We start from the raw sequence: 57671 nt of genomic DNA on the forward strand, positions 1-57671 counted from the left end.
CCCAGCCCCGAAGGGGGCTTCGCTCCTTCAGCGCGGGGGTTTAGCCCCGCGCGGCATGCCGCCCTGCTACTTCCCTGACAGGGCGGGCGCAATGCGGGCCGCCCACTCCCTCACCGCATCCCAATCGCGGAAATCCCCTTCGGGGGACTTCATCGCGCGGATGATGAGGCGAAGCAAGAACGGCAAGCGGCTGCTGTCCATGACGCCTGGGAATAATCCCACATCCACGGGCTTCACGCTGGGCGTCTTGGCGCGGAGGTCGTCCAGGTAGGCCGCCACGGTGCAGCGGTTCTCCTCGGTATCGTTTGCCATGGTCAGGCACACGACAAAGTAGGCCACCGACATGCGGCTCAACTCCGCCTCGTGCTTCCGCACGAACGACACGACTTCGGGCATGAGCCGCCCCGCGCGTATGGCGCTGCCGATGATGGCGCTGGTGTAGCCTGCCAGGCTGCGGACTTTGCCCACAGGCTGCACATCTACTTGGGCTCCCTGATCCCGCAGCACCTCGGCAATCGTCTCGGCGACGGTTGCCGTGGACCCCATGCGGGTGGCATAGGCAACGAGAATTCGGTTTTGCATCATGGCTCCTTTCATGTTGTTGCGGGCATCGCTTGGCGACATCATCGGCGGTTCATTCCGCTTTGGCGAGGCCGCCGCCGTATGCTATACTCATTTCGTCGGGATGGCAAATGATTCCCTGGCGGGCGGCCGCTTGGGGACAGGAGAAGCGGTTGGACGCGAAACATCTGCATACGCTGGAATTTGACCGCATTTTGGAGCGCGTGGCTGCGCACACGTCGTTCTCCTTCGGGCGCGAGCGGGCGCTGGCGACCCAGCCCACGTCGGACCTGGACGAGGCCCGACGCCTGTTGCGGCTGACGGGCGAGGCGCGCCTGCTGCTGGATACGAAGGGCGTGCTCTCCATCGGGGGTGCGCGGGACGTCCGCCCGCTGCTCAGCCGCGCCGAGCGCCGCGCCATGCTGGACGCGCAGGAACTGCTGGACATCCGCGAGACGCTCAACGCGGCGCGGACGCTTCGCCGTTCGCTGTCGCGGATGGGCGCGCAAGTCCCGCTCCTGGCGCAGAAGGCGTCGCAGATAGAAGAGTGCGCGCACGTGGCAGCGGAAATCGGCCGCTGCATCAACGACCGCGGCGAGGTGGTGGATTCGGCCAGCCCCAAACTGGCCCGCATCCGCGCCGAAGTGCGCATCGCCCACGACCGCCTGCTGGACAAACTCAATCGCATCATCACGAGCGCCGACAATGCGCCGTTTCTCCAGGAGCCGCTCATCACCCAGCGCAACGGGCGATACGTGATTCCCCTCAAGGCCGAGTTCAAGGGCCGCATCCCTGGGCTGATTCACGACCAGTCTGGCTCGGGCGCGACACTCTTCATTGAGCCGCTGGCCACGGTGGAGTTGAACAACGCCTGGCGCGAACTCCAGTTGGAAGAGGAGCGCGAGGTGCGGCGCATCCTGATGGAACTGACCGACCTGGTGGCCGAGGAAAGCCCGCTGATTCTGCGCACGCTCCACATCCTGGCCGACCTGGACGTCATCTTCGCCAAGGCCAAGTACGCCGAGGAGATTCGCGCCACGGAGCCGACGCTGGTGCCTTTCGCGCCCAAGCCCGCGCGCCCCGACGCGGAGGGCACCGAATTGCCGGCGCACCCTGGCTCGCGCATCCGCCTGCTGCGGGCGCGCCACCCGCTCCTGGCGCCCGAAACGGTGGTGCCGATTGACGTTGTCTTCACCGACCGCTTCTTCGTCCTTGTCGTTACAGGCCCCAACACGGGCGGCAAGACGGTGTCGCTGAAAACCGTGGGCCTGATGGCACTCATGGCGCAGTCGGGCCTGCACCTGCCCGCCGACGAGGGGAGCGAACTCACCGTGTTCCACAGTGTGTTCGCCGACATCGGCGACGAGCAGTCCATAGAGCAGAGCCTGTCCACCTTCTCGTCGCACATGACGAACATCGTGGACATCCTGCGGCGGGCCGACTCGCAGTCGCTGGTGCTGCTGGACGAAATCGGCGCGGGCACGGATCCCGTGGAGGGTTCCGCTCTGGCGCGGGCCATCCTGTCGCACCTGGTGGAGCGGCGCGTCACCACCATGGCCACCACGCACTACTCGGAACTGAAGTACTACGCGCAGGTAACGCCAGGGGTGGAAAACGCCAGCGTGGAGTTTGACGTGGAGACGCTGTCGCCCACGTTTGAACTGACCATCGGCCTGCCTGGGCGCAGCAACGCCTTCGCCATCGCGTCGCGCCTGGGGCTGGACGAGGCAATTGTGCAAGAGGCCAGGTCGCTGGTGGCGCCCGAAACGCTGGAAGCCGACGTCCTGCTGGGCGAGATTCAGGTGGCGCACCGCGAGGCCCAAGCGGAACTCCAGGCGGCGCGGGCGGCCCGCGAGGAGTTGCAGCACCTGCAGCGAAGCCTGCAGAAGCAACTGGCCGAGTTGGAGGCGTCCAAGGCGGCGATTATCGCCCAGGCGCGGGAGGAGATGCGCGAGGAGTTGGAGGCGTTCCGCCGCGAACTGCAACGCGCCCGCCGCCAACTGGAGCGGGGCGCGGCCCTGCCCGACGCCGTCGTCCAGGCCGAGCAGATCGCCCAGGCGCTGGAGTCGCGGCTGCCCCCGCCACCACCTCCGCCCCCGCCCGAAATCGCGCCGGGGGAACTTCGCGTGGGCGCTTCGGTGTGGGTGAAATCCCTGAAGGCGGCGGGGGAAGTGGCCGCCATGGACGGCGACCGCGTAGAGGTGAGCCTGGGGCGCTTCCGCCTGTCGCTGGACGCCTCGGACCTGGAAGTGCGGGCCGCGCCTGTGCAGGAAGCCGCGGGGACTAGCGGGGGCGAGTACATCCCCCGACCGCAGGCGGGGCGGCCCGTGAAAGCCGAACTGGATTTGCGCGGCCGCCGCGCCGAGGAGGTGTTGCCAGAGTTGGAACGCTATCTCAACGATGCGTTCCTCACTGGCTTGCCGTGGGTGCGCATCATCCACGGTAGGGGCACCGGCGTGCTGCGCCAGATCGTGCGCGAGGCGCTGACAAGCCATCCCCTCGTGGCGGCGTACAAGTCGGGCGCGCCCGAGGAGGGCGGCGATGGCGTTACCATCGCGGAACTGGCCAAACGTTAGCCGTGTCGGACGCAGCAGAGCAAGGAGGTGCGCAATGGACGGCTTCTGGGATGACCTGGAGCAGTTCGGCGAAGATCCGTTTCTGGACTTCCCGAACACGGCAGAGGAGATGCTGGGGCCTTACGGGTGGTGGGAGCAGCAGCCGCAACGCCCCGCCTACATCTGGATTCCGCCCGCTCCCCAACCGACGGGCACGCGGGGGCACCCTCGCCGAGATTTGGGAGGCCGTCAAGATGGTTGCGTTCATGATCGGTTTCCTGCTCTTTGTGCTTTGGATGATCGTGGCGATGTCGCTCTAGCCGCCAGAAGAACGATGTGCGAGGAGGTCGGACGATGAAGCAGGTCTATTTCAAGCACCCGAACAAGCACGGCCCGCTGCTGGAGGGCGTGTTGCATCTGCCCGAGGCCGCGGGGCCGTCCTCCGGCGCGGTCATCTGCCACCCGCACCCGCAGTACGGCGGGAACATGGATGTGCCGCTGGTTGTGGCGCTGGCGCGAGGGCTGGCGCGGGCGGGCTGGGCGGCGCTTCGCTTCAACTTCCGGGGAGTCGGCCAGAGCCAGGGGGCCTACGACGAGGGGCGGGGCGAAGTGGACGACGTGGAGGCGGCCGTGGCCTACCTGCGCGCGCAGGAGGGCTTGAGCGACGCGCCCGTTGCGCTGGTGGGGTACTCGTTCGGCGCGTGGGTTGCGCTGGAGGCGGCGCATCGCACAGCGCCCAGCGCCGTCGCGGCGGTGGCGCTGCCCTTGTGGCGCATGCCCGAGGGCTGGCTTGTAGACCTGGCCGCGCCCAAACTGTTCGTCGCAGGCGACCGCGACACCGTGTGCCCGGTGGGCGAACTCAAGGCGTGGGCAGGCGGGCTGCCCGGTATCAAAGAGATCGCGGTGCTGACCCGCGCCGACCACTACCTGGCCGGCAGGGAGGGCCAAGTTGCGGACGAAGTGGTGCGCTTTCTGAAAGCCCACGCCGCGCCCGGACGGGGGGAGGCCCGATGATCCGCGCCATTCTGTTTGACCTGGACGCCACGCTGCTGGACAACGACATGCGCACGTTCCTCCCGCCGTATTTTCAGGCGCTGTGCTCCCGCCTGGGCGAGCGGATTCCGCCCGACAGGCTCACGCGGCAGATTATGGAGTCCACCCAGCGGATGATTCAGAACACCGACCCTACCCGAACCAACGAGGACGTGTTCACGGCGGACTTCTTCCCCAAGATCGGCCACAGCCCCGAAGAGTTATGGCCCATCTTTTCGGATTTCTACGAGATGGACTTCCCGGCCCTGCGCAAGTACACGCGGCCGCGGCCCGAGGCGCGCGAGGTGGTGCAGGAATGCTTTGACCGCGGGTACGACGTGGTGATCGCCACAAGCCCGGTGTTCCCGCTGCGGGCGGTGCAGCATCGTCTGGAGTGGGCGGGCGTCGCCGATTTCCCCTATGCCCTCATCACCACCTACGAGAACATGCACAGTTGCAAGCCGCAACCGCGCTACTACCTGGAGATCGCCGAGAAGATCGGCCGCGCGCCGTCGGAATGCATCATGGTGGGCAACGACCCGGAGGCCGACATCGCGCCCGCCGCTCGGGCCGGCATGCGCACGTTCTACGTGGTGTACGAGGAGGCCGAACCTCATGCGGTGGCCGCCGACTACCGGGGAACGCTGACGGATTTCCTGAGCCTGCTCCGCTCCTGGCCATTGCCGAAGGAGCCCGCGCCCTAGGCGGACTCAGAACGCCCAGGCCAGGGTCATCGCGGCGCACACGCCCGTGATGAGGATGGCGATCACGAACGCGGTGCGGATGACCACGGCCTCCTCGCCGATGCGGTCAATGCTTGCGGCGGCGTTTTGCAGTTTCGCGGGCGAGATGACGCTGGCCAGCCCGCCGCCGATGCCGCTGGCCGCCGCGATGAGCAGGCCCGCCGCGCCGATCTTCTGGGCCGTCGTCAGGTGTAGCGCCGTGAGCATGGCGATGGACGAGGTCTCCGACCCGCTAATGAATCCTCCCAGAAGCCCCAGGTAGGGCGCGACCAGCGGATACAGCCGCCCGAACATCCCCGCCGCGGCATCGGCCACCACGTACACCATGTTGCGCGCGGGGTCCACGAGGCGCCAGTCCAGCCCCTTGCCCGAATGGTTCATCACGAACGCGATGGCGAAGAAGACGGCAGCGGCCAGCACCGGCCGGGGCGCGCGTTTCAGCCATTTCCTGATGGACGTGCGGAGTTGGGGCCGTGTCGGTTTGAGGATGGGCAGCGCCAGCGCGGTGCTGACGAGAATCCAGAAGTACGCCTGCCAGAGCAGGCGTACCTTTTCCGGCGCGCCCGGGATGATCTCCACCGGCATGGCCCAGCGCTGGAACGTGAGGGCGAAGAGCGGCGAGAAAGGCGCGTTCACCAGCAGCGCGAAGACCGTGAGGATGAGCCAGGGCGACAGGGCCGCCGCCAGCGACATCCGCTGTAGCGCCGCGCGGTCGGCCTCCTTCAGGGTGGAAAGATCGCGGAGCGGGCGGCCGCTAACCTTGAGATAGCCCAGCATGACGGCCATAACGGCGACGCCGGCGGCCACGCCCGTCAAGGTGATCATGCCCAGCGCGTTCATGGCGATGGCGGTGAACCCCGCCGTGAGGCCGGCGAGCAGCGCAGGCAGCAGCCCCTGCCGCACCAGCGCCCACCGGCCCGCGATCCAGAGCATGCCCAGCGCGATGCAGGTGCTGATGATGGGCATGTAGCGGGCGAAGAGGTGGCCCACCTCGACCACGGGCCTGCCCACGAAGTTGGCGAAGACCACCGCGGGGATACCCAGCAGCGCGTAGGTGCACAGGGCGTCGTACCCGATGGCGGGCAGCGCGATGGCCGCGAAGGACGAATAGCCCAGCGCCAGCATGATGGGCGGCAAGACGGAGACCGGGACCGCCCCCAGCGCCGTGAGCAGCGTGCCGAAGCCGACGTTGATGATCATGATTTGCACAGCCCTGTCGCCGGGCGACACCGTCTTGATCAAGGCCACGATGCGCGCCAGGGCGCCGGTCTCCTGCATGAGGGTTACCTGTAGGATGGAAGTGGCGACGACCAGCGCGATGGGGAGCGAGGCCACCAGCCCGCCCAGGCTGGCGCGCAACGCGACGCCTAGCGGCGTGCCGAAGTACAGGCAAGCCGCCGCCAGCGCAACGACCCAGCCGATGCCCCCCCGCCACATCCGCGGCGGTGCGCCGCAGCGTCAGGAGCAGCAGGATGACGAGAATCGGAGACAAGGCCAGGACAACGGAAAGGGCTTGCATGTCTGCCTCCTTGGGCGAGAATGAGCGCACCGCGTCGCATCTAGGGCTGCACGATGGGCGACGGGTTCGGGATAAACGGGTTCATGCGCACGGCCAGCGAAAACAGGTAGGGATAGGCTCCCTTGAGATGCTCCATGTAGGCCAGCCATCGGACGCCCAGCAGCGCGTAGGCCCGCTCCATGTCGCCAGCCAGGTGCGCCAGGTCCGACGGCGGCAACGCCGACACATCTTCTCGGTAGGAGAGTTCGTCGGCCAAGTGGAACACGGCCCACAACAGCGCCGTGAAGGATTCGTGCTCCGACAGCATGGGGTTCTCCAGCAGGCCGAGCAGGAAGCCCCGCTTGCCGATGAGGTACGCTTGAAGCCAGCGCAGGTCCACCTGGCCAATGGCGATGGCGTAGGGGTGCGACTCCAGCCGCGCGCGAAGCGCCGCGAAGTCCTCGTCGCCCCACGTCGTGTCCACCCTGCAGGCGTCGCGGAGGCCGCCCAGCCCGGGGTCGGCGCTGGCGAACGTCCGCAGGAGCCGCGTTCCCATCTCGCTGAAAAACGCGCCGATGACGACGTTCAGTTTCTCCAAGCGCGCGCGCCTTTCGCGCTCCTGCAAGAGGGCCTCGGCGAAGTTGGCGAGGACGCCCAGGAACGTGCCGACGCCCATGAGGATGACGGCGATGGCCAGCGCCTTGCCCGCGGGCGTGGCCGGATGGATATCGCCGTAGCCTACCGTGCCGACGGTAACGATGGTGAAGTACAATGCATCCAGCAGCGAGAGGCGTTCCGTCAGGGCGAATCCGACGGTTCCCAGCAGGAGGACGCCGACGAAGATCGCAAGGTAGATGCGGAGGCGGAATGGGATCATCGCAGACCTCGCTCATGTGGAATCGGGTTGGAAGCGCCGCCAGGAGTCATGTTCCCCTCCTGGGGGCTGCAACAGGCGCACGTCGTCGCCGATGCGGATGCGGCCGGGCTTCTCTACCCATGCGACCAGGCCACGCCGCCCCCGCGCGGCCTTCACGAATCGCGGCGCAAGGCCGGAGATGTGGGGGTGCAGCGCCTGGATCACGCGGCCCGGCGCGAGGCATGGGAGGTTTTCGCCCTCCACGGCCAGGACTGCGCCGCCGGAGAAGAACAGGCGAACGCCCGGCGGCAGGCGGGTAAGACGCGGGATGCCTGCCAGGAGCAGGTTCGCGCCGAGCCACTCGGGCCGGACGGATTCCAGCGCCATGTCCCGCGCAATCTCGGCGAGTTCCTCCGCCGAGACGATGGAGACCTGGCGGGTGTTGCGAATCTCGGTGCCGCGAGGGTAATGGGGCGTGCGCCCGTCGGAGGGGCGGGTGAGGCCGGCGTGCCTGTCTCCGGCGAATCCCTCAAACGTAACCTGCGCCTCATCTGCGGGTGTGGTAATGAGGGATTCGGAATCCAATCCCAGATAGACGCCGGCTACGCGTCCCGACAAAAGCGTGTTCATGGCGAGCGGGCCTCTCCGCTGGTGTGGCAAGTGGCGCACGACCCCCAATCGGCGGCCGCGCCCCCATGTTACCACAGACTCAGCGGGTCGGCAAGGTGAAACTGAAGACGCTGCCTTTGCCGGGGCCTTCGCTGGCCGCGTGGACGCGCCCGTCCTGGGCCTCCACCAGGGCGCGCACGATGGCAAGCCCCAGGCCAGCGCCGCCCCCCGCGCGGCTGCGGGAACGGTCCGCGCGCCAGAAGCGGTCAAAGACATGGGGGAGGTCTTCGGGCGCGATGCCCTCGCCGGTGTCGGCAACGGAGATTTCCACGAACCCCTCTTTCGCGGCGGCCGATAGCGCAATCTGACCTCCTTCGGGGGTGTGGCGGAGCGCGTTGGAGATGAGGTTGTTCAGGATTTGGCTCACGCGGTCGGGGTCGGCCATGGCCTCGGGGAGCGCCTCGGGAATCTCGCAGGTCAGGCGGATGGACTTCCCCTCGGCGGCAGGCTCAAAGCGCGCCACGGCCGAGCGCAGTACGCTCGCCACATCCGTGGGGACGATGTTGAAGCGCAGCGCCCCCGCTTCGGCCTGCGCCAGTTCCTGCAGGTCATCCACCAGGCGCGCCAGGATGCGCGTCTCGTCGTAGAGGCGGGCGATCTCGGCTTTGTCCAGCGGATACACGTCGTCCAGGATGGCGCGCAGGTTGCCCTGCAGGACGCTGAGCGGCGTGCGGAGTTCGTGCGCCACGTCGGACACCAGGTTCTGGCGGAGTTTTTCGGCCTTCTCCAGCGCGGTGGTCATCTCGTTGAAGGCCTGCGCCACCTCGGCCACCTCGCTGGTTCCCTCTACGGAGACCCGTTTCCCGATGTCGCCCTGCGCGACGGCGCGGGCCGCGGCGGCCAGGCGCTGGAGGGGTGCGGTGAGGCTTCGGCTCAAGATGGCGCTGATGACCAACCCGAGCACCACCGCCAACGCGGCGACCGAGATGAGGATGCCCCGCGTGCGGGTGAGGAAGCGTTGTTCCGAAGACCCCAACTGCGGCGCGCCAGGGAGGGCGATGAGCACGTAGCCGAGCACCTCATCGCCGCCTGCCTCCGTGATGGGGATGGCTTCCCTGAGTTCATTCGCTCTCAGCCGCTTGCCGACCCGCTGCCCCACGCCGTCAAAGACGATTCTGCCGTTGGCGTCGGCGAGGACGACGCTCAGCCGCACTTCGGGCATTCCCGGCCGCCGCATCATCCCCCAGCGGGAGCCGGTAACGACGACGCCTTTGTTTAGCAGTTCCTCCACGCCTTCCCATCCGCCGTGCGTCCGGTAGTAGGCGGCAAGGCTCTCCATGCCGTAGGCTGTAACCTCACTGCGGGTGATGTACTGGCGGAACTCGGCGGCCGTGGCGCGGTTCATCCAGATGGCGATAGCGCCCACGACGATGAGAATGACAACGGTGAATATCAGGGTGAGTCGCGCCCAAAGCGAGTTCAATGCCTTCATGCTTCCCCTCGGAGGCGATACCCGACGCCGTAAACCGTTTCAATGTACGTCGGGTGTTGCGGGTCGGGTTCTATCTTGCGACGCAGGTTCTTGATGTGGCTGTCCACCGTGCGCTCTGCGCCATCGTATTCGTAGCCCAGGGCGCTGTCAATCAATTCGCTGCGGGTGAAGACGTGCGAAGGCCGCTCCATCAGCGCGCGGAGGAATTCAAACTCGGTGGCGGTGAGTTCCACGCGGCGGTCGCCCACCGACACCTCGTAGCGATCCAGGTCCATGGTCAGGTCGCGGCAACGCAGGACGCGAGGCGCAGCAGGCCCCGTGGCGGCCCTGCGCAGGACGGCGCGGACATGGGCCACGACGACCTGGGGGTTGAACGGTTTGGTCAGGTAGTCGTCGGCGCCCAAATTCAGCCCCACGATCTTGTCCGTGTCGTCCACGCGGGCCGTCAGCATGACGATGGGGGTCTGGGCCACGGTTGGGTCGCCGCGCACGATGCGGGTGATCTCCCACCCGTCGCGGTCGGGCAGCATCAGGTCCAGCAGCACCAGGTCGGGGCGCTCGCGACGGATGGCGTGGAGAGCGGTCTCCCCGTCGTAGGCAACCATGACCTGAAACCCCGCCTGTTCCAGGTAGGTCCGCAGCAGACGGACAATTCCCTTGTCGTCATCCACTACGAGGATTCGCTGTGCGTGTGTGCTCACGGCCTCTTTGTCCTGCGATTCTGGCTTCTCTCGTGAACCAGCCTGGCCGCGCGGGCGCGACGCAAGGTCAGTCTCGGCGACCCCACGCGCTCGGCGGCGTACCTGCGACATTTCGCTGCACCCGCATATTATGGCGCGAAACTCGTGCCGATGCAAGGCGAAAAGAGAAGGGCGAACGCCATCGTTCGCCCTTCCCCATTGCTGCGGGATGCTCGCTATAGGGTTGTTGAGAAACTGCTCGTGGATGGCGTGGGAGTGGCCGAAGGCGCTTGGTTCTTGGGCCAGCCGAACCCGCGGAAGCCGCCAAACCGTCCGCCTCGCATGTGGCCGAACCCGAAGCCGCGCCCCATGGGCATGTAGCCTTTCTCCAGGCCCTGGAGCAACCAGTCGGCCTGCTCCTGGGTGATCTTGCCATCTTTCACCATCTGCTCAATCTGAGCCTTCATGGCCTCGGTCGGGTTGAGCATCCACTGCGCCTGCTCTTCGGTGATCTTGCCGTCCTTCACCATCTGCTCAATGACCTCTTTGCGGGCGTCTTCCATGGCCGAGTCCAGGTCGCTTCGCTGAATGCCCAACTTGCTGGCCAGTGTGTCCAGGAACTGGCTGCCGTAGTCGCCCAGTTTGCCAAAGCCCCAGCCAAAGCATCCGAAGAAGTTCTTGGTCCCTGGGGTCGGGGTCGGCTCCTGGGCATAGGCCACGCCGAGCGCGGCCACACCGATCGCCACCACGAGCGCGGCGATTCCGACAATCTTCCAAACCTTCCTCATAGTCTACCTCCATCTACTGGGTTTTGATCCTTCTCGTAGCGCCTCGTGCGGTTGGTGTTCGCTTCGGGCACTCACCTCCTTGTAATCCACTCTTATTCTAGCATGCGATTGTGGAAAACTTGTGGAGAAGCCGTGATTCTTTGTAAATTCTGCGCGTTACCGCATCACCTCCTTCCTCGGTTCAGGGGAGCGGAAGCCGTGCTGTTCGTCTGCTCTACGGGCATTGTAGCCGACCCGTGTGGAGAGATTGCGCAGAGGCTGTGGAGATTCTGCAAAATGTGGGGGCGCGACGCCATCATGGGCCTTCTTGCCCGTTCTCCTGCCTTATGATAGACTTACGCCCGAAACCGTAACCAGCCGAATTGCAGGCGCGCCATGATACCCATCCGCAAGAATGGACTGCTCTACTACCAATTTGAGACGCTGGCGGGACAGCGCGGGATTGACCATGCCATCTTCACGCGCCTGGGCGGCCACAGCGCGCCGCCCTTCGCGTCCCTGAACGTGGGCGCAACCGTGGGCGATGACCCCGCCGCCGTCCTGAAGAATCGCGGCCTCGTTTTCGCCGAGATGGGCGTCGCGCCCGACGAGGTGGTTACCTGCTACCAGGTGCACAGCGCCGCCGTCGCCCCCGTGGGCCTTCGGCACGGCAGCCAGGTCATCCCAGCCACCGATGGCCTGATGACTGCCGAGCCCGTGGCGCTGTTCCTGCGCTTCGCCGACTGCGTGCCCATCGTCCTGTACGACCCCGTGCGGCATGTGGCGGCGCTCGTCCACGCGGGCTGGCGCGGGACAGCGGCGCGAATCGCCGCCGCGGGGGTGGCGCGCATGGCGCAGGAGTACGGCTCGCGCCCCGATGACCTCCTCGCCTGCATCGGCCCATCCATCGGCCCGTGCTGCTACCGCGTCGGCGACGATTTCGTGCAGGCCATGACCGCCCTGTGGCCCGAAGCCCGCGCCTACATCGCAACGCGCGACGGCGCGCTCCATGCGGATCTCTGGGAGATGAACCGTCGCCAACTCCTGGATGCGGGCGTCGCCAACGTGGAGGTTGCGCACATGTGCACGGCTTGCCGCCACGACGAGTTTTTCTCTCACCGCGCCGACGGCGGGCGCACGGGGCGTTTCGCCGCGCTGGTGCGCCTGCGGTAGCCCTGGGAGTCCTGTCCATGACGGAGACGCTGCGGAGTCTGGAACGCAACCTGCGGGTCGTCCACGAGCGCATCGCCGAGGCGGCCGCGCGTGCGGGTCGCCGCGCCGATGCCATCACCCTTGTCGCCGTTACCAAGACCGTGGCGGCGGAGACGGTCGCGGCTGCGTGGGAACTGGGCGTGCGGCATTTCGGCGAGAACCGCGTGGAAGAAGCCGAGGCCAAGATTCCCGCCGTCAACACCCTGCTCGGCGTGGCGGGCCAGCGCCCCACCTGGCACATGGTCGGCCACATCCAGAGCCGCAAGGCCAGGGACGTCGTCCGCCTGTTTGACTTCGTCCATTCCGTGGATAGCGCCAAACTGGTCGCGGAACTGGACAAGCGCGCTGCAGCCGCTGGCCGTGTCCTGCCGTGCCTGCTGGAAATCAACACATCGGGCGAGGCGAGCAAGTACGGCGTCGCGGGCGACAGGGGGCCATCCGATGCCGACCAGGCCGCGGCGGTGCTGGCCGTGGCCGAGGCGTTGGCGCGGGCGGCGCATCTGCAGGCGCGGGGCCTGATGACCCTGGGCCCGCTGGCCGCGCCCGAATCGCACGTGCGTCGCTGCTTCCAGACCCTGGGGCACTGGCGGGAGTTCCTGGCCGAGCGCGTGCCCCAGGCTCAGTGGGAACACCTGTCCATGGGCATGTCCGACGACTTTGCGATCGCCGTGGAAGAGGGGGCCACCATCGTCCGCATCGGCAGGGCCATATTCCAGAGCAGTTCCTAGTCCAACCAAGGGAGAATGCACCATGCCTATCGTGTACAACTTCATCCGACTTCTGTTCAATCTCTTGAGCCTCGCCATTCTGGCCCGCGTCATCCTGTCGTGGTTCAACGTCAACCCGTTCCATCCCGTCGTCTCGTTCCTGGACCAGATTACCGAGCCGATTCTCGGTCCGCTGCGCCGCGTTATCCCGCCCATCGGAATGATTGACATCACGCCCATTGTTGCCTTGGTCCTGTTGCAGGTGATAGAGACGATTCTGCTTTCCCTAGTCCAAAGTGTCTAGAGGAGGTTGGGGAATGAATATCGCGAACATGAGGCTAGGGCTAAATCCGTTGGACATCATTCAGCGCGAAGGGGACATTGTCTTCCATGTGCGGGTTACGCCGAACGCCAAGCGCGATGAGATTGTCGGCCTTGCCCAGGGCGCGCTGAAGGTGAAACTGGCCGCGCCGCCGGTGGAGGGCGCGGCGAACGAGGCGCTGATCAAGTTCCTCGCCGAGCGCCTGGGGGTCCGCGCCGCGCAGGTGGAGATCATCGCCGGCCACACGGCCAGGCTCAAGAGGGTTCGGGTCGCCGGCATCTCCGCCGACGAGGCCTTCCGGCGGCTGGGGGCCTGACGCCTGCGCCGGGAACCCGGCGGGCCCGTGCGTCGTCTACCAGATGGACGCCCGCAAGCGCGAAGGCCGCCTGCGGGCAAGACACATCTGGAGGATAGCGAGATGACGGCTCGAATCGTGTGGATATTGGTAGGGGTACTCCTGCTCATCAGCGCGTGCGCGCCGGCGGGGCCCGGCCCGACCGCGACGCCGAGCGGGCCGTCGGGCGGAGACGCCACGGCGACACTGCCCGTGCAAGGAGGAACCATGCCCAGTTTGGGGTTTTCCACGCCACTGCCGCGGAAGATGACCGAGCCGCTGGAGCAGGCCGTGCATGACCTGACGACACGGCTTGGCATCTCCGCCGAGGAGATTGAACTCGTGAGCATCACCACTGAGGAGATGCCTGCGGGCGATCCCTGCCCCGCCGGTCCTGCCAAGGGCACGGCCCTGCCCGGCGGCCTCGTGCTGGGCAAGGAGATCGTCCTGCGGGTTGGCGACGCGACCTATACGTACCGCGTCGTCGGCAAGCGAGTGGCCCTGTGCAAGTCCCCCGCGTCCGGCCAGGAGTCCACGCCGCCCGCCGTGTCGCTCCCCGAAGGCAGCGAGGCCGCGCTGGAGGCGGCGCTTGCGAACCTGGAAGCCCGACTTCAGATCGCCCGGAGCGAGATCCAGGTGCAAACCGTGGAGAAGCGCATGTGGAGCGACGCCAGCCTGGGCTGCCCGCAGCCCGGGATGATGTACGCGCAGGTGATTACGCCGGGCTTCCTCATCCGACTGAGCGCCGGGGGCAAGGTGTACACGTACCACACCAGCCTGACCCGGGCGGTGTTGTGCGAGCCGTAGCCCTGCCATGAGCGGAAGTCGGGCCAAAGAAGAGAGCCAGCCGCAGGAGCGACTGGCTCTCGTTGTTGCTGCGAAGCCTTGCGCCTAGCGCATCACGGGACAGGCATCTCCGAGTCCACCGTGTACACGACTTCCAGCACCGGCGCATACTGCGCATGAGCAGGAATGGCCGGGTTGGCGGAGCGGAACACGTACTCGGTGGAGACGTTGCCCACGCCCTTGAGGATCACGCCGGCGTTCGCCATGTCGCCGCTGACCCACGCCTGGACCAGGTCGGTAACATCAAACTGGACCCAGGTGGCAGCGCTGGGTACGGCTACAGGCGTCAGCAGAGCGGTAGCCACGGGCGCGGCCTCGCGGTCGCTCGCCGTGTCGCCAGCGCCTGGCATGCCCCACATGTCGGCGGCCGTTGCGTACAACCAGGTGGCTGCGGCTTCGTCCCAATCCCGCTTGAGCGCGTACAGCTCAGCCGTCAGATTGTGGTGGCCGGAGTCGTAGCCCAGGTAGGACATCTTCAGCGTCGCCGACACGATCTTCGCGTCCGCCGGAATGCCCGACACGTCAAACTTCAGCAGCGGCGCCCGGATGCCACCCTGGCGGATCTTCAACCGGGTGTCCGAACCGAAGTTCTTGTCGGCGTTCCAGCCGTCAATGTAGGTATCCGCGGACGTGCCGAGCGTCTCGGTGTGCTCGGGCGGCGAAGCGGCGAACACCGGCAACTGGAAGATGCCGGGGGCGCGCGCCGGACCGATCATCACGAGACCCCAGTAGGACATGCCGGGCGTGAAGGCTTTGTCCCAGGCCACGTCAAAGGTGAACGAGCCGTCCGGGTTGCGGACCACGTTCTCCACCGCCAGGTCGTTGCCCTGCACGGCGTTGATCGTGATCTCCACCGGATCGCCTTCCGTAACGCCCCAGCCGTGGACCGCCACCAGGTAGTTGCCGTCGGCCGGGAACTTGACCATCACGTACTCGTTGCCGGTCGCCGTGGTGGACGAGCCGATGACTTCGTGAGCGAAGTCAAACACGCCGTCCTCGTTCGCGTCGTAGAGCAGGAACAGGTCCACGTCGCTGGCCGCCGCGTGCGTGCTGGCCTCCAGCAACCCACCGTTGTTGATGGTTACCGGGTACTGGTACGTGGCCGTGGACGGATCATCCGGGTCGTCCTGCACTGCCGGCACCACGTAGTGCTGCACGCCGCCCAAGCCGTAGGCGGTGGCAGCCAGCGCGTCAATGGCCACATCCGAGGTCAGGGTAACGGGGATCGCGCCTGTCGCCTGGCGACCGTCAATGATCACCATGGCGGGGTTCAGTGTCGCGGTGCCCACCTGCCCCCTGAAGGGCTCGTTGATCGTCTGGCCCGAGAACAGCACGTTGTGGAGCATGATCAGGTGCAGGCCCGAGGACAGCGGTGCGGTAACCCACTCTTCGGTCGTGCCCGTGGCCGTGTCAAACAGCCACTGGCCGGCGCCGATGTTCTTGTTCGGGCTGCCGCCCTTGAAGCCCAGCGTGTACGGCCCGAAGATGTCCGGAGCCATGGCGGAGAAGTCGTCCTCTTCAGGCCCGTAGATCAGCGTGTCAATGTCCGTCGGGAAGGAGCCCCAGTTGGTCTTCGCCACGAAGAAGGTTCCGTCCGCGAACGTCTGATCCGGCACGTCGGTGAAGAAGAACCGCCAGTCGCCGGACTCGGCCCGCCAGGACCAATCCTGGAAGCCATTGACCACGCCGTTGTCATACGGGGTCGGCTGGCTCACGCCGCCGAACCGGAAGGCGGTGCCGTTCGCCGCCACCATCGCCGTTACCGGGATGGCCGACACGTGGCCGTTGTGGGTGCCGTCGCCCGGGTCGGACACCAGCACCACGCCCTCATAGGCGCCCAGCGGAGCGTCCGCAGGAACGTCCAGGGTCGCCGTGAAGGTCGCGGAGCCGCCCGCCGGAACCAGCAGTTCGCCCGCTGCCATGCCCGTGTCAATGGTCAGCCACGGCCAATCCATCCGCTTGAAGAAGGTGATTTCCACCTGCACCAGCGTCTGGAGGTTCACCTTCGCCTGGGTGCGGCGCTGGACGCCGACGAACAGCCCATCGTGGTACCGCTCGCCCGGCTTGCCAACGGTGATGCCGAAGGACGGGCCGGTGTCGTACCCGTAGTTGTAGCGGTTGTACTCGCCGACCTGGTCCTCGCCGGCATTCACGATGCCGTTGCCGTTGAGGTCGGTCCACAGGACGCCATCGCCGTTTAGGTCGGTCCAGTCATACGCCAGCACGCGGAAGCGCTGGTCGTAGGCCAACGGGCCGGTGAACACGTCGCTCGTGGTGAAGTCCTGCAGCGGGAACCACGCCTTGACGACCATCAGGTCGGCGTCGTGGTACGGCCCGCCCGGAGCCACCAGAGGCGTCGCGTCGTACAGGTAGTCGGCCAGGCGCTGGAAGTTGGGCGCGCTCTCCTCGCGCTGATCCACGTTGAACTGCGTCGTTACGGTGCCGACCTTCTGCAAGTAGGCATCCGTAATGGCCGCGGTGATGTCCGTCGTACCGTGGTTGTAGAGAGTGAAGGTCTTGCTTGTGGAGGTGCCGGGGTGCACGATGTTGGCGAAGCCTTCAATCTCCTCGCCGCGGTAGTCGCCCGCCTGCCAGAACGCCGGCGAGACGCGCAGGCCGTACAGGCCGCCCGCCACGTCGGTGGCGCGGTCGGCGTTCACCACGCCCGCGCCCTGCACGAATGGATCATGATGGGCATCCGTCGCGCCCGACATGAACAGTTCGCGGGCCACCTCGTAGGTCGGGAACTCGCCGTTGGCTTGATAGTAGGCGTCATAGACCAGGGCCAGGTTGCCCGCCGCGATGGGGCACGAACGGCTTGTGCCGCCCCAGATTTCCCAGGCGGTCCAGCCATCGCCCCACTCGTTCAGCGCCAGGTCGCCTGCGCCCCACGCGCCGTTGGCCGCTACGGACACGCCCGTGCCGCCCGTCGCGCCAGGCCCGCGGTTGGACCAGGACTGAACGTCGCCGTACAGAATCTGATCGGTGGACTCAATCACATCAAAGTCCGTGCCAGATCCGTACTGAGTGGAGGCGCCGATGCCCATGCCCGTGAAGGCCGATGGCGGAGCGGCGGTGCCGTAGCCCATAGCGCCGTTGCCGGTGGAGGCCAGCCACGACAGTTTGGGCGCGGCCGCCTTGTTCAGGTACGCTTGGAACCGCGACTCAAAGTCCCAGCCGTCGTTGTCGGTGGCCGACCCGCCGTAGGACATGCTGACGATGTCGGCCTCGTCGCCCGTGCCCGGGACGCCGTCGGGGCCAAGCGCGACGAAGTAGTAGTTGTCCGTGGCGTAGCCGCCGCGGTAGAAGTTGCCCACGGCGATGAGTTTGGCGTTCTTGCCGCCGCCCTGGACCATGCCGCCAGCGCCTTCGGGCTTGTACGGGGGCGCGTTGCCGTCAACGACGCCCTGGCCCACCACAGCCGATGCGCACAGGACGCCGTGGTCGCCGCCCGCCAGCCGCGGGTCGTTCAGCATGAAGGCCACGACCTTGCCAGGCCCCGGAGGCGCGAACTCGTCCACGTAGGGAGCCCACAGCCAGTCAAACCCCGGGGGATGATTCTCGCCGTCCGAGATCCAGTAGACCATGCCGCCAGAGATGTCCGCGTAGCCATCGCTGCCCGGGGCATCGGCCGCCGAATCCCAGTTGTCCTTCCAGGCGATGGGGTCGTCCTTGGTAACCGGCTTCTCATCCGAGAAGTCGTAGTTGTCGTCCAGGTCCACGTAGACCGTATCGTAGACGCCGGCCTCATGCTCGTCGGCCACGAGGACTGCCACCTTCTCGCCATACCACCAGTTCTGGAGCGCGGTGTCCGGGTACCAGCCGATGTGATAGACGCCGCTCTTGCTGGTGCCGGGGGTTACGTAGGTGTAGCCGGTGCGCGACCAGGTGGGGTTATCTTCGGTGATGGTGAAGGAGGTGTCGGCATACCAGGTGCCGAAGTAGCGGAGGCCCAACCCGCCATACGCGCCGTAGTAGTAGGCGTAGTACAGCATGGAGTACTCGTCAAAGGCGAGGGGCCAGCCGTAGTACGGGGACTCGGGGTCGTTGTTCACGGCCCAGGTGCCCTGCAGGTCAGGGTGCGCGAAGTCTATGCCGGAGTCAATCACGGCGACCTTCACGCCCTGGCCGGTGAAGCCTTTGGCCCAGGCCGTTGCAGACTTGTGGCCCTCGGCCACGTCCCACCAGCCCGTCGCGCCGACCTCATTGGGCTTCGGCTGCCAGGCGCCCGGATACCCCGCCGCCTTCACCGCCGCGACCCGCTCGCGGATCTTCTCGGCGGCCTGCGCCTGCTTCGTCGCCAGGTCGGGGTCCACCGGCTGCGGAGGCGCATACGGCATCGGGTCCAGCACCGCCGTCACACCCTGGACCGAGGCCAGTTTGAGCAGGTTCTTGGCCTTCACCTTGCCCACAACGGACGTGAGGCCCAGGATCGTGCGGACGGTCGCCTTCTCCATGTAGCCGCTGACGTCGGTGCCTGCGGCCACGAAGACGTTGACATCCACGAGCGTCTCGCCGCCCGCCTTCGCCACCGGACGCAGCGTCGGGGCAATCTTCGCCAGCGAGGCTGACGCCGCGGTCTCGGGGCCGCTCGCCAGGGCCATCGGAGCGGCCAGCGCCAGGATCATGCTCAGCGCCATGACCACACCGAGGGCTTTCCAATACTTACCGTGCATGTTCGTTTCTCCTTTCTGCTGTTTGCACTACCAAAGGACCATTGACGCAACGGAAGAGCCGATACTGCTGAGAGGTCGGTCTTTCTTAGCGCGCACATCACCCCCTTTCCGGCATTCGTCTGCAACCCCGGTTCGGTGAGAACGACCATTGCGAGACAGGGTCAACGGCGACCGTCGTGCTCGGTTGCGTGCAGCCCAGGGGGAAACGTCCCCCCGCCACGAACATGCGATGATTTCTGTGTCGGTTGATGAACAACCGCCACTCCTTCCACGGAGACTTCATGGAGAGAGATTCTGCCCGCCTTGGGCGTAGGCGCTTCCATCGGGAACGCACCTACGCGCACCCAACCCACGATTCGGCTATACTCCTATTCGCATTATACATTTTACGCTACGATGTCGCAGATGTCAAGGGGTTTTTGCGCCTTTTTTGCCTCACATCAATATGTCTGACAAAGCAACGAGGACACCCGCTGATAGTACCCCTTTCCTATTGAACCTCTCAATGTTCTGCCGTACAATTGAGGCAGATTATCGGAACTGCCAATCTGTAGAAAGGAGGCAAAGGCATGTTCTATCTGAACCGCGAGAAGGGGCAGGGATTGGTTGAGTATGCATTGATCCTCGTGCTGGTGGCCGTCGTCGTCATCGCTGTGCTGTTGCTGCTTGGCCCAGCGATCGGCAACGTGTTCAGCACCGTCATCTCCAACCTGTAGTGCATCGTCCCGAAGACCAATCCGAACACCCGGGGCAGGCCCTGCGCCAAGTGGGGCCTGCCCATCCCATTCCAACTTCATCATCCATCATCGTTAAGCCGTTTTCATACCATCATAACCCGACAGTACCTAAATCCTATTGTGAAGGCCGGATTGGGAGCATAGAATAGAGGCAAAGACGGTTGACGAGGCTTTGGTTCGCCAACCGCAGATGCTCTCAGGAAGGCAAAGGCAGGTGGCAATGATGGGAAAACGGCTGTTCCTCAAACCGCGGCGGCGCGGACAGAGCCTGGTGGAACTGGCTCTGATCATGCCCATCATCCTGATCATCATGGCATCGGTTTTTGACATCGGGCGCGTCTTGGATGCGTCCATCGTCCTGACCAACGCGGCGCGCGTGGGGGCCAGGTTCGGCGCCAACCACCCCACCTGGTACGACTCCATCCGCGCCCGCGTGGTGGATTTCGCCAACGACTCTGGGATGAACTTCACGGGGGTGCAACTAACGGGGTCCAACGTGGCCGTGTCGTCCGGCGTCGCGCCCGGCACCCCCATCGTCGTTACCATCACCTACGACCTTCCGCTCACCTTCGGCCGCGCCATCGGTGTGAACTCCATCCGAATCGTGCGCAGGGCCGAGATGATGATTCTGGTGAATCCGTGAGGTGGCGAGACTATGCTGATGCGACAGACACCCAGCGAACTGTGGCGAAGGGGCCGGCGCGGACAGGCTGCCGTGGAGTTCTCCATGGTGATCATGATCCTTGTGCTGATCATCATCGGCACCATAGACTTCTCGCGGCTGTTCTTCACCTGGGCCAGCATGGCCAACGCGGCCCGCGAAGGCGCGCGCTACGGCACCGTCTGGCCCAAACGCTGGACCGACGCCGACTACCCGCCGCCCAACAACATTGAGTTCCGCACCCGCGCCATGCTGTCCACCCTGGGTGCCGACAACGTCCAGGTGGAAATCCACTGCTATGACCAGTGGGGCGGCTGGCATGAGCACGAGCGTTACCTCTGCGTAACCGGCAACCAGATTCAGGTCATCGTGCGGGCGCAGTTCCGCAGTTGGACTCGCATCATCCCGCCCATCAACCTGGTCGCCAAGGCACGGATGGTCATAGACTGAGTCAGCCACTCCCCCCTAGACATCTTGGGAGGTGGAGAAGTGAAAGGAGCAACTTTGCAGAAGGAAAAAGGGCAGTCTCTGGTGATCGTCGCATTTGCGATGGTGGTGCTGCTGCTGTTCGCCATGTTCGCGGTGGACATCAGTTACGCCTACGTCCAGCGGCGGCAGATGCAGAACGCGGCGGACGCGGCGGCGCTGGCGGGCGCCCGCGAACTCACCATCGCCCAGGGGTCCGCGCCGGAGGAACGAATGTCCAGCGGCCAGTTGTACAACATCATTTTGGACTGGGCTCAGCGCAACCAGGCCCAGACGGTGGAGGCGCTGTACATTCGGCCTGACGAGACGACCTTCGCCATCAACGCGGGCGACGGGTCGCCGGTGCCCGACCCGGACAGGGCAGCGGGCGTCTATGTCAAGTCCTGTACCAATTTCCCCACGTTCTTCTCGCGGTTCATCGGCCTGGGCATGATGAACATGTGCGCCGAGGCCGAGGCCAGTTTCGGCGCGGCGTGGGCGGCACGCGGCCTGGCGCCGCTGGCCGTGTTGTACTCTGACTTCCAGGTTGGCGACGAGTACAGCCTGTTCGCCGGCAACTACAAGCACGCCACCGCGCGCTGGGGGTGGATGGGATGGGATTGTCAATTCCCGTCCAAGTGCTCGCCCGACGCCAACTCCCTGAAATACTGGATGGAGAACGGCTACCAGGGCTACGTGTCCCGCAACTCCAACTACATGGCCGACCCCGGCATGAAGGAATCGGTGCTCAAGCAGGCCGATGTGGGCCAGGTGCTGCTCTTGCCCGTGTTTGACAAGATCTACCAGTTCACCACCGACGAGAAGTGCAACAAGGACTCGCCGCGCTACGACCCGGACTACTGCGCCAACGCCTGCAAGAGCGACTATCCCAACGTTGTCTGCGCATACACAGACAACAACACACTCAAGGGCCAGTACTACTACCACATCATCACCTTCGCGGCCTTCAAGGTTACCAACATCGGCCAGCACCAACTGGACGGCGAGTTCGTGTCGTACATCGTGGACGGGACCTGGACGAACCCCAGCCCGTGGGACAAGGGCGTGGTCGTCATGCGCCTGACCGAGCGCGACAAGCCGACGGTAACGCCAGCCGGGTACACGCCCGCGCCCACGAACACGCCGGAGCCTACCAGCACGCCTGCCACCACACCCGATGTCATCTTTGACGACGGCGACACGGCCATCTGCGAGTACGAACCTCAGTGGCAGACGGTCTGCGGCACGGTGCAACTCCCGCCCGGCCAGACCGCGCGGCTGCAGATCGCCTGGTACGTCGTGCATCCCGACGACGTGCCCTACCAGGAAACGCAGTACATTGACTACGGCCTGGTGCAGAATGGCTCCCGCTTCTGCGTGCAGGTGTGGTGGCCGGGCATTCGGCCCGATGATGAGGTGGTGGAGAATCACATCGGCGGGATGCTGTTGGACGCGCAGACCGGCAACCCCATCATGAGCCGCGGCGCTAGCCTGGACTACTACTGGTACCCGTGGTTCTGCCCTGCGCCGACGCCAGGCCCCACCTCCACACCGACGCCCACATCCACCCCGTCGGGGCCGACGCCAACGCCGACGCCCACGGCCACCCCCTGCCTGACGCCCAACGCGCCCACGTCGCTGACGGGTAACCGGAGCGGCCAGAATGTATCCCTGGCGTGGAACGCGCCGTCCGGGCCGCCCGTTACCCAGTACAACATCTACTGGGCCACGTCCCAGAATGGCACCTACGGGTTCCTGACCAGCACCACCGGCACGTCGTATTCGTACAAGACCACAGCGGGCCGCTGGTACTACGTCAAGGCCGTCAATGGGTGCGGCGACAGCCCCGAATCCAACAAGGTTTACGTGCCGCCCAAATGACGCCGACTCAGGTGTCCTTAACACAAACAGACCAACGCTGGCGGGCAAATCTGCCCGCCAGCGCGCGTAGTCTCGGTTCCAAATCGTTGCTCGCGCCACGGGGATAGGTGCGACGCACTTCCGAAAGTGCGTCGCATCTTGGTCGCCAACACAAGACGGAGCCGAATCCGCGCGTACAGGTGGTTGCGAATTTCCGAAAACAGGGGTACAATATGCACAGACTACGAGCCGCCGTCCCTGACATGTTGACTGGAGGAGGGTCTCATGCGACGCAGATCTAGGCTTCTACTCATCCTGGGAATCCTACTGGCCATCGTCGCCATGCTCATCACGTACACGATGCTCCAGAAGCCGCAACAGCCTGCCGAGCAGCCGCCTGTCGTTACGCGGAAGGTGGCGGTCGCCCTGCAGGACATTCCCTACGGCACGCTGATTGACCCGCTGGCCGTGGAGATGCGCGACTGGCCGGTGGACACGGCCCCCGCCGACGCCATCGGCAACACGGCGGACCTGGCCGGCAAGTACGCCAAGACCGCCATCTTTGCCGGCCAGATCATCCAGGCGAAGATGATCGCTTCGCCCAGCGAACTGGCCGCCGGCGAAGGTCCCGCGTCGGTCCTCGTTCCGCTCGGCATGGTGGCCTATCCCTTCCCCATTGACGAACTCAGCGGCGTGTCCTATGCGCTGAAATCGGGCGACCGGGTTGACGTGCTTATCACGTTCCGCTTCTTGCAGGTGGACCGAGAGACCCAGGTGGCATTCCCGCTGGACCGCAACCAACCGGGCGACATCCAGGGGGTGCAGATTCCGCGGCTGGTGTCGCAACTCACGCTGCAGAACGTAGAAGTCCTGCGCGTGGGCTCCTGGTACGTGCCGCCCGTGCAGACGACGCAGCAACAACAGCCGGGCCAGCAACAACAGACGCCGGCGACCCCGCCGCCGCCCGCCGTGGTTACCCTGCTTGTGCCCCAGCAGGATGCGTTGGTGCTCCAGTTCGCCAGGGAGGCCAAGGCCACCGTAGAACTGGCCCTGCGCAACCCCAACGACCAGGAAGAGGTAACCACCCAAGCCGTTACCCTGGACTACATGCTGGCCCGATTCAACATCACGGTGCCCATCCTGAGGGACGAGTCTCTTGAGACTCTGAAGCCCGCGACCCGATAGACCGATGGGAGAAACGATCGCGTGAAGGAATGCATCGGATGACCGACGCAGGAAGCGCCCAACGCAAAATCCGCGTGCTCATCGTGGATGATATACCGGAGACCCGCGAAAGCCTCCGCAAGTTGCTGTACTTTGAGAGCGATCTGGAGGTGGTGGGCACGGCCGCCAGCGGCGAGGATGCCGTTCGGCAGACCCGCGAGACGCGGCCGGACATCGTCCTGATGGACATCAACATGCCGGGGATGGACGGCATCACGGCCACCGAGACCATCACCCAGAAGTTCCCCTACGCCCAGGTCATCATGATGTCGGTGCAGGCCGACGCCGACTACCTTCGGCGCTCCATGCTGGCGGGCGCGCGGGAGTTCCTGACCAAGCCCTTCACCGCCGACGACCTGGTGAGCAGCATTCGGCGTGTGTACGAATTGGGCCTCAGTCGGCGCATCTCCCTGGAGCAGGCCGGGGTTCCCGTGGAAGGCGTAACCGGCGTCGCCGTGAAGCCCGCCAAACCCAGGGGCAAACTCATCACCGTCTTCAGCCCCAAGGGTGGCACAGGCCGCAGCACCATCGCCGTCAACTTGGCCATCGCGCTGCAGGGCCTGGCCGACTACAAGGTGGCTCTAGTGGACGCCAGTTTGCAGTTCGGCGACGTGGCCGTGCTGCTGAACCTGCAGGCCGCCCGCAGCATCGCCGACCTTATCCCGCAGATCAAGGACCTGGACAGCGACATGATCACGGGCGTGCTCACGCCCCACTCGTCGGGCGTCAAGGCGCTCCTGGCGCCAAGCCGCCCGGAACTCGCCGACCTCGTGGCGCCCGAACACCTCAAGACCATCGTCCAGGAACTGCTCACCCTGTTTGACTTCGTCATTGTGGACACGTGGGCGTCCCTGCACGACCTGATGCTGGGCATCCTGGATATTTCGGACCGCATCCTGCTCATCACCACGCCCGACATCCCGTCCATCAAGAACGCCAAACTGTTCTTTGAGGTTACCGACGCGCTCCAATATCCCGAGGAGCGCGCCATGCTCATCATCAACATGGCCGACCGCCGCGGTGCCATCAACGTGCGCGACATTGAAGCCAGCATCAAGCACCCGGTGGCCGCCAAGATACCGCTGGACGAGCGGAGTGCCATCCAGGCGGCCAACGAAGGCGTGCCCGTGGTCTTCGGCAACCGCAAAAGCCCGCTGGCCCAGGCCATCACCGACCTGGCCCAGATGCTCGTGGCCGAACTCACGCCGAAGCCCGCCGAGCAGCCCGAAACGCCCGAACCGGCCCCGGTGCCCAAGACCCGACGCGGCCTGTTCGGACGCACCATCTGACGCACGCCAACCCGTAACAGGAGGCAGGTGCTACCATGTCGCTTCTGAAACGAATTGAGGGAACACAACCGGAAGAAAGAGCATCGCGGCTGGAAGAATTGCGAACCCGCCAGCCTGCAGCCATGACCCAGACCGAGGAGACGTACCGCGACCTCAAGGCGCGCATCCAGGAGCGCCTCGTCTCCGAGATAGACGAAAAACTGGACATCAACAAGCGCGAGGACGTGCGGCGCGCCATTGAGGAACTTTACAACTCCATCCTGGCCCAGGAAAACATCATCCTCAGCCGCACCGAGCGCCACCGAATGTTTGAGCAGATCGTGGCCGACATCATCGGCTACGGCCCCATTGAGCCGTTCCTGGCCGACCCATCCATCAACGAGATCATGGTGAACGGCCCCAACGCGGTGTACATTGAGCGGAGAGGACGCATTGAGAAGACTGCCGTCCGATTTGACGACGACGAGCACCTGCTGCGCATCATTGACCGCATCGTGGCGCCGCTGGGCCGCCGCGTGGATGAGGCCTCGCCCTATGTGGACGCGCGCCTGCCCGACGGCTCCCGCGTCAACGCCATCATCCCGCCGTTGGCGCTCAACGGCCCGGTGCTGACCATCCGAAAATTCGCCAAGATTCCAATCACCGCCGAGAACCTGGTGGAGTATGGCACGCTGACCCAGGAGGCCCTGGACTTTCTCAAGGCGTGCGTGTTGGGGCGGCTCAACATCCTAATTTCGGGTGGCACCGGCTCTGGCAAGACCACGACCCTCAACGTTCTGTCGGCCTATATCCCGAACGACGAGCGCATCATCACCATTGAGAACGCCGCCGAATTGCAACTGCGCCAGGAACACGTGGTAACGCTGGAGTCGCGCCCGCCCAACATTGAGGGCAAAGGAGAGGTTACCATCCGCGACCTGGTCATCAACTCGCTGCGCATGCGTCCCGACCGCATCATCGTGGGCGAGGTGCGCGGCGCCGAGGCGCTGGATATGCTCCAGGCCATGAACACCGGCCACGATGGCTCCATGACCACCCTGCACGCCAACAGCCCGCGCGACGCCCTGTCGCGCTTGGAGACCATGGTGCTCATGGCTGGCATGGAACTGCCGCACCGCGCCATCCGCGAGCAGATCGCCTCGGCCATTGACCTCATCGTGCATCAGGAGCGTATGCGCGACGGCGTCCGCCGCGTTGTCAGCATCGCCGAGGTCATCGGCATGGAGGGCGACACCATTGTCATGCAGGACATCTTCCGCTTCCAGCAGGTCGGCGTGGAAGATGGCAAGGTCATCGGGCGGCTGCGCCCGACGGGTATTCGTCCGAAGTTCATGGAGAAACTGGAGGCCGCCAACATTCGCGTTCCGTCGGATACCTTTGGCATCGTAAAGAAGATTTCGTGAGGCCGCGGGGTGTGGGCGTTCATGGGGCGCTCACGCGGCCCGCATCTGTGATGTGGAGTAGGCAATGCCTGCATCCTTGATTGCGTCCATTCTGTTGGGTTTGGGAGTGCTGTTGATCTTCATCGGCCTGGCCGGCGCGCTTTCGGGGCGCGACCCGCGCGTGTCGTCGCGCCTGGACCAGTACGCCGCCCGCGAGGACGGGCTGGCGTCGCCCTCGGGCGGGCAGGGAGTTCAGGTTACCTCCACCCTGAATCAGATGATCGGCCGGCAGAAATTCGCGGCCAACCTGGCCACGCAACTGGCCCGCGCTGACCTGAAACTCACCGTCTCCGAGTTCGTGCTGCTCAACCTCGCGACAACCTTGCTCGGATTCCTGTTCTTCCTGGTGCTCAAGCGCGACCTGTTCCTCGCGGTGCTTGGGGGCGTGGCCGGCTACTTCCTGCCCAGAATCTGGATGCGCCGCAGGCAGAGCAAGCGCATCAAGGACTTCAACAACCAACTGGGCGACACCATCACGCTCCTAGCCAACTCCCTGCGCTCCGGCTACAGCCTGCTGCAATCCATGGAGACCGTGGCGAAAGAACTGTCGCCGCCAGTGTCCACCGAGTTTGAGCGCGTCGTCCGCGAAATCGGCCTGGGCCTGTCCTACGAGCAGGCCATGAACAACATGCTGCGCCGCGTGCCCAGCCCCGACCTGGATCTGATGATCACCGCCATCAACGTGCAGCACGAGGTGGGCGGCAACCTCGCCGAAATCCTGGAGACCATCGGGTTCACCATCCGCGAGCGCATCCGCATCCAGGGCGAGATTCGCGTGCTAACCGCGCAGCAGACCGGCACGGGCATCATCGTGGGCCTGCTTCCTTTTGCCGTTGGGCTGATCCTGTACCTCATCAACGCCGACTATATCCTGTCGCTGTTCCGGGAACCCTGCGGCTGGGCCATGGTCGCCATGATTTTCATCCTCATCGGTTCGGGGTTCGCCATCATTCGGCGCATCATCCAGATTGAGGTGTAGTCCGAGGGAGGAACAAGCCATGCTGGTTCCGATGTTCGTATCCTTGCTCGTGGGCCTGTCCATCTTGTTGATTTTCGCGGCGCTTGCGGGCACCAAGGAACCCACGCCTCTGGAGCAGCGCCTGGCCGAATACGGCGCACGCCCGCTGACGTTGGAGGAACTGGAACTGTCGCAGCCGTTCTCCGAGCGCGTCGTCAAGCCGCTCATTCATGCCAGCGCGCGGTTCGTAACCCGCTTCCTCCCCAAGCAATACGTGGAGTCCACGAGGCTGAAACTGGAGGCCGCGGGCAACCCCAACAACTGGAGCGCCACCGACTTCCTCGGCGTGCGGGGTCTGGCGGGCGTCATGCTGGGCGCTCTGGCGTTCCTGTTTTTGAATGCTCTAAAGGCGCCGGTCTCTCAGCGTTTTCTCCTCACGATTGTCTTTGCGCTCCTGGGATTCCAACTGCCGGTCATCTGGCTTGGGGGCAAGATTCGCGCGCGAAAGAACGAGATCATCCGCGCCCTGCCCGACGCGCTGGACCTGCTGACCATCAGCGTGGAGGCGGGCCTGGGGTTTGACGCCGCCATGGCGAAGGTCAACGAGAAGTGGGACAACGAACTGAGCCGCGCGTTCGGGCGCGCCATCGCCGAAATGCGCATGGGCCAGAGCCGCCGCGAGGCGCTGCGTAACCTGGCCGCCCGCATGGACGTGCCCGAGGTTACCAACTTCGTCGCCGCCGTGATCCAGGCCGACCAACTCGGCGTGAGCATCGCCAAAGTCCTGCGCATCCAGTCCGAGCAGATGCGTATCCGGAGGCGGCAGCGCGCCGAAGAGAAAGCCCAGCAGGCCCCGCTCAAGATGACCTTCCCGCTGGTCCTGCTCATCTTCCCGAGCATCTACATCCTGCTACTGGGGCCTGCCATTCTTATCCTCATCCACTCTAACATTTTCGGGACGCTGTTTTGATCGTCATCAACCGCTCCAAACAAACGACGCTCGCCCGCCAGGCGAAGGCCGCGCGGACCTTCTGGCAACGCCTGCGCGGGCTGATGTTCGCGAAAGCCCTGGCTGAAGGCGAGGCCCTGGTTCTCGTCGGCGACAGCAGCATCCACACCTTCTTCATGCGCTTCCCGATAGACGTGCTGTACCTGGACCGCGAGGGGCGGGTGCTCCGCGCCCAGGACTCCATGCGCCCCTGGCGGGTCGGCCCCCTGGTGCGCGGCTGCCGCTACATCGTGGAACTCCCGCCCGCGACGATTCGCCGCACGCAGACCGAGGTGGGCGACCTCATCGCCTTGGGCGATGCGGAGGGCTGACGCGATGAGCCGCGCAATGGCATGGGCCAGGACGCTGGATGCCCTCTTGGACTGGGTTTTCCCGCCCAAATGCGGCGGATGCGGGCGCGCGGGGCAGTGGCTCTGCGACGAGTGCATGTCAAGGATAAGTTACATCCGCACAGGGCCGCGCCCGCTCCACGCCAGGCCCGCGCCGCAATGGGGCGAATCGGCCCTGCGCGGCATCTACTCGGTCGCCTGGTTTGAGGAGCCTCTCCGCTCGGCCATCCACAACTTCAAGTACAACGGGCAACGGGTATTGGCCAAGCCCCTGTCGGGCCTTCTCGTGCGCGAATGGGAGGGGCTTCGCCTCCCCGTGGATGCCGTTGTCGCCGTCCCGCTGCACCCCAGCCGGCAACGGGAACGGGGCTACAATCAGTCCTATCTGCTGGCCGCGGAGTTCAGCCGCGCCGCCGGAATCCCCACAATCCGAAATGGCCTGCGGCGCGTGCGGCAAACCCTGCCCCAGGTGGAGCTGGACGCCGCCGAGCGTTGGCAGAACGTCCACGACGCCTTCCGCGGCGACCCCGCGGCGCTGTCGGGCAAGGCCATCCTGCTGGTGGACGACGTGTGCACCACCGGCGCGACGCTGGAAGCCTGCGGGCGGGCCGCGCTGGAAGCCGGGGCGCGGGCCGTCTGGGCCATGACAGTCGCCCGCCCCAGGTTGCCGCACGGCGACAGGGAGTAACGCCATGTTCCAGATGTCTCTCTTCTCCCAACCTACCCGCCCGTTCACCGTCAGCGAGATCACCGCGCGCATCAAGATGCTCGTGGAGGACGATCCGACGCTGGGGGATGTGTGGGTGGAGGGCGAGGTCTCCAACCTGTCCCGCCCCTCGTCGGGGCACGTGTACTTCAGCCTGAAAGACGCTGGCGCCCGCATCGCGTGCGTGATGTGGCGCACCGCCGCCACGCGGGTCACCTACTTCCCCCAGGACGGCGACCGGGTTCTGGCCCACGGCCGAATCGGCGTGTACGAAGCCCAGGGGGTGTACCAACTGTATGTGGAGGAAATCCAGCCCGCGGGGTTGGGCGAGTACTACGTGCAACTGGCGCGGCTCAAGGAGCGCCTGCGCGCCGAAGGGCTGTTCGCCGAGGAGCGCAAACGCCCGCTGCCGCAGTTCCCGCGGCACATCGGCATTGCGACCTCGCCCGACGGGGCCGCGCTGCGCGATATCCTGCACGTCTTGCGCCGACGGTTCCCGTGCGTCGCGGCGACGCTGGCCCCTGCCCAGGTGCAGGGCGCGGAAGCCCCCGACCAGATCGTGGCGGCCCTGGAGGCGCTCAACCGCCACACCGATTGCGATGTGCTTATCGTGGCGCGCGGGGGCGGCTCCCTGGAAGAACTCGCCGCCTTCAACGACGAGCGCGTGGCCAGGGCGATCTTCCGCTCCCGCATCCCCGTCGTTACCGGCATCGGCCACGAGACCGACTTCACCATCGCAGACCTGGTGGCCGACCGCCGCGCGCCGACGCCGACCGCCGCTGCCGAAATCGTTACGCCCGACCGCACCGAGTTGACCGCCGCGCTGGACAACCTGCGGGTGCGAATGGGCAGCATCGGCGCGCGCCGAATCCAGGCGCTCGCCGAACGTCTCGCCTACGTGCGCAAGGCGCTGGTGCGCGCTTCGCCCCAGGCCCAGATCATGAGCCGCCGCCAACGCACCGACGAGTACGCCCACCGAATCACCCTGATGGCCCGACAAAGCCTGGCCCGCCAGCGCGCCGCGCTGACGGCGCTGGCGAGCCGCCTGGAGACCGCATCGCCCCAGGCCACGCTGGCCCGCGGATATGCCATCGTGTCGCTCGTGCCGTCGGGGAGCGTCGTATCCAGCACGCAGCAGGTGCGCCCAGGCGATCGCATTCGCGTTCAGGTAAGCGATGGCCGATTCCACGGACGCGTTACCGATGGGCAAGATGCCAAGGAGAGCGAAACGCCATGAATGATATGCCGGACATAGAGGCCCTGTCCTTTGAGGAAGCCTTCCGCGAACTGGAAGATTTGGTGGAACGGATGGAAACGGGAAATCTGCCGCTGGAGGAGACCATCCGCCTGTTTGAGCGCGGCAGCCTTCTCGCCCGCCACTGCCAGAATCTGCTGGACAAGGCCGAACTGAAACTCCAACAGTTGACCGCGTCGCCCAACGGAGAGGCGACGATTGCCCCTTTTGACGAGGGCAGCCGCTAGACCGCGTCGGACTAGGGGGTGGCCGGCGTCGCCACGGGGGTGGGCGTCGGCGTGCCCACCAGGCGCACCAGGTCGTCGTAGGAGCGCATCCGCGCCACCGTGAACAGAAAATCCCGCAGCGAGGCCGACGCCCGTCGCAGGGATTGGAGTTGCGGCCCGATAGGGCTTACCGAGCCTGGCCCGGTGGCATACGAGCCGTGGAAGGCGAAATAGGCCTGGTTCAACTTGCGGATGTAGTAGCCGTGCTCCTGGAGTTCCAGCCGCCGCTGCTCCATGTAGGCCTCGGCCTCGTCCACGCGCCCCTGCGCCAGCAACTCGTCCGTGCGGAGCCGCGTTTCCCGCATGAAGGTGTTGTAGTCAAACGCCGGCGGCTCCGTGGGCTTCGGCGCGGGGGTTGGCGCAGGCCGCGGCTCCCGCACGTATTCGGGATAGTAGCGCCGCGCCAGATACTGCCCGATCTCCTCGCCCACGATGTCGGCCACCGTCTCGTTCATCGTCGTCAATTCGCCCGAAGTCCCGTAGGCCCAGCCCAGCGGGTAGAAGGCCAGGAAGTCATGCACCCACTCATGCGGCATCGTGTCCAGCACGAACCCCAGGCCGTAGATTTCGGGGATTATCGCCGGATACGTGGACAGCCCGCCGATGTGGGTTACAAGCCCCGAATACCCCATGTCCCGAACGGCGTCCTCAATCTCTTCCATCTCGGCCACGGTCAGGTCGGGGATGAGCAGGTAGTCCGCGCGGCGCTCAATGCGCTCGCGGGGCGAGACAACCAGCAGCAGCGGTAAGTCCACGAACTCGCTGGTAACGGGCGGCCAGATGACATCCCACCACAGGATGCGCGTGTGCAGGTTGTTTTCGCGGAGCGCGCGCGTTACCTGCAGCGCCAGGATGTCCTCGGCCTTGTCTTCCAGCGCGTCGCGCTTCGCGTACAGCGCGTTCAACTCGGACTGAATCTCCGCCGCCCGCGCCGACATGTGCAGTTTCTGCGCCGCGAGGCGCTCGGCCTCGGCCCGCAGGCTCCCGATGCGCGCCGCAACGTCAAAGAACTCGCGTACCGTGCCCGTGTCGCCCTCGTCCAGGCGCGAGCCGCGGATGAGTTGCAGGGCCTTGTCGGCCAGCGCCTGCGCCTCCCACGCCGCGATGCTGAACCGCTTGCCCGCCGTGAGGACTTCAAGGCGCTGTTCCAGCACCTTGGTGTGGGGGTAGGCGTCCGAGCGGAGGCCAATGAGCAACAGGAGCAGGAACAGCGCGGTTGCCGCCGCGTGGGAAGATCTGGAGACGGCCCGCCTGATGCGCCGTAACCTACCGCCCACGGGCAATCCTCCGCGCCATCTGCACCCGACGGAAGGCATAGTAGGCCATCAGGACGCTCAGGAGCAGGCCATGGCCGCCGTCCTTGTAGCCCTGGAGTTGGACAAACCTGCGCCAGAATTCGCGCAGGGGCTGGCCCACCAACCCACGGGCGCGCGGCACAACGCCCGACTCCAACAGAATCCGCGCCTCGTACTCGGTGTAGCGGCCCTGCTTTTGCAGGAACTGCCGCACCGTGTCGTAGTTGTAGTGGGTGAGCGGGTTGCGCAGGTAGCCCTCCCCGCCGTCTAGCAGGCCCACCTCGTGCACCTCGCGCGCAGGGTCGTAGCGCGCGAACCCGCGCTTCAGCAGGCGCATCTGGTAGTCGGGCGACCAGCCCGTGTGGCGGATGTGCTTGCCCCAGATGATGTTCTTGCGGGGAACCCACCACCCCACTTCGGGGCGGTGGACGACCTGGCGGATTTCGGCGCCGAGTTCGGGCGTGGCGCGCTCGTCGGCGTCCACGAAGAAAATCCAGTCGGCGGCCACCTGCTCCAGGGCGGCATTGCGCTGCGAGGCGTAGCCGCGGAAGGCGTGCTGGATCACGCGCGCGCCCGACGCGCGGGCGATGTCCACCGTCGCGTCGTCGCTGAACGAGTCAAAGACCACGCGCTCGTCTGCCCAGGCCAGGGTAGCCAGGCAGTCGGCGATGTGCCGCGCCTCGTTTTTCGTCAATACGACCGCTGCGATCTTCATGCCGTCTATCCGTTCTATGCGTCTCGGCGGTGAAAATTCGTTCGCGCAGATTCGCGTTATTCGCGGTTGAATCCCCTCGCCGGCGTACCGGGCAACGAATCACAGCGCCGCGACGCGCGCGTAGGCCGAAAGCAGCGCCCGCGCCTCGGCTTCTGCAATCTGGCTCCGCGCCAACCGCCGCCGAATTCGGGCGCCGTCCACCCGCATCAGCAGCCGCACCCAGCGCCGCACCCATCCGGCGTACCGCGCCCCGCGGTGCTTCTCGTACAGGCGGAAGCGGCTACGCCACAGCGCCACGAACATCTCCTCGCGGAATCGGCGGGTCGTCCCGGCGCCGTGGTGCATCACTTCCGCCGTCGGCACGCACAGCACCTCCCACCCTGCCTTGCGCATCCGCCAGCACCAGTCAATCTCCTCGCAGTACATGAAGAAGCCCTCGTCCAGCGGCCCCACCTGGCGCACCGTCTCGGCGCGCACCATCAGCGCCGCCCCCAGCGGGTGATCCACCGGAAACGGCTCCGCGCCCTGGTACAGGCGGCGCGGGTAGCGCCCGTTCACCCGCGAGTCAAGCAGGCGGGGATGGAGCGGGAAGAAGTCCAGGAAAATCTGCGCGAAGCCGGGGAACCGAAAGGCCGAGTGCTGGAACGAGCCGTCCGGGTACACCAGCCGCGCACCCACCGCGCCCACATTGGGCCGCGCATCCAGCACGCGCACCAGGGCGCCCAGGGCGTCGCCGCGCACCTCGGCGTCGGAGTTCAGCAGCATGACGTGCCGGGCGTCCGAGCGGGCGATGGCCTGATTGTTGGCGGCGGCGAACCCGCGATTGTCGGCGTTGGCGATGAGGCGCGCCTGGGGGAACTCGGCCCGCACCATGTCGGCGCTGCCGTCCGCCGAGGCGTTGTCCACCACCCACACCTCGCCGCGCAGGCCCGACCGCGCCAGGCCATCCAAAGCCGAGCGCACGCACGCCCGCGTCAGGTCTCGCGTGTTGTAACTCACGATGATGATGGAGAGATCTTGCATAGCCAGTAGCCTTCAGCCATTAGCCACTAGCCTTTAGCCATTCGCCTTTAGCGCTGGGCCACTGGCCAATCGCCTTGCGCCTCGGGCTAAAGGCTAACGGCCAACGGCAAACGGCTAGTATGCAATGTCAATCGTCTGCGCGTCCACGTGATCCAGCAGAATCCGCACGTCCTCGTGGATCAGGCCGGCCCAGAAGTGGGGCGAGGTTCTGGGCGGCTTGTCGGTGATGCGGATGAAGCCGGTTACGGTGGCGCGCTGGCCAGGCATCAGGTACTTGCCCTCGCCGATGACCGTCAGTTGGTCGTCGGGCGCCAGCGCCCAGCGGTACGGATAGGGCCGCCCGCTGCTGTTGCCCTCAAAGTCAATGCCCACACGCCAGGCCCCCGGCGATTCGGCATAGCCCAACGTGTTGAAGTTCTGGCTGCTGGTGTACAGCGTCCCCGGCGCAGGGCCTGTCGTTCGCACCGGCACCGACCCGATATTCTCCACGGTCAGGGTGAAGGCGAGAACCTGCCCGATGGGCACCACCCTGGGATAGAACTCCACCGCCGCCTGCACGATGTCCACGCGGGGCACGCCGCCGTCGGCGATCTCCAGCGTGCTCGTAACCACGGTGAAGTTGCCCACCTTGTCCCGCGCCTCGGCCCGCACCTCGTACAGGCCGTCGGGCGGCGGCGTCGCGCCCTCATCCACGCCCCCGGCGTAGTCGTAGATGTGCGTCCCGACCTCGCCGGGCTTCACCACGCCTTCCTGCTCGGCCAGCGGGAACCGATTGCCGTCCTTATCCACCAGGAACACGCGCACATCGGCGGGTTTGGTCAGGTAGTAGGACACCTTCACGCGGTCGTCGTACCCGTCCTGGTTCGGCGTGAACCGTTGCGGGTACACGCTGAAGTTCAGCAACTCGGGTGGGGTCGTGTCGGCGTCGCGCAGCGACAGCGTGCGGCTGACGCGGTGCGTGCGGCCCTCGCTATCCACCGCCTCCACCACCAACTCGTAGTCGCCGTCGGGGAGCATTCGGCCGTCCACCACCCCGCCAAAATCCACGCCATACCGCCCCGCCGAGCGTCGCTGCGCCTTGCGGAAGTAGTGTCGCCCTCCCTGCGCGTCCACCAGGTAGATGGACAAGTCGGCGTTGCCCGTCAGCCGATAGGAGATGCGCGTTACATCGGTTACGCCATCGGCGTTGGGCGTAATCTGGCTTGGGCTGACATCCACCTCCGACAGGAGCGGACGCGCCCCGCATCCGACCAGGAGCAGTGCCGCCAGCGCCAGAAAACCCACCAGGAACGGAACCCAGACTGACTTCCTCAAGACACCTCCTCCACCTTGCGCGAGGCCGCTGCCACCGCCTTGGCCCTCTCCGTGCGCACCATATAGACGCTCAGCCCGGCCATCGCCAGGACGATGAAAGCAATGGTAATCAGAACCTGCTGGATGCCCCAGATGTCGGCCAGCCCTCCCGTGGCGGGCATCGGCAGCGTGGATGCCGCATTGGCCAGCACGATCTGCGTGGAGATCACCCTGCCCCGCATGTAGGGAGCGGGGCGCTCCTGCAAGATTGTGCGCGCGGGAATCATCGTCAGCGCGAACCCAAAGCCCGCGAGGGCAACGGCGACCGCCAGGCCCAGCAAATGCAGCCCCTTCAGCATCGTGAGCAGCGAGAAGCCCAGCAGCCCCGCCCCGAATAGCGTCAACCCCAGGGCCGACCACGCCTGCCGCGACATGCGCAGCCCGTGGCGGCTGGAGATGAACATCAGGCCGCCGACGAACCCCAGGCCCGCGGGCAGCGCCGCATACGCTACATCGGCCACGTGCTTGCCCAGGATGCGGTTGGCGAAACCGGGCGCCAATGTGGACACCGCTAGCACCGACGTGGCGGCTAGCACCATCTGGATCACCGCCAGCCACACGAAGCGGTCGCTGGCGATATAGGCCCAGCCCTGCCTCAAGTCGGCCAGGGCGGAGAAGAATCCGTTCTTGACCGTCGGCTTGGTCGGGTCAAACTCCGAACCGCTGCGCGGGAGGCCGGCGATGGCCGCCCACGACAGGACATACAAGACGGTGCTCACGACGCCCACGAGCCACGCCCCGCCGAGTTTTAGCAGAATTGGCGCGATGAGGATCACGCCCACGCCCTGCGAGACCACCGACGACAGGTTGAACAGCGAGTTGGCGCCCATCAACTGCTCCGCCGTTACGTAGCGCGGGATCGCTGACGCCTCCGCCGACACGACAAACTGCGCCAGCGCCGACAGCAGGAAGTTGCAGATGTAGATCACCCACAGCAGCGACGACGTATGCGGCGCGAAATACATGGCCAGCGCGAACCCAATCCCGATGGGAACCCGCAGGATGCACCCCAACTTGATGACCGCGATGCGGTCGTGGCGGTCCACATACGGCCCCGCGATCAGCCCGAAGAGGAACCCGGGCAGCGTGCTGGAGAAGATCATCAGGCCAACCTGCGTGCTGGAATGGGTGATCTCCTCCACCAGCGCCATGGAGGCGAAATACAGCGCAAAGTTCCCCACCAGCGCCGTGAATTGCGACAGGCAAAGCCCCCTCACGCAGGAGTTCGCCAATAGCCGTCTCGGTGCAGCGTACTCTTTCAATGCCCCCTCACAGAAGGTTGGTGTGCAGCGGATCGCAGCGCAGCCCCGCATCGTCGCGCAGACAGTGCGCCTGTGGCCTCCCGGCGCTTCCCCTAGAGGCTCCCATTTTATCACCGTATCGCAATCTTTGCCAACAAGACCCTATCGCCTGTAGCCTGCCCGTCGGCCCCCAACACGAGCAGTCGCGGGAAGGCCGGATCGCCGGCGTCGTACAGGCCTACTTCAATCCAATATTCGCCGGGCGGGGTGTCGGGTTTCACATACAGCGTGTACTGGTCGGCGATATACTCGCCGGGCAGCCAGCCTGTGGTCGGTCGGTTGCCGCCCTGCGGGATGCTGTCCTGCTGCGCCCAGATTCGGTTCTCGGCGTCAATCAGGTGCACGAACACGGTGTAGGACTTGGGCACCTCCTCGCGCGCAAGCCAGTACAGCGTAACGCGAATCGGCTCGCCCGCGGCAACGGTTGTCGGCTCCACGTCCGCGCCGTACAGTTCTGCGTAGATGTCAAACCGCGCCGAGACGATCATCTGCGCCTGCGGCGGGGTGAAGACCCGCGCCGGCCCGCTCACCTCCACCGCGCCGATGGGTACAGAGTCCCCGACGGCGGCGCCGCTCGCCCGTTCGCGCAGCGCCACCTTCAGCACGTAGGTGCCGGGCGCGACCGCCGCCGGAACGGGTACCCTCGCCACCCACCGCACCGGGCGCCCCGGCCCCCACGCCGACGTGGGGTAGGCCGAGGTCCCCAGCGAGAACACCTTCTCCGCGACGACTGCCCCATCCGAGCCCGCCAATGCCACCGCCGCATCGTAGTCGGCCGCGACCGTCCCCGCCGCCTCCCAGAACGCGACGATGGACACCGTCTCCCCGGGCGACGCCTGTTGTCGGTCCATCTGCCATGCGACAAGGCCCAGGTTCCCGCCCAGTATCACAGGGTTGCGCCCGTTCGGAAGGTCGGCAACGTCGGCGGGTTGCAGCGCTCGGACCGGCACCGGGCCGATGCGCGCCGACTGCCCTTGCGGCGCTCCGGCCGCGTCCAACACGTCCAGCTGCTCGCCTGTGGCCTCGTCGTACACCACCACTTCCAGGAAATACTCCCCTGGCGGCGTCCCCGGCAGCGCCGGCGGCGGATTGCTCCCGAAGACAGGCTCCCCCGGCCGCCAGCGGCTCGTGGGGAAGTAGTAGCCGGCGGGCCGCCGATCCAGCGATCCCCAGAACTCGCCCGCGCCGTCCCGCAGCCGCAAGGACACCGAGTAGTCGCGGTCCAGCGGTTGCAGCGCCTGCCAGTACAGCAGCAAGTGCCCGGCAATGCCGACGGAGAACCCCAGCAACTCCACGCGATTGCCGAAATTCACCCGCTGCGGGTACTGCACCTGCGGCTCGCTGGAGAAATGCGCGCCCTGGTTCAACGCCCAATGCACGTACCGCACGCCCCAGAATTGCGGCCCCGAAGGCAGCCGCGACCCCTCCTCATTCAGCATCATCGTCAGGATGCCGTTGGGGTCCGCGATGTGGTCCTGCCAGAAGACCACCCACACGCCGTCCTTGCCCGCCAGGATGCGGTTCAGGTCATCGGCCACGCGATACGTCAGCACGTTCTCCACGTCCAGGATCGGGTCGGGCGGAAGCGGGTGCCAGTTGTCGGGGCCGAAGTAGTACTGGAACACGGGGAAGAAATGCCCCGCGCACAGGATGACCGTCTCGTTGGGGCCGATGCGCTCCTTGATATATCGCGCCACGTTGCGGAAATCGTCCCGTTGGAAGCGCGGGTCAAAGTAGTTGTTGTAGTTGCCATACGCGAACACGCCGAGCGCGAATACGAGCGCCACGGCGCCCACGCCGCGCGCGGCCCACCGCGCCCACGTCGTGCGGATTCGGCGCGCGTCCAGCATGAAGGCAAGCCCCGCGCCGAGGATCATGAAGAACCCAGGCGACGCGAACAGCAGGTGCCGCGTCTCAAACTTGGGCCGGTTCAGAAACAGCGCGATGAACAGTCCCACGGGCAACGCCGTGTACAGCGTCGGAAACAGCAGCGCGAACCAACGGGGCAGCGGCGATTCTCCCAGGGGGCCGGTGCGCCGAAGCGCGGCCACGAGGAGCGCCACCGCTGTCAACGCCGTTACCGCGACAAATGCCGGCAGGAGCGCCTCCGCCGTCTGGCTGAGCAGCGTCTCGCCGGTCCAGTAGGACAAGAAGGCCCGCCGCACCACTCCGCCGATGCCCAGCGTCCCCTGCCAGTAGCCGCGATACAGGCCGAGGTTCTTCGCCGCCAGCAGGATCCAGGGGACGTGCAGCAGCGCGAATGCCGCGGCCACCGCAAGCGCCTCTGCCAGCACCGCGGCGCGCCGAACCCAGGCAGCCCAGCCCAGCAGGAAGGCCACGGCGAGAAAAACCAGCAGGAGCGCGCCGGTCATGTGCGAAAGACTCACGCCCGCCGCAGCGAACAGCAGCCCCACCCAATACAGCCCCCGACGCCTGCTGCGCTCGGTGAGCACCTTGAGCAGGAACCACGCCGCCACCAGGCCGAGACACGTTAGCAGGGCATAGGTGCGCGTCTCCTGGGAGTACCAGATGTACAGCGGGGATGCCGCCACCAGCGCGGCGGCCAGAAAGCCCGACAGGCGACCGAATAGCGCCTTGCCCACAAGGTACATGAAGGGGATAGTGAGGGTTCCGGCCAGCGCCGAGAGCGACCGAACGGCGGCCTCGCTGGTGCCGAACGCGGCTTGCCAGAAGTGCAGCAGATAGTAGTACAGCGGCGGGGCGACATCGCGGGCGGTCCAGGCCGTGGCCTCGCGCAGGGACATGGAGGCCAGATACACGCTGAACCCCTCATCGTACCACAGGCTGTGGGAACCCAGGCGAAACGCACGAAGGGCCGCGCCTGCCAGTGTCAGCAGTGCGGCGGCCCACGTCCAGGCATGTACGCGGCGGAGCCGATTTCCGATGACTCTCGGAGCCTGCGCAAGCATAGCGTGTATCATATCACAAGCCCGCAACCCAACAAAATCGCCCGCGCGCTCACCGCAGCCGGTAGACGGCCATGTTATCGCCACCCGCCTGAATCGTCCACGGCGAGCGCGTCTGATAGACCATGACCACGTCGGGCCGCGCCGTCATCTCCGGATACCACGACGGAAACGTTACCAGGTACGAGGCCCCCCGCGCCCGAATGTACTCGTACAGGCGGCCCTCGTCGCGGATGAACGGCACCACCTCCGGGCTGACCAGCCCCGCCAAGTCCACCAGGCGCCGCCGCGTGAAGTATCCCACCGCCCCGATGTCGTGCGCCGCGATGAGGGCATCGCTGGGCGTGTTGCGATCCAGCCACTGCGCCACATCCACCATCTCGGTGTCAATGATGCGGACGTCGGCCAGGTATGCCCGCGCGCCCACGAGCACAAACACCGCCAGCACCGCGCACGCCGCCAGCGCCAGCGCGCGCGACAGGATGCGTCCCGCCCGACCTTTCGCCCTCGCTGCCAGCAACGCCGTGCCTGGCGCGCCATAGACCAACAGCGCGGGAATCACCGGCATCTCGTACCGCCCGTGCTGGTACGTTACCGGCAGGCGCGTCGCGTACAGCACCACGGTGGCCGCCCACCACAGCAGCGGCAGGAACCCCATCCAGTCGCGCCGCCTGCCGATGTCCCGCCACGCCAAGGCCATGCCGGGCACCAGCAGCACCATGCCCCCCACGAACTGCACCCCCGCCACCCGCATCAGCCGCACCAGCCACGGCACTGCCTCGGCGACCTCGCGATACTCGGCCTGCTTGGCGTAGAACGTGTTGGGCAGGATCGCCCCCGACGCCTTCCAGTTGAATAGAAGATAGGGGACGGCGAGTAGAAGGAAGCCGCCCACCGCCAGCCCGTAGCGCATCAGGGCCGCGCCGCGCCTGCCGTGCGCCCAGTCGCCGCGCCGAACTGTCAGCAGGCACGCCCCGCCCAACCCCAGCGGAAGCAACCCCTCGGGCCGCGTGAGGAACGCCGCGCCGCCCAGCAGCCCCCAGCCCAGCCATGCCCGCGCGCGATCATCCCGTGCCAGGGCCATTGCGCCGCCCAGCACGGCCAGCGCCAGCGCCGCGAACAGCGCCGTCTCCATCCCCGACGCCCCGGCCCAAAGCAGATGCCACTCCAGGGCACACGCCAGCGCCGCAACCCAGCCCACGCCGAGGCCCGGGAACAGCCGCCGCGCAACCCAACCCGCGACCACAGCCACCGCCCCCAGCGACAGGCCGCCCACGACCGCCGTCCACACGCGGAAAGGCGCGCCCAACGCATACCCCAGCGCCAGCGCCAGCGTCCACAGCGGCGCGGTGGAGCCTGCGCTCACCTCGCCCGGAACGTAGGCCCAGGCCCCCGTCTCCACCAGGTTGCGCGCGTAGGTCTGGTGAATCCAGCCGTCGTCCAGGGGGAAGCCGGGGTAGCCTTGCGCCGCCGCGTAGCCCACGTAGGCCAGCGCCCCCGCCACCCCGACCACCGCCGCTGCAAGAATGCCCCTATCGCTCCCCTTCGGCCATTTCATACAGCACGACCTTCTCCCCCAGAGCATCGTAGAACACCTGCCGCAAGATCCAGCCCGGCGGCGTCTGGCCCTTATCGTAGATTGTGTTCAGAAAGCGCGGATGATTGTACTCCAACACCAGCCAGCGGACGCCGTACTTGGCCTGCACGAAGCGTAGAGCCTCCATGCCGTCCGACGGGATCGCGACGCACTCGCGCCCGGCGTAGTAGTAGAACGCCGGCGGATCGCCGACCATGACGCGGTCAGCGGCCTCGGCGTGGGCGTCCAGCCATCGGGCCACCACGGGATACGCATCGTAGCGCAGGTTCCACGGCGCCACCGCCGGTGGCCTGCCTCCGATGGCCCGCGCGTACAGCACCCCGCTGACGGCCACCGCCATCGCCACCAGCGCCACTGCGAAGACGCGATAGGCTTGCGTCGCGTTCCATGACGCGCGCCGCGCGCCTGCCCATGCTATACCCGCGCGCAGGCCCGGGAAGACCGCCGCGAACAGGAACGGCACCAGCGCCCCCGCCGAGTGGAAGAAACTGCCCCGCACCCCCGGAAAGGTGAAGGCGAAACTCATCGCCACGAGCAGCAGCGTCCCGAACGCCATCGCCGGCCACAGGGAGACGCGCCGCCGCGCCGCCCACAGCCCCCAGGCCGACGGCCCGACCAGCACCACGAGGAGCGCCCCCACCAGCGTGATGAGGTTGGACACCAGCGCGGTCGCCTTGGACGCAACGATGGAGGCGAAGCCCCACGACAGGTAATCGGCAAGGGTTGGAATGTGCCGCGCCGCGTACAGTTCGTCGTAGTCGCGGAGGAACAAGGCGCTCAGCCCACCTCCCGCCAGGGGCGAACCGGCGACTGCCCAGTTGCGCGCGAACCACGGCCCCATGACCGCCGCGTACCCCACGAGCATCCAGAGCGCCGCGCGCGCAGCCGCCCTGCGCCCCATGATGCCCCGCGCCCCCGCCCACAACAAACCCAACATGCCGACCAGAATCAGCAGCACCCCGTCGGGCCGCGCCAGGTGCCCCAGCCCCGCGCAAACGCCTGCCGCCAGCGCCCGCCACCTGCGCTCGTGCGCCCGCGACATCAGCCACAACGCGCCGCACCCCGCCACCGCGAACGGCGCGAAACTGTCCGGCGACGTCCAGTAGGCCGCGTAGAAGCCGGCGAGCAGCGTCAGGAGCGCCGACGCCGCCGCCTCGCGCGGGATTGCGCCCATCTGCCGCGCCAGGCCAAAGGTGAGCAGGGGCAGCGCTGCCGCGCACACGATGAACGGCAAACTGGCGGCGTCGTAGGAATCCCCGAACAGCCGAATGGCTCCTGCCGCCAGGATGCTCGGCAACGGCGCCCAGTACAGGTGGCTGGGGTGCGGGATGTCCTCGGGCGCGTCCAGGTAGTTCCACACGAACGGCTCGGTGAACCCCTGCCCGCCGGCGATGCGCTCGCCCATCGTCAGGTGGTAGTAGGCGTCCATGTAGCCGGGGCTTCGCTTGGGCAGGTGCAGGAGCAACGCCAGCGCCAACCCCGCGACGACTAACGCCGCGAGGGCAACCCACTGCCTGCCGGGCCGCGCGACGGTGTTCATTCCCGCGCACCTCCTCCGACTGCCTTTCGCCTGCGCCGCGCCAGAGGCCAAAGGAGCACCCCCGCCGCCAATGCCGCCGCTCCGGCGGAGACACCGCAACCGACGCGCCACGTCGCCGGCGCAAACCGCAACTCCACGACGTGCTCCCCAGACCGGCTCATGGGCACGGCCATGAATGCGTAGTCCGCGCGCAGCACGGGAACCGGCGCGCTGTTGTCCCACGCGCGCCAGCCGCGATGGTACGTCTCGCTCACCACCAGGTAGGCAGGCCCATCCGTGCGCGCGCGAACCGACAGGCCGTTCTGCGACGCTGCCCATGAGAGCACCGTCCCCGCTTCCGCGCCTCCGGTTGTGAGCGCGGGCGGTGATTCCAGCCAAACGCAGTCGGGACGGAAGTCGCCCTCGCGCAGGATGCGATCCCACTCGTCGGGCGTGGAAACCCGCCGCGCGCACGACACGACGCGCACGCGCGGGAACACCGCGTCGTTCTCGCCGATGACCATGCCTGGCGTGTCCCGCGCGACGCGCAGCCCCGCGATCGGCGTGCGCGAAATGACATACCGCACGTTCATCAGCCCCAACAGGCGCTTCTGCGCGTCGCCCGCCGCCGACTCGGCGCGCCGCCGCAGTTCCACATGGTGCGCGTCCAGCAGCGGGTCGTAGTTGCTGGCCGTCTCAATCCCCTCAAGGGCGCACAGGTTGGGCAACAGGCTGGCCCGCAGTCCTCTGACGGTCGCCTCGTCCTGCGGCCCGAGGTCGGCGAAGCGCGTGAAGCCGGAGAACATCGTGTTGTACTCGTAGGACTCCGTGGTGAGAATTCGCGACGTGCCCGACGCCTGGCGTAGGAACGTCGGGATGTCGGCATCGCCCGCGAAGGCGCTCTGCGGCGCGCTTGGGATGAGCGGCCGCCCGAATGTGGCCAAATCCACCAGCACGATGACCACCGCCGCCCACCTCCATGCGGCCACGCGGCGCGGATCGCCTCGCCTGGGGCACGCCGCTGCCCACGCGCCGATGGCCGCCGCCGTCGCCGCCAGCCTCAACAGCGCCGCCGGAAACGTGCTCTCGCTGAAGGGGGGCACCTTCTGAAGGATAGCCAGCATCGCCGAGGCCGCCAACCCGCCGGCCAGCGTCAGCCGCCCCCAGAAGACCCATGCCCGCGAAGGGGACAGGCGCTCGGCCCCGAATCCGGCCAGCATCGCCGCCGCGAAGGTGTACAGGAACAGGAACCGCGCGGGCGCCTGGAACCAGGCAACGCCGGGAAACCATCGGTACGCCAGCAGGTACAGCGGACTGTGGCTTCCCAGCGCCATCGCCACCGCGACCACGGCAACCGCCAGCAGAAAGCCCGTCGGCGTCGGGCCGGCCGGAACCGAATCGGGGCGAGGCGGCTTGCGGGCGAACCGTCGGGCGAGGCTGCTCGCGCCCACCAGCGCGGCCAGCACAAGCGGCAGCACGCCGATGAAGCCGCAGTCCTCCCAGTAGTTGGCGTATCCCCAATAGTTGCCCTGCGCGGGATTGCCGAACAAGTCGGGCACGAGGAACGCCAGGAGATGCCACGGCCAGAGCGAGTAGGTCATGGCGCGCTCGTAGTCGGGGCCTGACGGGCGCTGCGACTGCGCCAGGAGTTCCGCCGTGGGCAGCGCCTGCGCCGCGCCCAGGAGCAAGACCAACGCGACGGCTAGTCCCAGCCAACCCACTGCGGCCAGGCTTCCCCGCGCCCGTCGCGCATCGGGAAGTCCCCCCCAGCCCCGCCATAGCGCATACGCGCCGAGGAACAGCAGCGCGTAGTACAGCATCTGCGCGTGGCCGGCGCACAGGAACACCGCCAGCGTCAGCGCCAGCCCGACCGCCCGCGTGAGCGATGGCCGCCGACATAGCCGCTCCGCCATCAGGACGCTGGCCGGCAACCAGGGGTAGGCGCTCGTCATGCTGCCGAACTGCGCCCGCGAGACCACAAACCCCGCCAACCCGTAGGCCAGGCCCGCCACCAACGCGGCCGCCGGCCGCAAGCCCCACGCCCGCGCCAGCGCGTAGGCGAACACCCCCGCCAGCGCCAGATGCAACGCGAACAGCGTGCTCATCGCCTGGGCAGTCGGCAGCGCCAGGTACAACCAGTTCAGCGGGTACAGCGCCGCCGACTGGAGGTTTGCCAAGAGCGGCGCGCCGTTGCCCAGGGCGTGCGTCCACAGCGGCGCGTGGCCGCTGCGTATGGCGTCGGCCACCAACCGGTGCCACGGCAGGAACTGGAGCGACGCCGTGCCCCAGTAGAGCACGCGGCCCCCGAACAGCAAGTCCCAGGACACCAGCGCCGAGGCCAGCACAACGGCGCCGACACCAACCGCATCCCGCCAGGCCACTCGCCTCATCGCTTCCCTCCGAACGCCGTCGCGACGCCATAGGCGAGGAACGTCAGCGCCGAGACCGCCGCGCCCGCGTAGAACCAAATCGGCGCGTAGGCCAAACGGACGCGATGCGCCCCTGCCTCGTCAATCGGCACGGCGCGTAGGAGAAAATCCGCCCGCATCACTGGCGCGGGCCGCCCGTCCACCCAAGCGCGCCACCCAGGATACCAGATTTCGCTTACCACCAGCGCCCCCGGCCCCGAAGCCTGCACGTCCAACTCCAGACTGTTCGGAGAGCGGGCCACCACCCGCACCCTGTCGTCGGCGGCGTCCCCGCCGGCGGTGGCGGCGAATCCCGACCATTCGGCGCCGATCACGGCCTGCCGCGCCAAATCCAACTGCGCGAGTCGGCCCAACGCCTCGGCGTCGCCGCACGCTTGCGTTTCGTGCACAAGCCACGCCCGCGGCATGGCCTGCGTATTCCGGTACACGTACGCGTCCGCCACCCGCCCAACGAACTCCCAGCCGTCCACCTGCACCGGGAATGCCGCCGCCAGGTGCGTTACGTTCAGCAGGCCCAACAGGCGGGCGCTGGGCTGGCTGTCGGAAAAAGCCGTTTCCGTCGGCGCGTCGGGCGGGAACGGCGGAATGGTAACCCTGTACCCGGCATCCGCATAGCCCCCGGCCAGCGCCATGAAATCGCGGTAGCGGCGCAGTTGGGTCGGATCCACCCCGTCCGCCATCTCCAAACCGTAGCGCCATGCCGTCTGCTGCGGGACGCTGTAACTGGGCGAGTAGATGCGCCCACGGTCTGGCAGGCTCGCCAGGTACGCGGCGGCGTCCCGCCCCGGCGCGACCACCTCGTCCACCGTCGCCAGATGCCACCAGGCCCGCGCCGCGCCGGTTGCATCCGCAAATGCCGCGCACAGGACCAGGACGGCGGCGATTCGGGCGGCTCGGCCCCGCATGGCCAGCGCCAACGAGACCACGCCGACCGCGCCCGCGATCCCGAAACGCAGGTGGGCACCGACCTCGCCAAGCCCCGCTGCCGCTGCGAACCCGCCCAGCGCGCCGAGAGCGGTCAGCGTCGCGCCCAGCGCCAGGCTTGCCGGCCGCCTCGCCTGCGGGTCGCGGCAAATGGCAGCGGTTGCGTCCAGGTCCATCCCCGCGAGCGCGCTCACGCACCCCAGCGCCAGAATCCAGAACCGCGCCGGAACCCGCAACAGGCCCAGGCCCGGCAGCACATGGAGCGCCAGGCCGTAGAGCGGCGTGTGCGCGCCCAGGGCCAGCGCCGCCGCAAGAACTGCGCATCCCGACAGCGTGCAGGCCATCCTGCGGCGCGGCCCCCAGATCGCCAAGACCGCCGGCGCGATCGCCGTGGCCCCCAGGTACGTGGCCCACTCGTGCGTGGCGGGTTCCAGCGGCAGCGCCGCCCCGAGCAGGGCAGCGGGCGGCAGCGACAGGGCCATGGCCTCCTGGGGCGACAACGCGGCACGCGTGGCCTGACCCAGCAATTCCGCCAAGGGCAGGGCAAGAATAGCCGACCCGCCTGCGAAAGCCAGCGCCACGGCGATGATCGTCGCGCTCCATTGCCGCCATAACACCGATGGGCGCCGCGACAGGCTCGTTATCCCGCGCGCCAGCCCGATGGCCGCGGCAGTCAACACCGCGTAGTAGCCCATGCGCACGTCGGCGAGGAAAGCCGCCGCGAGCAGGAGGCCCAGCCGCCAGCCGTCGCGCCAGGAACGCGCGGCAAGCGCCGCCCACGCCGCCCAGGGCAGCCACGCCCACCCGTACACGATGCTCACATGTCCAGCGCCCAGATGGGCCGCCAGGCGCGCCCCGAAGGAGAAGACCACAGCCGACAGCAGCGCCCCTTCCGCCGACAGCCCTGCGCCTCTCCGCATCAGCGCGAACATGCCCAGCGCGCCGAATCCCACGTGTAGAAGCGCCAACACGGCGAAGGCCGTCTCCGTGGGCAAGGCAGCATGGAGCCAGTTCGGCGGGTAGTGGAAGCCCGCCAGTGGGTTGCCCGCTAGCGGCTGGCCGCTGAAATACGTTGCCATCCAGAACGGCCACTCGCCCCGCCCCCGAACCGACTCCCGAAGGAGCGACTCCATCGGCCAGTGGCTGATGGCCAGGTCCGAGAACTCCCCTCGCGCCGGCATGATGAGGCGGTCGGCATGGATGGGCAGCGGCCACAGGCTGATGAGCGTCAGGGCGCCGATGAGGAGCGCAGCCCACACCCACTCGCGACGGGTCGTCCTCATGGCCGCTCCCCTGAGGCCCACACCTCAACCGTCCCGCACCGCGCCAACAGGCGCAGCCCTATAGCCTGCGGCGAGAACGACGCCGCCATCGCCTTCTCCCTGGGCCCCCAGATCACGAACGCCACGCCGTGCTCGGCGAGAAAGCGGCGGCACGCACTCTCGTCGGCCTGCGCAAAGAATCGCTCCAGCGCGGCTTTCTTCTCCGCAGCGCGAATCGTCTCATAGGGATGGCCGTACACCACCGGGTTGCCGGCCCACCCGGGCACGATGGTGCTAAGCGTCGGCGACGCCGCCACGACTCCGCGCCCGCCGCTGGCATCCCGAAGCGCGGTCAGCGCGCACGCCTCGTCGCCGCTCACGAACACGCGCGCCTCGCCGCCGACCGCGCCCACGATGCCCAGGATCAGCAGCATCGCCGAGGACAGGCTCGCCGCCGCCTGCACCACGGCGAACGCGAGATTCCCCAGGCGCGGCTTCGCCCGCGCGGTCAAGGCGCCGAACCCCGCCGCGGCCAGAATCCCGACCGGAACCTCCAGCCCGATGGAGAATCGCCGCTGAAGCGCAAATGGGACGTACATCCCCACAGCCGCGACGCCAACCCACACCAACACCAAATCCAGCGGCGAGGGCCGTTGCCGCAGGGCCGCCCAAACGCCCACCGCCGCCAGCGCCGCCATCAACCCGTAGCCGGCCAGCCAGTGCCACGCGGGCGGCGACGCGGTAACGTTTTGCGCCGACCACGCCGCCAGCGCCCCGTTCGCGCCGTACACCCAGGCGTCGTACCCCAGCACGGGCGCGCCTGCCACGCCGGCCACAACGGCGACGCCCAGCGGCCTTCGCCAGCCCTGCTGCCGAAGGCGTTGCAGCATCGCGTAGGCCCCCAGCACCGCCACGATGACCGGCAGGGCCAGCGGCTGCACCACCGCCATCGTCAGCCCGCACGCCGCCGCCCACGCCAGCCGCCCAGGCCGCCCGTCGGCCAGGCTCATGTCGGCCAGCGCCGCCATCAGCCCGATGGCCAGCGGAAAGTGCGGGTTGGACAGCGCGCTGTAGAACGCAAACGCCTCGGGAATCCACAGGTCGGGCAGGAGCGGGTCGGCGGTCGGGAACAGCCAGCCAAACCCCGCGCCCAGCGCCGTGAGCAGGAAGGCTCGCCGCCGCGCCGCGCCGCCGAAGAACCGCCCCAACAAGCGCCACACCAAGGCGCACATGAAGGCCGACGCGAGAAGCCGCGCCAGGTGGAAGGTCAGGGGGAGCGACAGACCCAGCGCCCGCGCCAGATGTCCGAGCAGCAGGTAGAACGTGAAGATGAACGCGCCGTCGTGGGGTTCCTCGGTGAACGGTAGATGGAACAGCCACGCGCCGTCCCAGCCCTGCCGCATCTTGGCCAGGTACGAGTGGCCGTCCCAGGGGTTGTACAGCACGCCGGTGAACACCAGCCCGTTCGGAGCGGCAAGCCATGCGACGGCATAGGGGACAAGAGTCAGCGCCAGCAGCGCGCAGACGCAAAGCGCGATCCAGAGACGCTCGTTCGGCTCGCGGGTGGGCATAGAACTCTCCGGTTGCAATGTCGCGCGTGCATTCTACCACGAACTGGCCTGGCGTCAACGGGCCGGTGGGCGCAGCGCCGCCACACCCGCAATTGCCTCGCCTTGCCCCTCATGGTATAATGGGCCGCGCAAATGCGCCAACACGCACGCGAGGGGCCCAGTGGAAATCACGCCGACCCTGTACCGCCTCCAGCAGGCCGAACTGGAACGGGCCGATTGCGCCCAACGGCTCGCGCAGGTCATCGCCACCCTCGGAGACTCCTCCCAGGTGGCAGCCGCCGACGCCCAGGCCAAAGCCGCCCAGGCCGCTTTGACCCAGGCGCAGACGGCCGTCCGCGAACTGGAACTGGAAATCCAGAGCGTCAAGACCAAGCGGGCCAACACCGAGGAGCGCATGTTCAGCGGCAAGGTTACCAATCCCAAAGAACTGGCCGGCCTTCAGAGCGAAAGCGAAGCCCTCCAGCGCCGCATCGCGCGGTTGGAAGACGACCTACTTGAGGCGCTCATCCGCTTGGAGGAGGCCCAGGCGCAGCACGCCGCCGCCAGCGCTCGCCTCGCCGAGGTTACGGCGCAGCGCGAGGTTCAGGTTGCGGACCTCACGCGCCAACGCGAGGAACTTGAGCGGCGCATTGCCGCGCTGGATGGCACCATCGCGCAAATCCGCGCCGCCCTCAACCCCGAGAGCGTAAGCCTCTACGAGTACCTGGCGTGCCGCAAAGGCAACCGCCCGGTCGCGTTACTGACCCGCGCCAACGTGTGCAGCGCCTGTGGCGTTTCGGTGCCCATCGCCATCGCGCAGCAGGCCCGCGACCGCTCCCAAGTGGCCTTTTGCCCCTCGTGCGAGCGCATCCTGCACGTTGAGGGATAGAACCCGAGCCATGCATTCACAAAGGAGTGATGCGATGTCCACCGATACCTACATCCAACGCGCCTTTGAGGATTTGCAAGCCATCTTCGGGGAGCGAGTTACTGTCTCGCCCATGCACCGCATGGCCTACAGCCGCGACTGGAGCCCCCGCCACCGCTCGGCGCAAGACCTGCCCGACCTCGTCGTCATTCCGCACAACACCGATGAGGTCGTCCAGTTGGTGCAGGTGGCGCTGCGGTACAACCTGCCCGTCGTGCCCTTCGCCGGCGGCACCGGCATGGGTGGGGGCGTGGCGGCCTGGCGCGGCGGCATCATGGTGGAGACCAAAGGACTGAACCAAATCCTGGAACTGGACCTGCAAAACCTGTCCGTTACCGTCGGGGCGGGGATCACCGTCTGGACGCTCAACGAGCACCTGGCCCGCCACAACCTGTGGTTCCCCCACCAGCCCGAAAGCAAGCGCGCCTGCACCATCGGCGCGTGCATCGGTTGCGACAACGACTCCACGTTCGGCATCCGCTACGGCAAGATTCTGGAGAACCTCACCAACCTGGTGCTGGTTACGGGGCGGGGCGAGGCCATCCGACTGGGACGCCGCAAGGCTTCGTTCACGTCCACGGGCTACAAACTCATGGAACTTGTCGTCGGATCCGAGGGGACGTTGGGCGTAGTAACCGAGGCCACGTTGCGCGTCTTCCCGCTGCCCCAGACCCGCCAGGTGCGCGGGTACCTGCTCCGCAGCCTGAACGAAGGCGCGAAGGCCCTGGAGCGGCTCCTGGCGGCGGGCCTTGCTATTGACAGCGCCCACATGAACGACCGCGAGCGCCTGCACTTCTACACCCACTCGTACCGCGAGAAGTATCACCGCGAACCCCAGGTGCCCGACTGGGCGCAGGCCATCCTGTTCATCTCCTGGGCCGGCGACCCCGACGTGGTGGACTTCAGCATGGACAAGACCACGCGCATCCTGCAGGAGGAGTACGGGGCCGAGATGGTGCGCGAGCAGGAGATGGTGGACGGGTGGTGGGACTCCAAGCATCGCCTGGAGTTCATCCCGTTCAAGCAGAAATGGCCCGACAGCCAGCGGGTCAAGAAGTTCGGCGCCGCCGACCTGGGCCTGCCCATCGGCCGCCTGGACGAGGCCTACGCCCGCTTCCGCGAAATCGCCGCGAAGTGGCATCAGGACGTCCTGGGCATGACCGTGTACAATGAAGCGCCCAACAAATCCACCGCCAGCATCAGTTTCGCCGTCTTCGTGGATGACTCCACCGAGGAGAACATCCGCAACTTCTACGAGTACGTGCGCGAGATGAGCCAGATGGCCGTGGAACTGGAGGGGACCATGAGTTCGTACATCGGCGACGGCGACCGCCTGGGCGGGTTCAGCATCCTGGAGCACGGCCCGAGTCTGGAATACATGCGGCAGGTCAAGGCCCTGTTTGACCCTGCGGGCATCATGAACCCTGGCAAGAAATTTGAGACGAGGTGGCTGCGATGACTGCGCAAGACGCCCTCATGCCGTACATAGATGACATCTACACCTGCAACCGCACCCGCTGCGGCTTCTGCCGCGAGGAGTGCCCCGTGTACCGCGTGGAGGGATACGAAACCTACTCCTGTCGGGGCAAGATGCTGGTGGCGCGGGGCTTGCTGGAGGGCACGCTTGAGCCCGACGAGGAGATGGCGCGCATGGCCGACGAGTGCCTCCTGTGCGGCTACTGCGCCGCCCGCTGCGCCCTCCACAATGTGGAGATCATCACCGCGCTGCGCGAGACGCTGGCCGAGGCGGGCTTCCGCGCGCCCAAGCATCAGGCCAACGCCGCGCAGATTCTGGCCGAAGGCTACCTCTTCCCGCGCACGACGGCCATCCGACGCGAGGGCACAACGCCGCTGTACCTGGGGTGTTTGTATCAAAGCAAGCCCGCCGAGGTCAACACGGTTCTGTCGGTGCTGGACAAGGCCGGCTTTGACCCGCTCATCACCGACGAGGTCTGCTGCGGCTACGTGGTGGAAGCCACCGGCGACTCGGAGGGGTTCGCCCGCGCGCAGGAACGATTCCGACAGGTCTATGCGCCCTACGCCGACCAGGAGATTCTCACCCTGTGTCCGACCTGCACCATCACCTTGCGCGACAAGTACGGGCTACGGGTGAAGCCGGCCATCGTCGCCGTGGCCGAGCGCCTGGGCGACCTGCGGCTGGAGCCCGTCGCCATGACGGCCACCTACCACGACCCGTGCCATCTGGGGCGCATGTTGGGCGTCTTTGAGGAGCCCAGGCAGATCATCCGCGCCCTGGGCATCAACCTGGTGGAAATGGAGCACAACCGCACGTTCAGCACATGCTGCGGGGGAGGGGGCGGCGTTACCGCCGTCAACCCGAAACTGTCGGCGGAGATCGCCAAGAACCGCATCCGCGACGCGCTGGCCGTCGGCGCCGAGACCGTCATCACGGTCTGCCCGACGTGCACGCCCACCCTGCTCCGAGGCGCGGGCCGCCTGGCCAACGAGGTGGACAAGTTCGTGGACGTGCTGGACCTGTGGCAACTCCTGGACAAGGCGCTGGGCGCGTAGGGCGCGTGTTGCCGCACCTGCCGCGAACAGCGTGCGTTGTAGCAAGAGAACGGCTGGCTACAGGGCACTGCGTGCTGGCCGTTGGCAGCCTATCCCAATTTCGGACGGAGCAATCATGACAAAACCGCACATCGCGCGCATCGCCACCGCATTGTTTGTATTCGCCGCGCTGGCCGCGGCACTCCTCGCTGCATCCGCCGCCCCAAGCACCGGTGAGTCCTGGTGGCACGACACCTTTGCGGATGACGCCAGCCTTGAGGCCATGACCGACACGCTCGTGGCCGACGGCAATCTCCTGCTCGCGCAGGAACCCGCGACCTGGACGCAGACCACCGCCGCCGACTTCGCAGCCGGCACCCTCAGCGGGACGCGGGTCGTTACGCAGGGGGACGCCGTGGAACTGGCGGCGGCCGGCTTCTCCGCGCCGACGCGGGTCTATTCGCCCACCCAGCAGGCCGCGCAGAAATCGCCGGCGCTGGCCCACGATGCCGATGGGGGCATTCACCTGGTGTGGCAAGATGTGTTGGCCTCTTCCCTGTGGGAAATCTTCTACACCTATTCGTCCGACGGTGGAGTTACCTGGACGGCGCCCCGTGCCATCCCCCACCCGTCCACGGCGTACCGCTATCCTGCCCGCATCGCCGCGGCAAGCCCCACCGAGATTCACGCCGCGTGGCGCGAATCCAAAGAAGGCGACAACGGCGATAGCATCATATACGGCCGCACGACCAACGGCGGCGCCGACTGGACGCTCACCAGTCTGGCCTCATTTTCGTCGGGTGGCAACAAAGCCCCCGACATCGCCCGCTCTGGGTCTGGCAGGATACACGTTGTCTGGGCGGTAGATTTCGGTGGCGTGTTCTACGCCAACAGCGCCAGTTGGAGCAGCGCATTTCGCATCAGCGATGCGACTGACGCGCAGTTCAGCGACGCCCCGCGCATCGTCGCCGGCCCAGGCAACACCGTGTACGCCATCTGGGCCGACGACCGCAGCGGCGAGTGGAAAATCTACGTGGACCGCAGCACCGACGGCGGCGCACACTGGAACATAGACGTCCGCATCAATGGCGTGGCGGGCGCCCAGGACACGCCGTCCCTGGCCGTGGCGACCGACGGCACGCTCATCGCGGCGTGGCGGGACAACCGCGATCGCCCCACCAGCGGGTACGACATCCTCGTGTCCCGGAGCACGGACGGCGGCAACACGTGGGCCGAACCCGTCCGCATCCTCTCGCCGCAGACAACCGCAGACCAGCACAACCCGGTGCTTGCCGTGGGCGGGTCTTTCGTCCACCTCCTGTGCCGCGAGGATGATGGCGGACAACTGAATCTTGCCCACGCCTATTCTGCCGATGGCGGGCTGACGTGGTCCTCCCTTGCCCCCGCCGACCCAGGCGGCGCCGGTTTTGAGCATGGCATCCCGGCCGCCATTGCGGAGGCATCAGGGCGCCTGCACATGGCCTGGGAAGACCGCCGCGAAGTCGCCGGGCGAATCTACATGTCCCGCTACGACCCCAACTACGTGGATATGGGCATTTACATGTCGCCCGTTTGGGACACGGGCGGCATCACCCGGTGGGGCGCGCTGGAGTGGGCCGCCTCGGTACCGGCGAGCACGACCTTGTCGTTCCAGGCGCGAAGCGGCAACACCGCCACCCCCGACGCATCGTGGAGCGACTGGTCGCCCGAGTTGTCGGTGTCGGGCATGGACGTGCCCGCGCCCGCCGCGCGATTCGTGCAGGTGCGCGCCAACCTGGCCACGACGAATCATCTCGTGTCGCCCCGCGTGGATGAGGTGCGCCTGTCGTATCAGCGCTACAAGCCCGCAGGCGCGGCCGTTTCCGTGCTCATCGCGCCCAACCCGCTCGGCCAGTGGGGCCGACTCGTGTACACCGCTACCATCCCGGCGGGCGCTGCCCTCCACGTGGACGTCCACGACGCATCGGACGCGCCCGTTCTGATGGATGTCCCCAGCGGGGCCAGCCTGGCGGCGCTGAGCGTGCAGGCTTACCCCGCTCTCAAACTGGTGGCGCGGCTGGAGTCGCAGGACGGCAGCGCCTCGCCCGCGTTGGATGGGTGGGCGGTCTCGTGGTGGCCCGAGGCGCCGACGCTCACGGCCACGCCCACGACGACGCCGACCGACACGCCCGCGGCGACCCCGACGGCAACGCCGACGAGCACGCCGACGCCTACGCCCACGGCGACCCCGACGGCGACGCCCAAGGCCACGCCGAAGATCACGCCCTTGCCTCACGGGCGCATATTCCTGCCCCTGGTCATGCGCAACGTAGCGCGATAGCGACGGAAACAAAGCGCCGCGGGTTCGCACAAATCCGCGGCGCGGGAGTTTCGCACGAGGTGTTCTAGCGAACCTCGTCTTTCCAAAGTAGGTATCTGGTGATAAAGTATCTTTTATGAGACCCAAGGGACTGGGGGGTAGCACCCCATCAAACCGTGATGGGTGCTACCCCTCGGGTTTGGCCGGCAAGAACTGCCATAATAGGTGTTTCTTCGGGAAGCTGATAGCCGATACCAAGAAACTTTTCCCTAAGATAAACCGGCCTGCCTGCAGCGCAATATTCTTGAGGAACCGGACATCCAGAGGTAATGTCCGTATACTCCTGTAAAAAGAAAGCGGCGTGAGGTACAATGGTGGTGATCAACACACCAAGCCCTGACGGGCAGAAAGGACCTCACGCCATGAGAAGAATAGCACCAAGTGACCAGATCAAGCAAATGATTGCCAACCTTTTGCAGCGGGGACTGGAGAGTCAAGACGCACCGGCGGACACGCTGCTCCGTTTGGGAGCCCAGTTGCTTATCCAGGAAGTGCTGGAACAAGAGGTTACAGACTTTCTTGGACGAGAGCGTATGAGCGTCGTCCGCCGGGCCAGCCGAGGATGGGGTATCGCAACGGGTACGAGCCGGGCCGCATCCGGAGCACGGAGGGGGAGATCTTGTTGCAAGTGCCACAAGTGCGCGACGCGACAGAACCCTACCGGTCCAAGGCCAAGGATGTACTTGGGGGAAGGACCGATGTCTTGGAGCGTCTGGCCGTGCAGATGTACACGCGAGGGCTTTCTACCCGAGACATAGAGGATGCGTTCCGGGATGCCACGGGGGAGTGCTTGCTGTCGCGCAGCGCGGTGAGCGAATTGACCGAGGTCCTGTGGGAAGAGTACCAGGCCTTCTGCGAACGGGACTTGTCGGAGATTGAGGTGGAGTACCTGTTCCTGGATGCGGTGTATGAATCGTTGAGGCGACAGGGCGGGGTCAAGGAAGGGGTGCTGTGCGCCTGGGCTATCTGCAGCGATGGCAGCAAGGTCATGATCCACGTGGCCTTGGGGAACAAGGAGCGGTACGAAGATTGGCTGAACTTCCTGCGGGACTTGGTGAGGCGGGGGCTGCGAACGCCGGTGCTGATCACGTCTGACGGCGCCCCTGGGCTGATTCGTGCGGTGAAGGAGGTTTGGGGCAATGCGCTGCGGCAGCGATGCCTGGCGCACAAGATTCGCAATGTTCTGGACAAGGTGCCAGACAGCGCGCGAGACGACGTGAAGCGCGCCGTTCAGAGCGCCTACTACGCGCCGAACCAGGAGATTGCCGAGGCGATAGCCACCGACGTGCTCAAGAAGTATCAAGACCTGTATCCCTCTGCCATGAAGTGTTTCATGGATGACTGGGAGGCCTGCATCGTGTACCTGCGCTGTCCCAGCGCCCATCACAAGTACATCCGAACGACAAACCTGTTGGAGCGCAGTTTCTTGGAGGAGCGGCGGAGAACAAAAGTGATTCCTCGCTTCTTCAGCGAGAAGAGTTGTCTCAAGTTGGTGTTTGCCACCCTGTGGCAAGCGAGCCAGCGATGGCGGCGGGTGAAGATGACCGAGTTTGAGCGCCAGCAGCTTCGCAGGCTGCGCAGCGAGTTGGGACTTCCGCCCATACCACCCAATGCAGGCAGGTCAACCGAGAGACGAGAGGAGTTTCGCATTGCCGCCTAAACTTCACGCCGCTACTTTTACAGGAAATCCTGGACTTGACCAACAGTTCAATCACGTGTTCTATACGCTGCTGTACCAGCCGTGCATCATCCAGCGTATACGCGCCCATGAGAAGGTTTTCCTCCACGGTCATTCCGGCAAAGACGCGGCGTCCCTGGGGCACGTAGCAGATACCCAGTTGCAACCTTTCATGGGGCTTGAGGCCCCTGATCTCCTTGCCGAGAAATCGGATGCTGCCGTAGACATAGGGCAGATTCCCGCACAGTGCCTTCAGCAGCGTTGACTTCCCTGCCCCATTGGGCCCGATTAGGCAGACGATTTCACCAGGAAACACATGCAGGTCAATATTCCGTAGCACCTTGAAGTCTTCGCGATATCCTCCGGACAGGCCTTCTACGACAAGAATCGGCTCATTCACCAAGGTACGCCTCCATTACACGCGGATTCGCCTGCACCTCGCTAGGGCTACCCTCAGCGATCTTCTGCCCCGAGTCCATCACGATGATGGGATTACAGTAGGTCATGATGACGCCCATATCGTGCTCCACGATTACGAAAGTCTTCCCTTGCTGATTCAGATGCAGGACGACGTCCATAATGCGCTCAACGAGGATTGGGTTCACGCCGGCCGCCGGCTCGTCCAGCAGAATCAGTTCGGGATCTCCCATGACCACCGAGGCAAACTCCAGCAACTTCTGCTGACCGTACGACAGTTCGCTTGCCAGGTTGTGGCGCAGGTCGTACAGGCCAACGATTCTCAAGAGTTCCTCCGCCCGTTCAATCTCATGGGGAAGCAAGCGCCGTCGCATCAGGCCGAAACCCCACTGCCCGCTGACAGAAGCAATCACATTCTCCAATACGGTCAGGCTCCCGAAAACACGGGTCTCTTGGAACGAGCGGGCCATTCCCATGGCCTTGATCTTGCTCGGCCTCTGCCCAGCATAACGTTGCTCCTTGAACGTAATACTCCCCCCATCGGCCTTGTAGTAGCCCGTAAGCACATTGATGGCAGTGCTCTTCCCAGATCCATTAGGGCCGATGAGGCCTGTGATACTGCCTTTGCGGATATCAAAACTGCACCCGTCCAGCGCGACCACGCCGCCGAAGCGCTTGACAAGACCTTGCGCCGACAAGATCACCTCATCGCTGATTTGCCTGTGCTCCACATCTTGGCATTCGGGCCGGAGCAGGTTAGGAGCGGAGGCCGCTTCCGGCGTACCGGCTCCC

The 57671-nt window shown here is 66.4% G+C and carries 45 protein-coding genes and 2 pseudogenes (1 of these 47 running past the window's edge); 26 read left to right on the forward strand and 21 right to left on the reverse strand.

All coding sequences use genetic code 11. The features are described from left to right. Window positions 1–66: 66 nt before the first annotated feature. Window positions 67–597 carry a flavodoxin domain-containing protein gene (locus tag H5T65_02880; GenBank protein ID MBC7258170.1) on the reverse strand — a complete coding sequence of 177 codons (531 nt, stop codon included), beginning with the start codon at window positions 595–597 and terminating at the stop codon, window positions 67–69. Between the two features lie 95 nt (window positions 598–692). Between H5T65_02880 and H5T65_02885 the strand changes: the two genes are divergently transcribed. The 3 genes from H5T65_02885 to H5T65_02895 all read left to right on the forward strand — a co-directional run bounded on the left by H5T65_02885 (window position 693) and on the right by H5T65_02895 (window position 4852). Further along, on the forward strand, window positions 693–3137 hold the full coding sequence (locus tag H5T65_02885; protein MBC7258171.1) for an endonuclease MutS2: 2445 nt from the start codon (window positions 693–695) through the stop codon (window positions 3135–3137). A gap of 333 nt (window positions 3138–3470) precedes the next feature. Continuing rightward, a complete protein-coding gene (locus tag H5T65_02890) occupies window positions 3471–4130 on the forward strand; it encodes an alpha/beta fold hydrolase (protein MBC7258172.1) in 660 nt (219 codons plus the stop codon). Next, window positions 4127–4852 (forward strand): HAD family hydrolase, encoded by a 726-nt coding sequence (locus H5T65_02895; protein ID MBC7258173.1) that lies wholly within the window; start codon window positions 4127–4129, stop codon window positions 4850–4852. The genes H5T65_02890 and H5T65_02895 overlap by 4 nt, the downstream gene beginning before the upstream one ends. Window positions 4853–4858: 6 nt before the next feature. Here the strand turns inward: H5T65_02895 and H5T65_02900 are convergent. From H5T65_02900 to H5T65_02925, 6 genes and pseudogenes are all read right to left on the reverse strand, one after another. Beyond that, window positions 4859–6410: pseudogene (locus H5T65_02900) on the reverse strand (L-lactate permease). 40 nt (window positions 6411–6450) lie between these two features. Next, window positions 6451–7266, reverse strand: coding sequence for a two pore domain potassium channel family protein (locus H5T65_02905; protein MBC7258174.1), 816 nt, complete (start codon window positions 7264–7266; stop codon window positions 6451–6453). A gap of 12 nt (window positions 7267–7278) precedes the next feature. Next, window positions 7279–7875, reverse strand: coding sequence for an MOSC domain-containing protein (locus H5T65_02910; GenBank protein MBC7258175.1), 597 nt, complete (start codon window positions 7873–7875; stop codon window positions 7279–7281). Between the two features lie 79 nt (window positions 7876–7954). Then, on the reverse strand, window positions 7955–9346 hold the full coding sequence (locus tag H5T65_02915) for a HAMP domain-containing protein (protein ID MBC7258176.1): 1392 nt from the start codon (window positions 9344–9346) through the stop codon (window positions 7955–7957). Further along, complete coding sequence (locus H5T65_02920; protein MBC7258177.1) at window positions 9343–10158, reverse strand: response regulator transcription factor; 816 nt, start codon at window positions 10156–10158, stop codon at window positions 9343–9345. Before H5T65_02920 ends, H5T65_02915 begins: the two co-directional genes overlap by 4 nt. Before the next feature lie 104 nt (window positions 10159–10262). Further along, window positions 10263–10814: a hypothetical protein gene (locus H5T65_02925; protein ID MBC7258178.1), complete on the reverse strand. Its 552-nt coding sequence runs from the start codon at window positions 10812–10814 to the stop codon at window positions 10263–10265. Between the two features lie 375 nt (window positions 10815–11189). Between H5T65_02925 and pgeF the strand changes: the two genes are divergently transcribed. The 5 genes from pgeF to H5T65_02950 all read left to right on the forward strand — a co-directional run bounded on the left by pgeF (window position 11190) and on the right by H5T65_02950 (window position 14175). Further along, window positions 11190–11966, forward strand: coding sequence for a peptidoglycan editing factor PgeF (pgeF, locus tag H5T65_02930; protein ID MBC7258179.1), 777 nt, complete (start codon window positions 11190–11192; stop codon window positions 11964–11966). A gap of 17 nt (window positions 11967–11983) precedes the next feature. Next, window positions 11984–12733 (forward strand): YggS family pyridoxal phosphate-dependent enzyme, encoded by a 750-nt coding sequence (locus H5T65_02935; GenBank protein ID MBC7258180.1) that lies wholly within the window; start codon window positions 11984–11986, stop codon window positions 12731–12733. A gap of 22 nt (window positions 12734–12755) precedes the next feature. Beyond that, window positions 12756–13016 carry a YggT family protein gene (locus tag H5T65_02940; GenBank protein ID MBC7258181.1) on the forward strand — a complete coding sequence of 87 codons (261 nt, stop codon included), beginning with the start codon at window positions 12756–12758 and terminating at the stop codon, window positions 13014–13016. 28 nt (window positions 13017–13044) lie between these two features. Beyond that, complete coding sequence (locus H5T65_02945) at window positions 13045–13350, forward strand: YggU family protein (protein MBC7258182.1); 306 nt, start codon at window positions 13045–13047, stop codon at window positions 13348–13350. Between the two features lie 102 nt (window positions 13351–13452). Then, a complete protein-coding gene (locus H5T65_02950; protein MBC7258183.1) occupies window positions 13453–14175 on the forward strand; it encodes a hypothetical protein in 723 nt (240 codons plus the stop codon). Window positions 14176–14267: 92 nt separating this feature from the next. Here the strand turns inward: H5T65_02950 and H5T65_02955 are convergent, their stop codons facing one another. After that, complete coding sequence (locus tag H5T65_02955; GenBank protein ID MBC7258184.1) at window positions 14268–18890, reverse strand: DNRLRE domain-containing protein; 4623 nt, start codon at window positions 18888–18890, stop codon at window positions 14268–14270. A gap of 569 nt (window positions 18891–19459) precedes the next feature. On the opposite strand from H5T65_02955, the gene H5T65_02960 reads away from it, so the two are divergent. The 13 genes from H5T65_02960 (at window position 19460) to xseB (ending at window position 31052) form a co-directional block, all read left to right on the forward strand. Then, window positions 19460–19606, forward strand: coding sequence for a Flp family type IVb pilin (locus H5T65_02960; GenBank protein ID MBC7258185.1), 147 nt, complete (start codon window positions 19460–19462; stop codon window positions 19604–19606). A gap of 241 nt (window positions 19607–19847) precedes the next feature. Beyond that, on the forward strand, window positions 19848–20270 hold the full coding sequence (locus H5T65_02965; protein MBC7258186.1) for a pilus assembly protein: 423 nt from the start codon (window positions 19848–19850) through the stop codon (window positions 20268–20270). A 12-nt stretch (window positions 20271–20282) separates the two neighbouring features. Continuing rightward, complete coding sequence (locus tag H5T65_02970) at window positions 20283–20738, forward strand: pilus assembly protein (GenBank protein ID MBC7258187.1); 456 nt, start codon at window positions 20283–20285, stop codon at window positions 20736–20738. A 39-nt stretch (window positions 20739–20777) separates the two neighbouring features. Further along, window positions 20778–22634 (forward strand): hypothetical protein, encoded by a 1857-nt coding sequence (locus H5T65_02975; protein ID MBC7258188.1) that lies wholly within the window; start codon window positions 20778–20780, stop codon window positions 22632–22634. Window positions 22635–22898: 264 nt separating this feature from the next. Further along, complete coding sequence (cpaB, locus tag H5T65_02980; protein MBC7258189.1) at window positions 22899–23798, forward strand: Flp pilus assembly protein CpaB; 900 nt, start codon at window positions 22899–22901, stop codon at window positions 23796–23798. 38 nt (window positions 23799–23836) lie between these two features. Further along, window positions 23837–25126 carry a response regulator gene (locus H5T65_02985; protein ID MBC7258190.1) on the forward strand — a complete coding sequence of 430 codons (1290 nt, stop codon included), beginning with the start codon at window positions 23837–23839 and terminating at the stop codon, window positions 25124–25126. A gap of 35 nt (window positions 25127–25161) precedes the next feature. Beyond that, entirely contained in the window at window positions 25162–26529 is a 1368-nt protein-coding gene (locus H5T65_02990) for a CpaF family protein (GenBank protein MBC7258191.1), read from the forward strand. A 64-nt stretch (window positions 26530–26593) separates the two neighbouring features. After that, window positions 26594–27547 (forward strand): type II secretion system F family protein, encoded by a 954-nt coding sequence (locus H5T65_02995; protein ID MBC7258192.1) that lies wholly within the window; start codon window positions 26594–26596, stop codon window positions 27545–27547. 19 nt (window positions 27548–27566) lie between these two features. Further along, entirely contained in the window at window positions 27567–28496 is a 930-nt protein-coding gene (locus tag H5T65_03000; protein ID MBC7258193.1) for a type II secretion system F family protein, read from the forward strand. Further along, window positions 28493–28846, forward strand: coding sequence for a DUF192 domain-containing protein (locus tag H5T65_03005; protein MBC7258194.1), 354 nt, complete (start codon window positions 28493–28495; stop codon window positions 28844–28846). The genes H5T65_03000 and H5T65_03005 overlap by 4 nt, the downstream gene beginning before the upstream one ends. Before the next feature lie 4 nt (window positions 28847–28850). Then, on the forward strand, window positions 28851–29552 hold the full coding sequence (locus H5T65_03010) for a ComF family protein (GenBank protein ID MBC7258195.1): 702 nt from the start codon (window positions 28851–28853) through the stop codon (window positions 29550–29552). 4 nt (window positions 29553–29556) lie between these two features. Continuing rightward, window positions 29557–30807, forward strand: a complete 1251-nt coding sequence (gene xseA, locus H5T65_03015) for an exodeoxyribonuclease VII large subunit (GenBank protein ID MBC7258196.1) — start codon at window positions 29557–29559, stop codon at window positions 30805–30807. Continuing rightward, a complete protein-coding gene (gene xseB / locus H5T65_03020; GenBank protein MBC7258197.1) occupies window positions 30804–31052 on the forward strand; it encodes an exodeoxyribonuclease VII small subunit in 249 nt (82 codons plus the stop codon). Before xseA ends, xseB begins: the two co-directional genes overlap by 4 nt. Window positions 31053–31063: 11 nt before the next feature. On the opposite strand, the gene H5T65_03025 is transcribed toward xseB, so the two are convergent. From H5T65_03025 to H5T65_03075, 11 genes are all read right to left on the reverse strand, one after another. Further along, window positions 31064–32368: a hypothetical protein gene (locus tag H5T65_03025; protein MBC7258198.1), complete on the reverse strand. Its 1305-nt coding sequence runs from the start codon at window positions 32366–32368 to the stop codon at window positions 31064–31066. Next, on the reverse strand, window positions 32358–33101 hold the full coding sequence (locus tag H5T65_03030) for a glycosyltransferase family 2 protein (GenBank protein ID MBC7258199.1): 744 nt from the start codon (window positions 33099–33101) through the stop codon (window positions 32358–32360). Before H5T65_03030 ends, H5T65_03025 begins: the two co-directional genes overlap by 11 nt. A 99-nt stretch (window positions 33102–33200) precedes the next feature. Next, window positions 33201–34124, reverse strand: a complete 924-nt coding sequence (locus H5T65_03035) for a glycosyltransferase family 2 protein (protein ID MBC7258200.1) — start codon at window positions 34122–34124, stop codon at window positions 33201–33203. 114 nt (window positions 34125–34238) lie between these two features. Beyond that, window positions 34239–35438 (reverse strand): hypothetical protein, encoded by a 1200-nt coding sequence (locus H5T65_03040; GenBank protein ID MBC7258201.1) that lies wholly within the window; start codon window positions 35436–35438, stop codon window positions 34239–34241. Continuing rightward, on the reverse strand, window positions 35435–36694 hold the full coding sequence (locus H5T65_03045; protein MBC7258202.1) for an MFS transporter: 1260 nt from the start codon (window positions 36692–36694) through the stop codon (window positions 35435–35437). Before H5T65_03045 ends, H5T65_03040 begins: the two co-directional genes overlap by 4 nt. Before the next feature lie 155 nt (window positions 36695–36849). Further along, window positions 36850–39720, reverse strand: coding sequence for a glycosyltransferase family 39 protein (locus H5T65_03050; GenBank protein ID MBC7258203.1), 2871 nt, complete (start codon window positions 39718–39720; stop codon window positions 36850–36852). A 37-nt stretch (window positions 39721–39757) separates the two neighbouring features. Continuing rightward, on the reverse strand, window positions 39758–41263 hold the full coding sequence (locus H5T65_03055) for a hypothetical protein (GenBank protein MBC7258204.1): 1506 nt from the start codon (window positions 41261–41263) through the stop codon (window positions 39758–39760). After that, the gene (locus H5T65_03060; GenBank protein MBC7258205.1) at window positions 41238–42842 is read right to left on the reverse strand and encodes a glycosyltransferase family 39 protein; all 1605 of its coding nucleotides are present in this window, start codon (window positions 42840–42842) and stop codon (window positions 41238–41240) included. Before H5T65_03060 ends, H5T65_03055 begins: the two co-directional genes overlap by 26 nt. Then, entirely contained in the window at window positions 42839–45211 is a 2373-nt protein-coding gene (locus H5T65_03065) for a YfhO family protein (protein MBC7258206.1), read from the reverse strand. Before H5T65_03065 ends, H5T65_03060 begins: the two co-directional genes overlap by 4 nt. Next, on the reverse strand, window positions 45208–47457 hold the full coding sequence (locus tag H5T65_03070) for a YfhO family protein (protein ID MBC7258207.1): 2250 nt from the start codon (window positions 47455–47457) through the stop codon (window positions 45208–45210). Before H5T65_03070 ends, H5T65_03065 begins: the two co-directional genes overlap by 4 nt. Next, entirely contained in the window at window positions 47454–49007 is a 1554-nt protein-coding gene (locus H5T65_03075) for a hypothetical protein (GenBank protein MBC7258208.1), read from the reverse strand. The genes H5T65_03070 and H5T65_03075 overlap by 4 nt, the downstream gene beginning before the upstream one ends. Before the next feature lie 160 nt (window positions 49008–49167). Here H5T65_03075 and H5T65_03080 point away from each other — a divergent pair, with 160 nt between their 5' ends. The 5 genes and pseudogenes from H5T65_03080 to H5T65_03100 all read left to right on the forward strand — a co-directional run bounded on the left by H5T65_03080 (window position 49168) and on the right by H5T65_03100 (window position 56378). Continuing rightward, window positions 49168–49875, forward strand: a complete 708-nt coding sequence (locus tag H5T65_03080; GenBank protein ID MBC7258209.1) for a hypothetical protein — start codon at window positions 49168–49170, stop codon at window positions 49873–49875. 34 nt (window positions 49876–49909) lie between these two features. Further along, window positions 49910–51373 (forward strand): FAD-binding oxidoreductase, encoded by a 1464-nt coding sequence (locus H5T65_03085; GenBank protein MBC7258210.1) that lies wholly within the window; start codon window positions 49910–49912, stop codon window positions 51371–51373. Further along, entirely contained in the window at window positions 51370–52446 is a 1077-nt protein-coding gene (locus tag H5T65_03090; GenBank protein ID MBC7258211.1) for a (Fe-S)-binding protein, read from the forward strand. Before H5T65_03085 ends, H5T65_03090 begins: the two co-directional genes overlap by 4 nt. Before the next feature lie 115 nt (window positions 52447–52561). Next, window positions 52562–54745, forward strand: coding sequence for an exo-alpha-sialidase (locus H5T65_03095; protein MBC7258212.1), 2184 nt, complete (start codon window positions 52562–52564; stop codon window positions 54743–54745). A 401-nt stretch (window positions 54746–55146) separates the two neighbouring features. Continuing rightward, window positions 55147–56378, forward strand: a pseudogene (locus H5T65_03100) (IS256 family transposase). Here H5T65_03100 and H5T65_03105 read toward each other — a convergent pair. Both H5T65_03105 and H5T65_03110 read right to left on the reverse strand, forming a co-directional pair. After that, window positions 56269–56862: an ATP-binding cassette domain-containing protein gene (locus tag H5T65_03105; GenBank protein ID MBC7258213.1), complete on the reverse strand. Its 594-nt coding sequence runs from the start codon at window positions 56860–56862 to the stop codon at window positions 56269–56271. The pseudogene H5T65_03100 and the gene H5T65_03105 sit on opposite strands and share 110 nt — an antisense overlap. Next, window positions 56855–57671: part of an ATP-binding cassette domain-containing protein coding region (locus H5T65_03110; GenBank protein MBC7258214.1), annotated on the reverse strand (this coding region is incomplete at its 5' end). Its footprint extends 277 nt past the window's final position; the window shows 817 of its 1094 annotated nt. The genes H5T65_03110 and H5T65_03105, both read right to left, overlap by 8 nt.

The organism is Chloroflexota bacterium (assembly GCA_014360805.1).
GTDB lineage: Bacteria > Chloroflexota > Anaerolineae > DTLA01 > DTLA01 > DTLA01.

What these genes read in the sequence shown, in the direction of transcription:
- H5T65_02880 (MBC7258170.1), bottom strand. Translation starts at nt 597, where the DNA reads ATGAAAGGAGCCATGATGCAAAACCGAATTCTCGTTGCCTATGCCACC.
- H5T65_02885 (MBC7258171.1), top strand. Translation starts at nt 693, where the DNA reads ATGATTCCCTGGCGGGCGGCCGCTTGGGGACAGGAGAAGCGGTTGGAC.
- H5T65_02890 (MBC7258172.1), top strand. Translation starts at nt 3,471, where the DNA reads ATGAAGCAGGTCTATTTCAAGCACCCGAACAAGCACGGCCCGCTGCTG.
- H5T65_02895 (MBC7258173.1), top strand. Translation starts at nt 4,127, where the DNA reads ATGATCCGCGCCATTCTGTTTGACCTGGACGCCACGCTGCTGGACAAC.
- H5T65_02905 (MBC7258174.1), bottom strand. Translation starts at nt 7,266, where the DNA reads ATGATCCCATTCCGCCTCCGCATCTACCTTGCGATCTTCGTCGGCGTC.
- H5T65_02910 (MBC7258175.1), bottom strand. Translation starts at nt 7,875, where the DNA reads ATGAACACGCTTTTGTCGGGACGCGTAGCCGGCGTCTATCTGGGATTG.
- H5T65_02915 (MBC7258176.1), bottom strand. Translation starts at nt 9,346, where the DNA reads ATGAAGGCATTGAACTCGCTTTGGGCGCGACTCACCCTGATATTCACC.
- H5T65_02920 (MBC7258177.1), bottom strand. Translation starts at nt 10,158, where the DNA reads ATGTCGCAGGTACGCCGCCGAGCGCGTGGGGTCGCCGAGACTGACCTT.
- H5T65_02925 (MBC7258178.1), bottom strand. Translation starts at nt 10,814, where the DNA reads ATGAGGAAGGTTTGGAAGATTGTCGGAATCGCCGCGCTCGTGGTGGCG.
- pgeF (MBC7258179.1), top strand. Translation starts at nt 11,190, where the DNA reads ATGATACCCATCCGCAAGAATGGACTGCTCTACTACCAATTTGAGACG.
- H5T65_02935 (MBC7258180.1), top strand. Translation starts at nt 11,984, where the DNA reads ATGACGGAGACGCTGCGGAGTCTGGAACGCAACCTGCGGGTCGTCCAC.
- H5T65_02940 (MBC7258181.1), top strand. Translation starts at nt 12,756, where the DNA reads ATGCCTATCGTGTACAACTTCATCCGACTTCTGTTCAATCTCTTGAGC.
- H5T65_02945 (MBC7258182.1), top strand. Translation starts at nt 13,045, where the DNA reads ATGAGGCTAGGGCTAAATCCGTTGGACATCATTCAGCGCGAAGGGGAC.
- H5T65_02950 (MBC7258183.1), top strand. Translation starts at nt 13,453, where the DNA reads ATGACGGCTCGAATCGTGTGGATATTGGTAGGGGTACTCCTGCTCATC.
- H5T65_02955 (MBC7258184.1), bottom strand. Translation starts at nt 18,890, where the DNA reads ATGCACGGTAAGTATTGGAAAGCCCTCGGTGTGGTCATGGCGCTGAGC.
- H5T65_02960 (MBC7258185.1), top strand. Translation starts at nt 19,460, where the DNA reads ATGTTCTATCTGAACCGCGAGAAGGGGCAGGGATTGGTTGAGTATGCA.
- H5T65_02965 (MBC7258186.1), top strand. Translation starts at nt 19,848, where the DNA reads ATGATGGGAAAACGGCTGTTCCTCAAACCGCGGCGGCGCGGACAGAGC.
- H5T65_02970 (MBC7258187.1), top strand. Translation starts at nt 20,283, where the DNA reads ATGCTGATGCGACAGACACCCAGCGAACTGTGGCGAAGGGGCCGGCGC.
- cpaB (MBC7258189.1), top strand. Translation starts at nt 22,899, where the DNA reads ATGCGACGCAGATCTAGGCTTCTACTCATCCTGGGAATCCTACTGGCC.
- H5T65_02985 (MBC7258190.1), top strand. Translation starts at nt 23,837, where the DNA reads ATGACCGACGCAGGAAGCGCCCAACGCAAAATCCGCGTGCTCATCGTG.
- H5T65_02990 (MBC7258191.1), top strand. Translation starts at nt 25,162, where the DNA reads ATGTCGCTTCTGAAACGAATTGAGGGAACACAACCGGAAGAAAGAGCA.
- H5T65_02995 (MBC7258192.1), top strand. Translation starts at nt 26,594, where the DNA reads ATGCCTGCATCCTTGATTGCGTCCATTCTGTTGGGTTTGGGAGTGCTG.
- H5T65_03000 (MBC7258193.1), top strand. Translation starts at nt 27,567, where the DNA reads ATGCTGGTTCCGATGTTCGTATCCTTGCTCGTGGGCCTGTCCATCTTG.
- H5T65_03010 (MBC7258195.1), top strand. Translation starts at nt 28,851, where the DNA reads ATGAGCCGCGCAATGGCATGGGCCAGGACGCTGGATGCCCTCTTGGAC.
- xseA (MBC7258196.1), top strand. Translation starts at nt 29,557, where the DNA reads ATGTTCCAGATGTCTCTCTTCTCCCAACCTACCCGCCCGTTCACCGTC.
- xseB (MBC7258197.1), top strand. Translation starts at nt 30,804, where the DNA reads ATGAATGATATGCCGGACATAGAGGCCCTGTCCTTTGAGGAAGCCTTC.
- H5T65_03030 (MBC7258199.1), bottom strand. Translation starts at nt 33,101, where the DNA reads ATGAAGATCGCAGCGGTCGTATTGACGAAAAACGAGGCGCGGCACATC.
- H5T65_03035 (MBC7258200.1), bottom strand. Translation starts at nt 34,124, where the DNA reads ATGCAAGATCTCTCCATCATCATCGTGAGTTACAACACGCGAGACCTG.
- H5T65_03050 (MBC7258203.1), bottom strand. Translation starts at nt 39,720, where the DNA reads ATGATACACGCTATGCTTGCGCAGGCTCCGAGAGTCATCGGAAATCGG.
- H5T65_03055 (MBC7258204.1), bottom strand. Translation starts at nt 41,263, where the DNA reads ATGAAATGGCCGAAGGGGAGCGATAGGGGCATTCTTGCAGCGGCGGTG.
- H5T65_03060 (MBC7258205.1), bottom strand. Translation starts at nt 42,842, where the DNA reads ATGAACACCGTCGCGCGGCCCGGCAGGCAGTGGGTTGCCCTCGCGGCG.
- H5T65_03065 (MBC7258206.1), bottom strand. Translation starts at nt 45,211, where the DNA reads ATGAGGCGAGTGGCCTGGCGGGATGCGGTTGGTGTCGGCGCCGTTGTG.
- H5T65_03070 (MBC7258207.1), bottom strand. Translation starts at nt 47,457, where the DNA reads ATGAGGACGACCCGTCGCGAGTGGGTGTGGGCTGCGCTCCTCATCGGC.
- H5T65_03075 (MBC7258208.1), bottom strand. Translation starts at nt 49,007, where the DNA reads ATGCCCACCCGCGAGCCGAACGAGCGTCTCTGGATCGCGCTTTGCGTC.
- H5T65_03085 (MBC7258210.1), top strand. Translation starts at nt 49,910, where the DNA reads ATGTCCACCGATACCTACATCCAACGCGCCTTTGAGGATTTGCAAGCC.
- H5T65_03090 (MBC7258211.1), top strand. Translation starts at nt 51,370, where the DNA reads ATGACTGCGCAAGACGCCCTCATGCCGTACATAGATGACATCTACACC.
- H5T65_03095 (MBC7258212.1), top strand. Translation starts at nt 52,562, where the DNA reads ATGACAAAACCGCACATCGCGCGCATCGCCACCGCATTGTTTGTATTC.